Raw genomic sequence first — 45,004 nt, 5'->3', positions numbered from 1 at the left:
GAACTACTAAATCCCGCAACCCTAAGATAGAATCGACTGGGGACATCGGCATTGCCTCCATTAAACCTGTTTCTTCGCAAAAACAAGTCTAATGAATGTCGGTGTCCCCCGTTAATGATGTAGAGCCCAGCCGTCACAGACTCAATGCTCGTAATACCCAGGAAATGGCGTACTGGTGGCATTGCCCGTTGCCACGTAGTAGCGGCTGGCGATCCGGGCCGTGGGCTCCGCACTTGCCGGGCATGTCCGACCGGTAGCCTCCCAAGCCAAACGGTTTTCGTCCTCGCCGAAGCAGAAAAACCGCATATCAGCTACGTCTTTGTAGCCTAATTTATAGGCTGTCGCCGTGTCTTCGCGAGCGTTACACGACGAACTCTCGCTCGCGACGGAGCCGCCGATCCCGAACCCCGTCACGCCTACCCCCATCGTATTGCTCTGGCCGCAATTATTAGAGCCGCCGAACATACTCGGAGCGATATAGACATTGGGCGTCGTCGAGATGCTTTGGTGTTCGCGCTGCGAGGAACCCTCAAAGGTAATGTTACCCATGCCCATTTGCGCACTGACGCCGACTTGCGCAGTACCTGATTGGGAAGTGGAATTCGCGCTACCTGTTGCGTTGGATGCTGCACTGGCACCTGTATTTATAGTCTGACTATAAGCACCAAAGCTACATAAGGCCAGTGTCATCAATATTAGGCGTTTCATGCTTTTTCTCCTGAAAGGATGCCACCCGTATATTGTCAAGAACAAATTTTTTCGCCGTATGATCGCTTAAGCCAGATACTGTAAAAATACGAATACGGTGAATTTATTTTATGGTTACATTAAAATTAGCTTTTACCATTTTGTGATTTTTCCAATTTTTATTAAAAAAATAAGAAAAAAATAATCGCCGACCAACGATCATTTTTCCTCATCACCGGACGCGTTGTTTTGCTTGCATTTGACGCGCAGTTCCAGCATTGCCTCGCCATAAGCCTGTTGCAGGGTCTTGATCTGTTTTTCGTAAATTTCTTTTATATTCAATGGATTGGATCGGAGCGCGTTCTCCATTCCACGCCGCCCCTCCTCCACCCAGCGCTCGATCTCGGCGGCAGGCAGCTCGAACGCCTCGCTGGCCTCGCGCACGGTTGTCCGGCCTTGAATAATATCCATGACCAAGGCACTTTTGCGTCTGACAGTCCACCGCTTGATTTCTTCGTCAAGTTTCGGGTTCATTTGTTAGTCTCCAAAAGCACCTATCGTTACAGGTAGATTTTTATTCGCTAAAAATCAATGTAACGGCGATTAATGATTATATTTACCAGAACTATTCAATTTCGTTGGATGCAGTCAGCAAACGCGACAGGCAGGTTTTCCCTGCCATGGCTTTTCTTATTTATTACCGACTATCGATCAAACTCAATCCAGTACCAACCAATAGGTAAAAAAAATGCATTGTCTATTTGCGGGAAGGTGGGTATCAGTCGGGTATTGGCCAACCAATGATCGACGGAAGCCCGGTCCACGGATGCCGGCGTAGAAATCGGAGCGAAACAAGCAAATTGACGGCTGCCGCTATATTGGTAGCCGCTGCCATAAGTAAAGTCTGGCTCACTGAAAGCCAACTCTGGAAATTCCTCAATGTGCTGCATGTCCTGAGAAAAGTCGTCGGGACAGCTAGGCAAAGGCTGGCTAGGGCCGATCAGTACTGCAGTCCTTGGACGAGGCTTGGATCGGGCGGCTTGTGCATCCAGGCTGATCAACGCAACACTGGCTGCGCAAATCAACAAGAGAGTACAGAACGCGTATTTCACGGCGATTCTCCCATGCGTGGAGAGGCAATCGCCTCCCCACACCATAGGTGGTATGACGTGGTCGGCAAACGCTTACCAGGTCCAACCACCAAAGCCGATCGTGCCCACATTACCGGTAGCGCCACTGGTGTATTCACCGCCGGCCATGCCGCTAGTCGTGCCGCCGGCGAACCCCGCAGAGAAGCTCCCCCCTACCGATTGGTTGGTGCTCGCGCCGTTGGCATAAGTCGTGGTGCCTTGAGGGGTCAGGGATACGCCCGAGTTCGCGCCGGTGCTGCTGGTCGCCGTCGTGCCTTGCATGGAGACTCCCGGTCCGATCGAACCGCTAGTGCTAGATGCTTGCGAGCCACCGACCGTACCCGAAGTGGCGCTACCCGTGCCCCCAAAAGCGCCGACGGCAAAACCGGCAGCATGAGCCATGCCAATGGAACTGACGGCCAGGGCAACAGCCAAAAGAGTCTTTTTCATGATGTCATCCTCCAAATATATCGAGAGTCCGTCTCGAAGCGGTACTACACCGTTATCCGGATTAACTCGAAAGCGACCTATCTCGCTAACGCTACGTTGTGTCCGGCCAAATTCATCTGCTTGAAACAAAATTTCCTCCACTGAAAATCGCCTGCAGAAATACTCATCAGTTCCGTAATATCGATTTTTTGGCAACACTTACCCGCCTCGATCAGTGAACTAATCGAGATGAAAATCACTCGCGGAATCAATCAGTCAAACTGTTGCAAAGCTATCAAGAGAAGATTTTCTTGTTATCTACTACCAACGGCTTATGTAATAACCCTCATATACAGGCCATACTTCAGCCGCGACAATCTGTTCGTAATTTTTGCTAGTTTTTTGCAATTTCAATGACTCCAGCCCGGCTTCCCTTGAAATTGCTTCCTGCTCCTCAAACCTCGCTTCCATGGACGTCATTCTAGGCAGTTCTCGTTCACAAAATTTACAGTTTGTGATTTCTAAAATTTTTTTGAATATTTTTTTGAAACACAACGGCCGGCTGTATTTATTTTCAAAATCATGAAAGCGGGCGCCCCAAAAAGGCGAAAGGAGCGACGATGGACCCACGTATTCAATATTGCGTCACACAGATCGAGCACAAGATCTTGCACGACTCGACAGAGCATTGCACTCACGACGCATTAATCCAGACACTGGCACAGGAAATGCGGCTCAGCCGCTTTCACTTGACGCGTCTGTTTTTCAAGGATTTTCAACATTCACCGCGAGACTACATACATCGCAATCTGATGGGGCGCTGTGCGTTGATGATCGCCCATACACGGCAGTCGCCCTTTTCGATCGCTATCGACATGGGCTTTTCAAGCCAACAAGCCTTTACGCGGGCTTTTACCCACTATTGGGGCATCTCGCCGTGCCAGTTCAGACAGGCGCATGCTCGCCACATTGAGCGGCTCAACGCCGCCAGCAGGCAGGCTGCCGACGTCTGCAGCCTGCCTGCCGACAATGCCAAAATCGTGATCCGCAACATGCCTGCGATCCGTTTCTGGGCAGTGCGATATGAAGGGCTATCCGGACAGAAACACGCTTGCTGGAACGATTTCCGAAAATTATTTGCCCACTTGCCCTCGAACATGCTCGCTGGACCTTTTTTTGGGCTGACCTACGACACTCCTATGTTCGTCCCCTCACCGTTCATGCGGTATTACTGCGGGGTCCAAGTGCCGCTGGGCTTTGGCCCCAAACCGAAAGAAGCCTTTGAAATCAACCTGCCGGCCGGGCGGACGGCAACGTGCTCGGCGCGTTGCACATCCGAGGATGTATCGATGCTCTATACCAACCTGCTGGATCATTGGTTGCCGCATTCCGACTACCACTTGCGGGCATCGTGCTTTGCCGAGAGATTCGAAGAATTCCCAACGAATTGGGATACTCGGCCAGAGGCCGTTCAACTAAGCTGTTGGGTTCAATAACAAACGATCAAAAACAGCGCGGACATTAGGGTTTGCATGGTTGCCGTTTTATTGCAGCCCCTGGTGATTCGCGCTAGATTTTGAGCGTAGAACAAAGCGCACACCCGATCCACCGAAGGAGAGGCACCGTGTCAACAATAATTGTGATTGAATCACGACCACTCATTCGTCGCGGCCTCATGCAGTTGATCTCGGAGACGATCCCGGACTGCCATATTGATGTTGCAGCCTCGTGGGACATGCCTGAGGACGCCGAGGTAGAAAGCGCGAGTGACGCGGCGCTGCAGCAACACACAGAATATGCCCTGATGCTGCTATCGGTCGAAATGCTCGGAGAAACCACGCACCAGACAGTTGCCGCAGCGCGCAAACGCTACCACCCCAAGTCCATCCTATTACTCTCAGAAGGCCTCGCGCCGTGGCCGCAGGATTTCCCCTCCTATGTCATCGGATGTGTGCCCTTACATGCTCCGGCGGAAATATTGCAAGCGTCGATCCGGCTCGCGTTGACCGACGATGAGATGCTCTGCCCTGTATCGCAGTCGCACGATTCATCCGTGCAAAGCGATAAATCATTGCTGCCGCAAACCGATACAGCATCGATCAACGACGCAGGTTTTCCTGACCTGGCATCGTCCACCGCGTTAGCCGACGGTAAGGAAAGCAAGGCGCTCGGATTGACGCCGCGCCAATACGAGGTCCTCGTATTATTGGCGCGAGGCTATACGTTGAAAGCCATCGCGCGGCACTTGAGCATCGCAGCGACCACCGCTAAGGTGCATGCAGAAACGGTGTACCAACGCTTGCATGTCCATAACCGGACAGAAGCCATCTATGCGGCGATTTCCCGCGGCGCAACGCTGGGATGGTCCAACGTCACGCGCGAAATGCCGGCCATCACCAGTACCAACGTCCTGGCCATCAAGCGATCTGGTTAAATAAAACGTTTCGCACTGCTGATCATCGGCTGTCTTTATGGACCTGTCTGTTAAACAAGCGATGGCCAAATGGCCTAATGTCCCCGCGGTATACGGTTGGCTCTCGTTGGACGAACGCGGGCGGTGGCACATCCACGAGCGAGGCGATGCCGCTAAGGGAAGCCCGGGCGAGCTCATCACCAGTCCGCAGATCGTGGCCTTCATCGGCCGCAATTACGCAGCAGACGATCAAGGACGCTGGTATTTTCAAAACGGTCCTCAACGGGTTTACGTCCGGTTGGATGCTGCCCCATATGTTTTACGCGTGGCGGATACGGGCCTGGGATTGGTCACGCATACCGGACAAACTGTCAGTTCGATCAAGGCTTGGTGGCTGGATGAGGCGGGCCGGCTCTATGCGCAGACGGACCTGGGCCTCGGACTGATAGACGGACGCGATCTGGAATCCGTCCTCGCTCCTCTGCGCGTTCAGCCCGGAAACGTCCCATTGCTGGACGCCCTGGAGGACAGCGAGGCGCAGGCGAACAAGGCGTCCTGGCACGTCAGCCATCCCAGTTATCCCACCCCTGTGCCGCTGCACGGTGACGCCAGCGGATCGGCGCTGGCCGCTGATCTGGGTTTTGTGGCAAATCCGTTACCGGAATAGGCGGATGCCCGCCGGCTCGGCCATCACGCCACCCGGCATTGGCGCGTTTCCTAGAGAGCCCGGCTACCGGTAGAATCGACGGCATGACCGACCGACCGCCTCTGACCTATTTCCCCGCACCGCGCCGCACACTTTTTTGCAGCCAGTGCGGCTCGCCCATTCATCGCCGCGTCCCCGAGGGCGACAACCGCGAACGCGATGTCTGTGATCATTGCGGCGCGATCCATTATCAGAACCCTCGCATGGTGGTAGGCACGGTGCCCGTTTGGGAAGACCGCATTCTCTTGTGCCGGCGTGCGATCGAGCCGCGCTACAACACGTGGACCTTGCCCGCCGGTTTCATGGAACTCGGGGAAAGCACGGCCCAAGGCGCCGCTCGCGAGACACTCGAAGAATCCGGCGCGCGTATCGAGTTGGGGCAGCTTTTCACGATCATCGACGTCCCGCAGATAGACCAGGTACATATCTTTTACCTGGCCCAGTCACTGGGCCCAGAGCTGGATCCCGGACCGGAAAGCCTGGAAGCACGCTATTACGACGAAGCCGAGATTCCCTGGGACGATCTGTCGTTTCGCACAGTCAGTACGACACTGAAGCAGTATCTCGAAGACCGCCGCCGGGGCCATCTGGGCTGTCATCATTACACGCTGGACTGGCACCGCTAAATGCAGGTCCGCCATCGTGTGCGATGACGTGCTCGCCCTTTCGTCTGGACCGCTTGAATCGTCTTGCTGAACCGTGAAGCTTCCCTGGCTCGCTACCGACACCCCGTTTCCGCCCGTTGAAGGCGCGTTATCCGAGCCGGCCGGACTGCTCGCCGCTGGCGCGGACCTCTCGCTCGGCCGGCTGCAATTGGCCTATTCGAACGGGATTTTTCCCTGGTACAGCGCGGGGGAGCCGATTTTGTGGTGGAGCCCCGATCCGCGCATGGTGCTGGCTTGCCAGGACTTTGCTCCCTCGCACTCTCTGCGCAAACGGCTGCGCCAAATCGCACGGAGTGAGTCCGGACCATCCCCTCGTGTGCAAATACGTGTCGACACCGCTTTCGAAGCGGTCATAGCGCGGTGCGCAGCGCCGCGGGACAGTCAAGCGGGGACATGGATCACAGCCGAGATGCAACAGGCCTACTATGCCTGGCATCTGGCGGGCGGGGCTCACAGCATCGAAACGTGGGTAGATGAAACCCTGGTGGGCGGCCTGTACGGCATCAGCCTGGGAGGCATGTTCTTTGGCGAATCGATGTTCACGCTGGTCCCTGATGCCTCAAAGGTGGCGCTGGCATATCTCGTCACGTTCTTGCGCCGCTATGGCGTGGAGTGGATCGATTGCCAGCAGCAGACCCGGCACTTGGCCAGCCTGGGGGCTCAGCCAGTGCCGCGCACCCAATTTGTCGAACATGTGCGGCAAGCGATCGAGTTGCCAGCCCCCCTTTGGCGCCCCGGGCGGCTGGACAGCGAAGGCAATATCCACGAGCTGGCAGGCCTGGACTGAGCCCGTCCGAGACCGGCCGGGCGTGGACCGATCCGGATCACACACGACGATTCACAGCCGTCTGGGCAAACCCCTGCTGACCTGGCCTGATTTAGACTGAAACTTGTCATCCCTGGCAGCCGCGTTAAGATGATCACTCGACTGCCGTCCGACGTCGGGGCGAACTGCCAATGAGTCAGCTTAAAGAACTTCCTTTTGCCACCCTGCAGTTTTATTCGACTGCACCGTATCCATGCAGCTACCTGCCTGATCGCCAAGCGCGCTCGCAGGTCGCAGCGCCCGGGCATTTGATCAACGCGGGCGCGTATTCGCAATTGGTGGAACAGGGATTTCGACGCAGTGGTCTGTTTACGTACCGCCCGCACTGCGATAACTGCCGGGCTTGTGTGCCGGTGCGTGTCGATACGGCGAACTTCACCCCCAACCGCAGCCAACGGCGCGCCTGGCGTGGCCATCAGGCGCTGCGCGCATTCGTGGCGGAACTGGCATGGTCTCCCGAGCACTATGAGTTGTACTCCCGGTATCAGCAGGGCCGCCATCCAGGCGGCGGCATGGACGACGACAGCCGCACGCAGTACGCACAGTTCTTGTTGACCAGCCGTGTCAATACCCGCCTGGTCGAATTCCGCGATGCAGACGATGTCTTGATGATGGTATCCATCATCGATGTTCTGGATGACGGCTTGTCGTCCGTGTATACGTTTTACGACCCAGACGCCCGGGGCAGTCTGGGCACCTACAACGTGCTGTGGCAGATCGAGCAATGCCGTACGCTGAATCTCCCCTGGCTGTATCTGGGCTACTGGATCCGCGACAGCCGAAAAATGGCGTACAAATCCAGCTTTCGCCCGCTGCAGATGCATCTGGACGGCCATTGGCGGACGGCCACACCTGATTTGCTCTGAATTTATCTGCCCCACCGCGCAAACTGGCTACAATTGCGCTCCATGTCGATCCTCTTTCACGCCTACCCCCTGGCGCGTCCGGCCTTGTTTGCCATGGACGCGGAAACCGCCCACGAAGTCACCTTGGCGGGCCTGCAACGCGCCTATGACTGCGGCGCCACCCGCAAACTGATGCATGCCCAGCCGCAGGCGCCGTCGACTCTGATGGGACTGACGCTGCGAAACCCCGTGGGATTGGCTGCCGGGCTGGACAAAAATGGCGCGTATATCGACGCATTGGGTAATCTGGGATTCGGCTTTGTCGAGGTCGGCACGGTCACGCCACGCGCTCAGCCGGGCAACCCCAAGCCCCGCATGTTCCGCCTGCCTCGTGCGCAAGCGCTGATCAATCGCCTGGGCTTTAACAACCAGGGGCTGGACGCCTTTATCGCCAATGTGCGCCGCAGCCAGTGGCGCAGCCAGGGCGGCATTGTGGGGCTGAACATCGGAAAAAACGCGGACACGCCGATCGAGCGGGCCGCGGACGACTATCTGATCGGTCTGGCCGGCGTCTATCCGCACGCAGACTATGTCACGGTGAATATTTCTTCGCCGAACACGCAAAATCTGCGCGCCCTGCAGGGCGAAGATGAATTGAGCGCCTTGTTGGCCCGCCTGCGCGACAAACGCGCGGAGCTCGCCGACCAACATCAGCGCCACGTGCCCCTGGCGGTCAAGATCGCCCCGGACCTGTCGGAAAGCCAGATCGACACGATTGCCGACCTCCTGCCGCGTTTTGGCGTCGATGGCGTCATCGCCACGAACACGACGCTTTCCCGGGATGCCGTGACCGGGCTTGACCACGCCAATGAGGCGGGAGGCCTGTCGGGCGCCCCCGTGCATCAGCTATCGCTGGCCGTCATCGCGCGCCTGCGCCAGCGGATGGGCGCCGATGCCAGCATTATCGGTGTGGGCGGGATTCTGTCGGGCAAGCAAGCCAAGGAAAAACTGGAGGCGGGCGCCAATGCGGTCCAGCTGTATACCGGGCTGATTTACCGCGGTCCGGCGCTGGTCGGCGAATGCGTGCAGGCTCTCAAGGCCGCCTAGCAACGCTCGGCTCTCCTGCCGGGCCCCTGAGCCCCTGGCGTAGCGAAAAAAAAGCCACCCCGTGGGGTGGCTAATTCCAGCTCTGCTCTGTCACTCAACAGTACTACAACAAGCTGTATGCCGACAACAGCTCGGCATCAATCTCGCTAATTAAGCACGACGGGCGGCACGGGTCGTCTTGCCGGCAGCTTCAGCGGCGTCGGAAGCCGCCTTGAACGTGGCGTTGGCCGCAGCGTTCAGGTTGGATTCGGCGACTTCGACAGCCTGCTTGGCGGCCTTGCTCAGCGAGTCGTAGGCACCGTTGGCAGTAGCCAGAGAGGATTTCAGCAGCGCGACGGCGCTTTCCGAACCGGTCGGCGCATTCTTGGAGAATTGCTCGACAGCGTCGGCGACCTGTTGTTGGCCTTCGGCGATTTGGGCCTCGGCCAGCTTGGCCAGTTCACCCTGCACGCCAGCAACGATGTCATACACGTGCTTGCCATAGGCCAGGGCCTTTTCAGCGCTGGGCTGCACCAACGAGGTGGCGAAAGCGGTGGCTTCCTGAGGGTCTTTCACGCCGAAGGCTTGTTGCGAAGTCTGAGCGACCTCGTCGAGCGTGGCTTTGACAACCTTCAGATTCAGATCGACCAGCTTTTCAAAGCCGGCAAACAGCGTCGCCTGAGTGGCGGTCAGCGCATTCAGGGCGGATTTCTGGCGGTCCAGAACTTGTTGGGGGATTGCAGTCATGGTGGTCTCCGGTAAAAATGCCGGGGCGCCCGGCTATGGCGATACGTTGCGACAAATAAAGGGAAAGAAACGTGCTCGGAACCAATATTTGAAGCTAAGGCCGGCGCGTTTGCTGCACTGCACAAACACCATTTTACGTACTTGGAATCGACTGTCAAGCACTTTTGGTGCAATGCAACAAGTTTAGCCCCAAAAGAGTGCAAACATCTATAGGACCGTTTGTTTCAGGGGAAACCCCCCGGTGACGGCAACCGTATTGTTTTCTACACTCAAGACCAGCTGATGACACTCCAAGAAAGACGCATCAGTCCAAGCTATCAAAAATTGCCGCTTATCCCGCGGCGCAGGAGACCCCATGAGATTCATCCCCCGTACGCTATCGGTACTGCTGGCTACCAGCGCTCTCTTTGCCACCGGCGCTGCCCAGGCAGAGTATCCCGAGCGCCCCATCAGCATGGTTGTACCGTTTGCCGCTGGAGGCCCCACTGACAACGTGGCTCGTTCGCTCGCCGAAGCCATGCGCCCCACATTGGGCCAAAGCGTCGTGGTGGAAAACAAAACGGGTGCCGGCGGTACGATCGGTACCTCATTCGTCGGCCGCGCCGAGCCCGATGGCTATACCGTGCTGCTGATGCATCTGGGCTACACCACTGCCCCCTCGTTGTACAAGAACCCCGGCTATGACCCCGACAAGACCTTCGCGCCTGTAGGCCTGGTGGTCGACGTGCCCATGACCGTCATTGCGCGCGAAGATTTCCCGCCCAACAACATCAAAGAGATGGTCGAATACGTCAAGTCCAACAAGGACAAGATCTCGTTGGCAAACGCCGGGATCGGCGCCGCCAGCCATCTGTGCGGCACCATGCTGGTCGATGCGCTGGGCGTGGATCTGCTGACGGTCCCCTACAAGGGCACCGCCCCCGCCATGAACGATCTGTTGGGCAAACAGGTCGACATGCTGTGTGATCAGACGACCAATACGTCGCAATACATCACCTCGAAAAAGGTCAAGGCCTACGCGGTCACGAGCCTGAAACGCGTACCCACGCTGCCGGATCTGCCCACGATGGACGAATCGGGCTACAAGGGCTTCCAGGTCGGTATCTGGCACGGTATGTGGGTGCCCAAAAACACGCCCCAGCCTATCGTGGACAAGTTGGTCAAAGCGCTGCAAGCCGGGATGGCCGATCCGAAATTCAAGGAGCGCATGGCCGGCCTGGGCGCGGAAGTGCTGAACGACGAAGCCAATCCCAAAGCACTGGAAGCCAAGGTCAAGCAACAAGTGCCGCAATGGGCTGAGCTGTTCAAGAAAGCCGGTGTAGCGCCGCAATAAACCTGCACGCCGCAGGCGCTTCAATCAAAAGGCCTGAGTCCCGGGTTAAACCGGGCTCAGGCCTTTGATGTTTCTGTGCTTGGCGCGATTACGAAAAGCCTCCGCAAGTTCCCGGCGACGCCTATATGCGCGCCAGATGCGGCGCTAGCCCTTTGCCAATGGCATTACCGCTCCCGTTGGCGTTGCCAGCCACCACGGGCTCATAGCCCAGGGCCTCGGAAATGGTGCGGGCAGCGTCAACCAGAAGCTGAATCCACTCGTCCTGCAAACGCTCGGCGGGTGCAGATATCGACAGGCCAGCGACCAGTTTGCCGGTATCGTCAAAAATACCGGCTGCAATACATCGCACACCGAGTTCGAGCTCTTCGTTGTCGCGGGCATAGCCATGGCGCCGTACCAGCGCGAGCTCCCGTTCCAAACGGTCAATATCCGTGAGACTGTTCCGGGTATGACCGGCCAAGCCGGTGCGCAGCGCATAGGCACGCACCTGCCGGTTATCGATGGTCGAGAGAAACAGTTTGCCGGTGGAGGTCAAGTGCAAGGGCGCGCGGCCGCCAATGGCGCGCACCACCTGCATCCCCGAGCGCTCGCTCCATGCCCGGTCGATATAAACGATCTCGTCGCCTTGCTGGACCGACAGGTTGATGGTCTGGCCTGTCAGTTTGTGCAAGGAACGCATCTGCGAAATCGCCGCCTCCCGGACGTTCAGACGGCCTTTGACCAGGGAGCCAAGTTCCAGCAAGCGCATGCCCAACTGGTACAAGCCGTTGTCCACACGCTCGACGTAGCGGCCCACCACGAGGTCGTTCAGGATCCGGTGGGCGGTGGATGCGTGCAAACCCGTGGTTGCAGACAGCTCTTTTAGTGTGACAGGATCCGAATGGGCAGCCAACGCATCGAGCAGGCGCATGGCGCGCTCGATGACCTGAATAGCAATTGGCGACTGACCCGAAGGCCGTTCGCTATCGGAATCCGACGCAGTAACAGACATGGCAGTAGTCACAGTCAATAGAGGCGGGGCGCCAAAAATCAGCCCCGGGGCATATATTAATGCGGCAGCGCAGCATTAATATGTTTCCCGTATTGTGAAATTTTGAGCGGGTTTTGGCAACTCCCTTATGTCGAGGCCCTGCGAATGCCGGCACACGACGAAACAGCCACTCGATACGCGGAGGCCGCACGTCCCGCTCAAGATCCCCTAGGGAGACAGCCGCCCTCCCAGGCGCAAGACTTCCTCACGGAGGTACGTGAGTGCTTCCGCCGCCTCGTCGGGGTTGCCCTTGACGCCCAGCTCCAGATGAGGCGTTTCGCCCACGTTGGGCAGACTGAACGCGCTCACGGCTGTCCAGCGCAATTGCAGCGCCTGCATCACTGGGGCAATGCGGGATTCCGGCAAACCAAAGGCCAGGAACGAATGCTCCACGTGCGCTTGAGCGTGATGCAGCGCCTGATAGCGGGTATCCAGCGTCCATTCGAGCATCGGCCACGCCATGACGGGAAAACCGGGCAAAAAGGTGTGATCGCGAATGAAAAAGCCCGGAATCCGATTATAGGGATTGGGCACAATTTCACAGCCCTGGGGGAACATCCCCATTTGCAGGCGCTGCTGATTCTCCTCGGCAGCCATATCGGCAGGTGCTTTACCCTCGGCCGCCATTTCCGCCACACGCTGAGTAATCGCGGTCTCTGCCTCGGGATGTAGCGCCAAGGGCAGATCCAGCGCTGCCGCGGCCGCCTGCCGGGTGTGATCGTCGGGCGTTGCGCCGATACCGCCGCAGGACAGCACGATGTCATCCGATGCAAAACTGCGGCGCAACGCGGCGGTCAGTGTCTCGCGGTCATCGGGCAGAAACTCCGCCCCCGACAAGCGCATGCCGCGCGCAGACAATAGCTCGATCACTTTAGCGAAATGCTTGTCCTGGCGACGGCCGGACAGAATCTCGTCGCCCACGACAATCAGACGGATGCGACGAGAGACAGAGGAGGATTGAGTCATTAATCGCCTCGAAAAACCTCGGCATGGATGCCAGGGAAAAACAGAAAACCCTCACGGGGATAGCTAGGGCAGGATCAGGCCTCGATGACACGCTCGTTCCGCAAACGCCGCAGGGCTTCCAACCCATAATGGGCATTCACCAATCCCGCGTATACAGGCAATATGATCCAGGCCGGTGGCAATAGATTCAACAACGCGCAAATCAGGCCTATCGTCCAGAACCCGAGGTTGTGACGCTCGAGCAGAATGCGGCGCTCTTGGGGACTGGCGTGCTCCACAATCGCGTCGACCCGCATCATGCGCGAGAACGCAAAGGCCCACCAGAACACCGACAGCACCACCCCCACGGGCGGGATCAACCAAAACGGCAACGTCAGCAACCAGCCCGCGGCAAACACGCAACTGACCCAGATAGCGTTCCACACGCTATACGCGGTGGCATTGCGGCCCTGGCGAGATACGCCGGCGTACTCGCGTGCACTCACGTGCCGCAGCACCAACGGCATCACAAAGATCGCGGCGATGGCCAAGCCCAAAATCCCCGAGACCGGCAGCAAAATCACGACCGCAATAACGGGGACCAGATACAGCTTGAGTGAAAACAGGCCGATACCGACCAGCCAGGCATCCGCGTCGTTAATAAACTGCCATTGCGACGCCTGCATATCCAGCCAGTCGGTCAGCGGCGTCCAGAACAGCCACAACAGCAGCAAGGCGCCCAACAAGGCGATCAAAAAGGGCAACAGTATCGCGAACAGCATATTGGGATGGCACTGCGATACCAAGGCGCGTTTGAACGCCTGAGCAACGCCCGCGGTTCCCACGGCGGCACTACGAACAGAAGACGAGACAGCAGACTCGGGGCGAGGAGGAATCATGTCGCGAACCCGTTAATAAACATGCCGGGTATCATAGTCTCAAACACGCTTCGTTTTCATTGCCATGCCCTTGCTCGTACCCGGACCCGACACCCCTGCCCTGCGCACTGCCCTGCAATCAGGCACAGACGAAACCTGGCTCATCGCCTGTTTTTGCGCTGCCTGGTGCGACACCTGCACGCAATACCGCCCCAAGCTGGCCGCCCTGTCCGACAGCCAGCCCGAGCGCGTCTATGCCTGGATCGACATCGAGGACCACCCCGATCTGTTGGGCGACGAAGATGTCGAGAACTTTCCTACGCTGCTCGTACAACGAGGATCGAAGACTTTGTTCTACGGCCCCATGCTGCCGCACATCGGCCACCTGGAACGCCTCCTGGAAAGTCTGAACCCCGACAGCCCCGTGGTGGCCACGCAACTGCCCGACGTCATAGCACTATTGCGGGAATAGCTGGGACGTCTAAATAGCGACACCGATGGCAAGCGAACACCCAGCTACCACCAAGCAAGAACACCTAAACAGCAACATATCGACGGCAAGCAAAGCAAAAACCCGCCGACCGCCAATACAGCAGCAATCAGGACGCGCTGCTATCGTCAGCCTTGCGCCCACCGCCGCCCAACAGCACGCCCACTTGCCGTTTAGGCGCGCTGGACCGTGATTCAGATTTCGACTCGGCCGCCTGCGAAGGCGCGGTCGAAGGCTGATAGGGCTTGTAGAAGAAATCGTCGACTGGCTGACGCGGCGACGTATAAGAATAGGACGAGGTATTCCCACGACGATCGCGGCTGCGGGAATGGCTGTCGCGCGTATGGCTGCGTACTACCAGTTCCAGAGGAACATCGAGCTTGCCTCGAGGCACCTGACGCTTGGTGAGTTTCTCGATGTCCTGCAAATAACGCACCTCGTCCGGCGTAAACAAGGCAATGGCCTCGCCCGAAGCGCCCGCCCGGCCCGTACGGCCGATACGGTGTACATAATCCTCGGCGTTGTGCGGCAAGTCGTAGTTGATGACGCAGGGAACCCCCGCCACGTCCAGGCCGCGCGCGGCCACGTCAGTCGCCACGAGCACCTCGAGTTCGCCGGATTTAAAGGCCTCGAGGGCCTTCATGCGATCCGCCTGGCTCTTGTCGCCGTGAATGGACTCGGCGCGCACCCCGTCGCGCTCCAACTCGCGCGCCAGGCGGGCCGTGCCGATCTTGGTATTCGAAAATACGATGACCTGTTTCAAGCCACGCGATTTGACCAGATGCACCACGGCGGCGCGCTTGGCGTCGCTGGGCATCTCGTAAGCAATCTGGGTCACGGTATCGGCCGTGGCATTGCGCGCCGCGACCTCGATTTCGACCGGCTGGTTCAGATAGGAACGGCCCAGCTTGCGGATTTCATTGCTGAAAGTCGCCGAAAACAGCAGGCCCTGCCGTTGCGCAGGCAGCAAACGGACGATGCGGTCCAGATCCGGCAAAAAGCCCATGTCCAACATGCGGTCGGCTTCGTCCAGGACCAGAATGCCGACTTGGCTGAGATTGACGGTTTTTTGCTCGACGTGATCCAGCAAACGGCCAGGCGTGGCGACCAGGACCTCGCATCCGCGGCGCAGCGCGTCTTTTTGAGGCCCGATATCGACGCCCCCAAAAACAACCGCTGAACGCAGCGGCGTGTGCTTGCTGTACCGCTTGACGCTTTCGTAGACCTGGTCGGCCAGCTCACGCGTGGGAGCCAGAATCAAGGCCCTGACAGGGTGGCGAGCCGGCGAAGCGCTGGTATTGGCCAGCGGCATCAGACGGTGCAGAATCGGCAGCGTGAACGCCGCGGTCTTGCCCGTACCGGTCTGTGCCGCCCCCATGACATCACGTCCAGAAATGACGGCCGGCAACGCCTGGGCCTGAATCGGCGTAGGCGTGGTGTATCCGGTGTCGGCAACTGACTGAAGCAGTTGGGGATGCAGCCCGAACTCGGCAAAAGTCGGGATAGAGGCGTCGGAGGTAGGGGCTGCGGAATGGGTAGAGTCAGTCATCAGGATGGGCAGATGCCGGGGCTACAAAAAAGAACAAAACGAGAAGTGCTGCTATGCCCGGATTGCTGTGGATAACTTTATTTTAGCGCAACCGAGCATACTACCAGACATCGACACCTATATCGGAGCCATGCGCGCCCCTACGGCCCTCAGCCAGCAAGCCAGCGCAGGCCCCACAAGGTGATCATCCCCGCCACGATAACCAGCACCGCGCTGCGGCTGCGCAAGAAAACGATGATGCCCACCATGGCTGCCACCAGCCTATAGTCGAAAGCCGGCCCGGTATCGGCCTTCCAGGGCAACAGGTCGGGGACGAGAATGGCCGTCAATGCGGCCGCCGGCGCATAGCGCAAGGCGCGTCGCACGCCATCCGGCAAGGGAATGTAATCGCCAAACAGCATGAATCCCGCCCGGGTCAGCACGCTGCAAAGCGTCAGCAGCAAAATGGCGGAATAAACATAAATCTCGGACGGCCAGAGGGTCATGCTCGCCTCTTTTGGAGGAAACGCTCAGCCAGCATGCCGGCCACGATCCCGCAGATCACTGCGGCAGCCAGCCCCAGGCGCAACGGAAACAACTGCCCCACCCAGGCCACCAATCCGGCCGCCAGCATCGAGATCAGCATGGGCTTGGAATTGGCCAAGGGGATCGTAATCGCCAGCAACGCCAACACGGCCGCGAAATCCAGCGACCAGTTTGAAGGGACCATAGCGCCCAAATAGATGCCGACGATGGAAGATGATTGCCACACGATCCAGCCCGGCACAATCGTGCCGAGGAAAAACCAGAGCTGTTCGCGTGTGCCGCGCTCGGCAGCATCGCCATAACGAGGCATGAACAGCACGAATCCCATATCGGTCGTGAAATATCCCAGGCCCAGGCGCCGGGGCCAGGACAAGTGGCGGAAATACGGGTGCAAAGCGGCGCCGAAAATAATAAAGCGCAAATTCACCACGGACCCCGCCATGAAAATCAGCCACAAGGGCGCGCCGGCGGCGATCAGCGGCAAAGACGTCAGTTGAGCCGACCCAGCATACAGCAGCAGCGTCATGGCCAGGGCCATGGACTCGGTCAAACCAGACTTGACCATGGCCACGCCTGTCACCATCCCCCACGTACCCGTGGCGATCAGCGCCGGGACGATGGCCCGTATCCCTTGGCGGAACGCCGCAATGCGTTCCTGCCGGATCTGTTGCAGATCATTGGCGGAGTCAACAGGCACTGCGTGCCCCCTGGCGGATGGAACTGAACGGCATGGAACTCATCAAAGACAAACTCACGCACGCCAGCCTGTGCGGCGCGGCACCAAGTTGCAGGCAGCAACAAGCTTGGCACTGAAACGCGGCATTGTACCTCTGCCGCTTGATACAATAGGCGCCACTTGAAAGGGGAACACCATGTCGATGGCAGATCGCGACGGTTTCATCTGGTACGACGGCAAACTTGTCCCGTGGCGCGACGCCGCGACACAGGTTCTGACGCATTCCCTGCATTACAGCGAGCGCGATCCCAACCATGCGCACTGGCTGACTCCAGCTTGAAGCCTTACACCTTTAGCATCTCTTTTTTTCAGGAAAAACAATGACTGCTGCCGCCCCCGCCGCCGCGCACGCACACGAAACCATCGAAGTCGGAGCCGAAGACCTGCCCGTCTATTGCCCCGGCCCGAAAGCCCCGCTCTGGAGCATGCATCCTCGCGTTTTCCTCGATGTGACGCATACCGGCTCGGCTCGCTGTGCGTACTGTGGCGCCGAGTACCGGCTCAAGCCCGGCACGGTCGTCCACGGTCACTGAACCCCTACTGCCCTCACCTGCCAGCCAACCACCGCCCCCATGTTCGCCACGCCAGAAGAAGCCGAACAAGCGTTCTACGAAGCGCTCGAGCAAGCTGATACCGCCCGCCTCATGCAAATCTGGGCCGACGACGAAGAAATCATCTGCATTCACCCAGGTGGGTTACGTGCGGTCGGCCATACGGCTGTGCACGAGTCCTGGCAGCAGACATTGGCTGCGGGGCCGTTGCATATCCGGCCGCTACGGCCGCAGATCATGCAAAGCATGATGTGTTCGATACATACGCTGGTCGAGCAAGTGTCGGTACGCACGCGCGGGGGCACGCAATACGCTCACTGCTACGCCACCAACATTTATCACAAAGGCCCAACCGGCTGGCGCATGGTCGTGCACCATGCCTCGCCGGCGCCCGCCGATGCCGGGGTACTGGATCTGCACGACGTGCCCGACCGACTGCATTAAGGCGGATAGCTCGCGTGTCCATCGCCCGACTCGACACCTCGCCCTGCCCGGTCCCTGCCTGGTTGCCTGATCGTCATAGTCAGACGATCTATGCCGCGCTGCTCGCGCAACACCACAGCATCGCCTTTGTCAGGCAACGCGTGGACACCCCGGATACCGACTTTATCGATATCGATTGGACCGGACCGGGGCTGTTCCCGCACAAGAGCGCAGACGGCCAACCCATCACCAATGCCACGCCCGTGGTCCCAGGCAAGACGGCTGCTGCGCGCTGGATGACAGACGCAGATTGGCTGTCTTTGCCCCAAACGCCTGATACGCCTGCGCTGCTCTTGTTTCATGGGCTGGAGGGCGGCAGCACCAGCCGCTATGCACAATCCATTGCACACCATTTCCGGGCACGGGGCTGGATCGTGGCCATTGCGCATTTTCGGGGGTGCTCCGGTACACCGAATCGGTTGGCGCGCGCTTATTACTCGGGGGATTCCGCCGAAGTCGGCTTCATGCTGGACACGGTCCGGGCACGCATTCCGCATGCTCGTTGGCATGCTGTCGGGGTCTCGCTAGGCGGCAACGCCCTATTGAAATTCCTGGGCGAGCAGCAGGAGCAAGTCTCCTGGCTCGCAGCGTGTGCGGGTGTCTCGGTCCCGCTGGATCTGGTCGCGGGCGGCACGGCCTTGTCTCGCGGCGTGTTCAACCGCCGGGTTTACAGTGCCTATTTTCTCAAGACCATGAAACATAAGGTCCTGGAAAAGGCCAGGCGTTTTCCAGGCGCCATCGACGTCATGCGTATTGCGCATGCGCGCGATTTGCGCGATTTCGATGATGCGTACACGGCGCCGATGCACGGATTTCGCAACGCCCTGGATTATTGGACGCGAGCCTCCAGCAAGCCTTGGCTGGCCAGCATTGCCGTTCCCACATTAGTACTGAACGCGCGTAATGATCCTTTCCTGCCCGAAAGCGCGCTGCCGATGCCGCGCGAGTGCTCGAATCAGGTGTTGCTGCATCAACCTGCCGAAGGCGGCCATGCCGGCTTTCCGACGGGCGCGTTTCCGGCGCATCTCGGGTGGCTGCCACAACGCCTAGGACGTTTTTTCGAAACGGGGCAGTGAATTCGCCCTAAAGGAATCGAAACCTCTGCGGGATCGATCCCTCTGCGGATTGCCGGACATGCCCTGTTCAATCAGCTCTTGAATCGCTCCAGCAGGTCGCGCTCTTCGGCCAGTCTGTCTTTGACTTCCCGGATCTGCACGTCGATTTGCGATTGCTCGTAAAAATCCTTCGACATGCCGCGGGCTTGCTGTAGTTGAGACTCAGCCGAGGCGTAGGCCCCTGTCAGCACATAGTACCGGGCCATATCGCGGCGAGCCTGCACGGGTTGGCCGTTGCGCTCTTCGCTGTATGCCAGCATCTGATACAGACCTGGCTCGTCATCCCCCCACTGCTCGATGCGTTGACGCAAATACGCCTGCGCATCGGCATGGCGGCCTACGCCCTGCAAGGCTTGCGCATAGGCGATGCCTAGCGCACGCTGCTGCGGCCAGCGCTTGATGGCGGTAGATGCCAGTTGCAGAGCTTGCGCATTGTCTTTGCGGGCTGCAGCAAGATCGATGCCGAGCCGCGCCAACTGCGGGGAGCTCCGCCCACCGGCTTCGGCCTGATTGAGAAAATTCTGGGCATCGCTCAGGTTATTGCGCTGAAACGCCTGCAGAGCCAGACCATAATTTGCCGCCGACTGCCGTACACCCGTCAATCTGGCGGCCTCGTCCTGCAATACTTGATTCGCCGTACGTAAACTGACCGCGTCGCGTCCCTGGATCACCCGCATTTTTGCCCGGATGTACCAGTAATCATCACTATCTGCGTAATTTTCGGACGGCAAGCTGCGAGCCCGGTTCTGTACGTCAGACATCCGCTCGATCGACAAGGGGTGAGTACTGGCCCAAGCGCCACCGCCCATCCCCTCATTCAAACGCGCTGCGCCCATCAGGCGCGAAAACATGCGCACCATGCCCTGGGGGTCATACCCCGCCTTGGTCAGCATGACAAACCCGGCCCGGTCTGCTTCGCGCTCGGCATCGCGAGAAAAACCCAGCTGCTGATTGATTGCGGCAGCCTGCCCAAAGGCGGCCACGCCCATGGCCAGATTGCCGCCTCCGCCGGCCAGAGCCGCCAGCAATGCCGCAGCCAGACTGGCCATCATGACGACACCGCTCTGGCTTTGCTGCGTCATGCCGCGCGCAATATGGCGCTGCACCACGTGTCCGATTTCGTGGGCCAACACTGACGCGAGTTCGGCCTCGCTGGTAGACTCGACGATCAGCCCGCTGTTGACGCCGATGAACCCGCCTGGCATGGCAAAGGCGTTGATCTGGGGGTCTCGCACGCCGAACATTTCGACGTCAGGCACTGCCCCGGGGGCAAAGGACGCCAGCTTGCGTCCCATGGTCGTCAGATATTGAGTGACCTCGGGATCGTTGATATAGGTGGGATCGCGCCTGCCCTGCGCCATGATCGCCTCGCCGAGCTGACGCTCCAGCGCGGGCGACAAATCTGCCGACGAAGCCGCGCCCATGGACGGCAGGCCCACAGGCTGAGCGATGGCAGGCGCAAAAGGCATGACCAAGCTCAAGCTGAGGGCGCCAGCCAGGCAGCGCTTCACAATTGGTGCCGAAATTATCGAATAGCTGCGGTTCATGGCAATATGATAGCGATCGCCAGCAAAAGTTTTGGCAGATCGTTCAATTTTCTATTGAGGTTCTCTCTCATGCGCCCGATTCGCAAGGCCGTATTCCCCGTGGCGGGAATGGGTACGCGTTTTCTGCCGGCCACCAAGGCAATGCCCAAAGAAATGTTGCCTGTCGTCGACAAACCATTAATTCAGTACGCTGTAGAAGAAGCATTGGCCGCGGGAATCACAGACTTGATTTTCGTTACAGGCCGCAATAAACGCGCCATCGAAGACCATTTCGATTCGGCCCCCGAACTCGAGGCCGAACTGGAACGTAAGGGTAAAGACGAGTTGCTGGACATGGTGCGAAGTATTTTGCCAGCCCACATCAATTGCCTCTATATCCGCCAATCGGCACCGCTGGGGCTGGGCCATGCGGTGCTTACGGCAGCCCCGGCGGTAGGCAATGAGCCTTTTGCGGTATTACTGGCCGATGACCTGATCGATGCAGAGACGCCTGTCTTGAAGCAGCTCATCGACACGGCCTATGCTCAAAATGCCAGCGTGGTGGCCGTGCAGGATGTCCCCCGCGCAGACACCAGCAGATATGGCATCGTGGGCACCCGCATGCAGGATCAGCGTACGGCTCGGATCACACGCATTGTCGAGAAACCCGTTCCGGAGGACGCGCCATCAACGCTTGCCGTGGTGGGCCGCTATGTACTTGAGGCGGAAATCTTCGCTCATCTCAGGGCGACACAGGCCGGCGCGAACAATGAAATCCAGCTGACGGATGGTATTGCGTCCATGCTGAGCGAGTGCCCGGTCTGGGCGCATCGATATGAAGGGCAACGGTATGACTGTGGGAACAAGGCAGGGATGTTTCAGGCGACCGTAGCGTTAGGACGAAAGTATCACGGGCTGACCGGTGCATAGCGGCGCACCGGGGAGTGAGCCCCTTGGAATGAATCAAGGGGTGATAACCGATTTGTCCGGTTTGGCGGGTGCAGATTGGCGTTGCCGGGCGCGGGCTTGACGGTCTTCGGGGCGCAGGCGGCCTTTGCCGGAAAGGCGCATCAGGGTACCTAGGGCGACCATCAGGCCAAAGACCTCGATGAGGGCAGCAGGTATCCACATGGTCAGGCCGCCGATAGTCTGGTCAGTTTGGGCGGACATGGCGATGGCTCGGCCACACAGTTCGAACAAGGGATAGATGTCAGACTCGGTAAAGGCAATGACGGCGCCGGCGACCATTTGGGGAGCCATGGTCAGGACGGGGGAAATCACGCGGCCGCCAGGGCTCATGGCGGCAGGCGGACTGGGGCGGCGATCCAGGATCAGGTTCCAGTACATGAATCCGCTGATGACCACGGACCAATTCATCAGACGGTAGAGACGCCAATCCAGCATGGAATAGAACTGGACGGACGGGATCAGCCAGATCAGGACGAGAAAGACGAAGAGCGCCGGAACGAAGTATTTGTTGGTCAGTACGGCGACGATGAGACGGCCGCTGGCTGTGCGCAGGAAGTCGCGCAAGCGTACTCGCCAAGCCAGAGGTAAGCCTGCCCGCATGACGGAACCAGGGAAGGCGGCCATCACCAGCAGCGGTCCCAGATGATGCAGGACCAAATGCTGTATACGGTGGATGAAGAACATGCGCTCGGCATAGTAGTCGACCCGCGTATGCAGGGACAGGTATAGCAATACCATGCCGGCCCAGAATAGAAACTGGCGTGCTTTGGTGACACGATGTACGCGCTGGCCGCGCAGGAACAACACGATGGCGACCACGAATGCGGCCACCAAGGTGGGGGAAAATTCCCATGGGACGAGCCAGCCTAGACTATCCATGCCAAGATCCGTTGAGCCCGACGATGTAGACAAGGCGCCAACCCTCGGCACCCGACGATGCATTCATTGTAAGGGACACCGTTCTGCGCCTTTATGGGCAGCAGCGAATATGGCCGCTTCGTTCCGCAGGGACACGAACCATAGCGCTTTAGGTTCGATCCGCCACAGAGACCGGGTTTTGCCGATGGCACAAGGTAGCGAGGCCGCTCCACGCGAACACAGCTGTCCGGCGTTTTCCGATAGTTGAACTCAGCGGCAGATGAGGAAACGGGTTTGCTTGAAAAGGCAGCGCCCTCTCGGCGCTGCCTCGGATAATCACGCCGTCGCGACGGCGGCAGCGTTGGTCGTGTTGGCCGATGCGCCAAAATGCACATGGCGAACGGCAGGATTGGCCTGCAAGCGGCGGGCCTGCGACATGAGCTCGGCACGGAGCTCGGGGGGACAATTGACGGTGATGCATGCCGAGGCGTAGTCCGCGTCGCGGCTGGAGTCGATTTGGAATTGGGCAACGTCGAGCCCGGCAGCACCAAAGTCCAGACAGACTTGCTTGCGTACCGCGCCCAAGGCATCACGCGGACAAACGATGGTCAATCGCGACGTACCTTGACGGCGATTGAGCGAGCTGGCGCGGTCCACACCTGCGCGGCGCATGAACAGATCAAATAAACGCATAGCAGCCTCCCGATAAAGCTCGGAGCGTTCAAACGAATACGCACGCGCCTATCCAGCGGCATACGCTAGGCGCGCAAACAGGGCGCGGCTACGCAGGCTGCGATAAGACAGCGGCGGTTCTGGCGGTTTGGTGGGGATGTGACAACCAAGGACTGGTTGTCATATACCGCACCCTGCACTGGCAGGATGCGGCAGAAGGAGATTCTGCGGAGATCCTGTCAGGCAGCGACGTCGATGCAAGATCGACTACTGTCGCCGGAATCGGTATTCACAGAACAACTCCGAATGATGTAAACAGGTTGATTTTACGCGAATCTCGACTCGATAACAAGGGTTTTCCCGAAATTGCGGCAACGATTCGCTTTGAGGCAAAGCCGGTCTTTGCAGCGCAGGCCGACTTTTTGCCCCCCGGAAATCAGGCCAAAAAATGCCAAGCCAGATACAGGACAAACAGCCCGTACAAGCCCCCCACGCCAGCCAAGCCGGTTACGCTCATGCTTGAGCTGCGAAAACGTATCCACAGTATCGAGATGGAAACCAAGGTCAGCAGGCCCGCCATCAATAAGGGGGCATCAAGCAACCACGGCGTCATGGCGATACCCAAGGCGCTGGGGATGGTGGCCTGGATCATCATGGCGCCCGAGATGTTGGCCAAAGCGAGGCGTTCTTTGCCCTGACGTACCCAGATCAAGGCGTTCATGATCTCGGGCAACTCGGTCGCCACCGGCGCCAGCAGCAGTGCGGCCAGATGCGGCGAGGCGCCGAATGCGATGCCCAGCAACTCGATCTGATTCACAAACACGTGGGATGCACCCGCAATCACGGCTAATGCCAGGACGGTTTGCACGCAGGCCCAGGCCATGGAGGGGTTCTCGTCGCTGGGCCGCAGTTTCAACGGTTCGAGATCCTCGCAATCCAGACAGGCCTCGTCGTTGGACAACTCGCGTTTGACGTAAAGTGCATAGACCCCGACAAACAGCAAAGCTAGCCAGGGCTTCCAGGCAAACACGAGAAGCCCCAATCCGACCTTGAAGACAAACACGCCCATGAACCAGGCCTGGTCGCGTGCCAACCTGGGTTGATCCGCGTTAATGCTGTCGGTGCGCCTTGTTCGCCACAATGTCAGGCCGACCACGGCATACGCCAGGGTGGCCAATACCAGCGGACCGCCCATGGCGGCGCCCACGCCTATGTCTTTCTGCTCTGGGGAGGAGCCGAACACCACGGCCATGAAGGTGACGGCGCTTTCGGGCAAGGCGGTACCGAACGCGGCGAGTACGGTGCCAGTCGCGGTCGCGCCAAGGTTCAGTCTATGTCCCACCCACTCGATACCGTTGACGAAGTACTCGCAGGCAAAATAGATGATCAGCGCGGACAGGAAAAACAGAGACAGGGTGAGAAACATGATGCACAGCCGGACGAGCAGATACCAATGGCGCGACAATGCGGCTCGCCCGGCGAGGTGAACGCACTGCGGCCAAAGGTCTCGCCTGGCTGGTCCGGCCGCGCGCAAAGCCGCGGCTCGGGAACCGTCAGCGCCATGGGGTCAAGACCACCAAGTCTGTTGACGCTGACTCCTTTGGGGATCAAAGGATGGCTACTCCCCAATGACAGTGGGCGGGATTGTAGCAGCCGCCCCAGCGTCGTACGTTGCACAAGGATGACAGGGCGGGATGGAATCGGACGCTGATTTGGGACATTTCTGTCCCGCCCGCATGCCATGGGCGCGGTAAAGTGAGTGTGTTTTTATTATTGATGGCCTCGCCGACTTTGCCATGAGCCTGCCCTGCACTGATATCGCTCCATTCGTAGAACGCCGTCGACGCTTGTTGGCCCACATGCGGGCGGCAGGCGGCGGGATCGCGGTGCTATCGACGGCCCCTCATGCGCAGCGCAACCACGATGCTGAATATCCGTATCGGCACGACAGCGATTTTTATTATCTGACGGGCTTCATAGAGCCCGAGGCCTGGCTGGTGCTGGTCGCTGGCGTCACTGACCGCGCCATTCTGTTTTGCCGGGCCAAACGTCCAGAGCAGGAAATCTGGGAAGGGTATCGCTGCGGGCCAGATGCTGCGGTGACGCGCTATGGGTTCGACGAGGCCTATGCCACGGACGAACTGGACACGTTGTTGCCAGCGTTGTTATCAGATCAACCCACGCTGTACCGCTCCTTTGCGGCGACCGGGGCGGTCGAGCGCAAGCTGCGGCACTGGCTGCTTCAATCCGAACAACAGGGACGCGGCCGGCGCCTGGCACCTGGCCGCATCCAGGACCTGCGCCCCATACTGGCCGATATGCGTGTGATCAAGGACGCGAGCGAAATCGCCGCCATGCGCCAGGCTGCGCGCATTTCGGCGGGCGCTCATACGCGCGCCATGCGAGCTGCCCGGCCCGGTATGCACGAATACCAATTGGAAGCCGAGCTGTTGTACGAGTTTCGGCGTCATGGCGCGCAGTCGCCCGCCTATCCCAGCATCGTGGCCGCGGGCGCCAATGCGTGTGTGCTGCACTACGCTGCGGGCGATACCGTGCTGCGTGATGGCGACCTGGTATTGATAGACGCTGGCTGCGAATATGACAGCTATGCGTCGGACATTACCCGCACATTTCCCGCCAACGGACGATTTACGGGCCCCCAACGCGCGCTCTATGACTTGACGGCCGCTGCACAGCAGGCGGCTGTTCAGGCGACAGCGCCGGGGCGCAGTTGGAACGATGCTCATGAGGCCGCGGTGCGTGTACTGGCCCAAGGCATGCTGGACGAGGGGCTGCTGCACGGCTCTCTGGATGGCGTGTTGGAATCGACCGCCTATACGCGTTTTTACATGCACCGCACGGGCCATTGGCTAGGGCTGGACGTGCATGATGTGGGCGACTACAGACAGGGTTCAGCCTCGGAGCAGGATCGCCCCTGGCGGTCGCTGGCGGCCGGCATGGTGCTCACGATCGAGCCGGGCATTTATGTGCGCGAGGCAGCGGACGTACCCGAGGCATTCTGGAATATCGGTATCCGAATCGAAGACGACGCGCTGGTCACTGCAGAGGGTTGCGAGCTGATCACGCGCGGCGTGCCAGTCGACGCCAGAGAGATCGAGGCGCTGATGCGGGAATAATCCAAACGGCTACAGCACGTATCCGTCCAGCCACCCCATCGCCGTCCAGGTGTATACCACCACCATGGCGATGGCGAACATGCCAACGGTGGCGCCCACCAATGTCCCGACAATCGCCACCAACACCGGCCCCAGTCCTGTATGGGTCACCCGCCCCTGACCGGGGTGATACAGGCGATCGAATTTCTCGTCCGGCATGAGGCTGAATACCACCCCCTCGATGAAACCGTCGATCATCGGGATGAACAACAGGAAAAACGCGGGATTGTCGTACCACACCGGAAACTGCGTCGCCGCCACCAGGCAAACGACGGCAGCCAGCGTCACCAGCCAGGCATAACGCCGCCTCAGGTACCACCAATGCGCGCCGAATCCACCAAGAAAACAGGCGAGCAAGCCCAGCACGACTTTGTTGCGAGGACGAGGCATTGCTGCGGGCGTGGAGAATGGGACGGATGTCATGGTGAGATTGTAAAGGTGGGCGGTAAAATTCGGCGATGACTCAGTCTGCTTACGATATCGCGATTTTGGGCGCAGGCCCGGTTGGCCATGTGCTGGCCCTCTTGCTAGCACGGCATACCGCGCAACCGCAACGCATTGCCTTGCTGGCAGGATCAGCAGCGCCGGCCGCGCAGGCGCCTTCCCCCGCGACGGATCCCCGTGTGCTGGCGATGAACCACGGCAGCCGGGTCTTGTTGGAATCTTTGCAGGCCTGGCCAGGCCGGGCCGCAGATATCCGCCATGTTCACGTCTCCCAGCGCGGACGGCTGGGCAGCACAGTTATTCATTGCGATGATTTCCAGGTGCCGCGCCTGGGCAGCGTCGTGTCGTATGCCGAATTGCACGCCACGCTGCAAAACTGCGTCAAGGGCAGCGGTGTAACGGTGCTGCATGGTCCGCCGGCCCATGTCCACCGCCAGGATAGCCAGAGAATTCAAGTTCGACAGGGCGACACGGAGCTGCTGTGCAGCGTCGCCGTGCTATCCGATGGCAGCGGCGGCGCCGATGTACGGCGCGAATATAGCCAGCATGCCATTGTCACGAGCGCTCAGGCGACGCTGCCTCGCCCCGCCTGGGCGTGGGAACGCTTCACACGCGAAGGGCCGTTGGCCTTGCTCCCTCACCCTCTCAATGCGCAGGGCTATTCAGTCGTCTGGTGCAGCGCGCCCGAGCGTGCTGCTGAACTGGTGCGGCTGGATGATGCGGCGTTCTCGTCTGCCTTGAGTACGGCATTCGGGACTCGGCTAGGCCGCCTGTCCAGCGATGCACCACGCCACGTATTTCCCTTGGCGCTCAGTGCGCGGCGCACGCTGGTCGAAGGCCGAGTCGTCGCGATAGGCAATGCGGCCCAGACTTTGCACCCGGTGGCAGGCCAGGGGCTGAACCTCGGGTTGCGCGACGCCGCGCGCCTGGCGCAGGTGCTGTCCGGCTGGCTGAGTTCTCCTGCGGGCGATCCAGGCGCCAAGCTGGCGGAATTCGCCAATTCACGCCTCGCTGACCGTTGGATTACGGCGGGACTGACCGATTTGATGCCCCGCGCCTTTGCAACGGGGTTTGCACCTATCGAGCACGCCTGCGGGGCGGGTTTGCTGGCATTGGATCTGGCTGCGCCGCTGCGGGCCCCCTTGGCACGTCACCTGTTACAGGGTTTGCGTTCCTAGCGCATGTCGGACAAGCCTCACACCCCTCAGTCCGCGTGACAGCGAAGCCCCGAAGGCGCGCTGATATCGGCGGCAAATCGGCGCTCCCGGGACCTGAGGATTACGCACAAAATAGGGGAATGACCTGTGTCGTGCCAAAAGACACCCTCCCGGTCGGTTAAAATGTGCGCATGCGTATCGGCCCGTGGACCCTTTCCAATAATGTTCTGGTCGCCCCCATGGCGGGGGTGACGGATCGTCCTTTCCGTCAATTATGTAAACGGCTGGGGGCGGGCTATGCCGTGTCGGAAATGGCCGCGAGCAACCCGCGCCTGTGGGACAGCGTCAAGACTTCCCGCCGTTTGAATCATGACGGTGAAATCGCCCCCGTGGCGGTCCAGATTGCAGGCGCCGACCCTGCCATGATGGCCGAAGCGGCCGCGTTCAATGCCGAACGCGGCGCGCGCATCATCGATATCAATATGGGTTGCCCGGCCAAGAAAGTGTGTAGCCTGGCTTCGGGCTCGGCCCTGCTGCGCGACGAAGACCTGGTATCCCGCATACTGGATGCGGTCGTAGAGGCATGCGCGCCATTGGGCGTGCCCGTCACGCTGAAGACCCGCACCGGATGGGATCGCGAGCATCGCAACGCACTGCGCGTGGCGCGACGCGCCCAGGATGCCGGCATAGCCGCCCTGGCGCTGCATGGCCGCACGCGTGCCGATCTCTATACCGGCGAAGCCGAGTACGACACGATACGCGCTGTCAAGGCCGAACTATCCATTCCAGTCGTCGCCAACGGCGACATCGATTCCCCTGAAAAAGCGCGCTATGTGCTGGATTACACCGGCGCCGATGCCGTCATGATCGGCCGGGCTGCGCAAGGTCGACCGTGGATTTTCCGCGAGATTGATCACTATCTGCGCACCGGAGAGACGTTGGCGCCGCCGTCCTACGTAGAAATGCGCGACCTGCTGCTCGAGCATCTGGACGATCATTACCGTTTTTACGGTGAACATACCGGTGTCCGATCGGCACGCAAACACATAGGCTGGTACGTAGAAGGCCTGCCCGGCGCAGACCTGTTTTGCGACCGCATGAACCAGATCGATAACACGCACGAGCAATGGCGGGCGGTGTCGGACTGGTTCGACGAACTCACCCGCGGCGACCCGGCACCACCGGTTTTCGCCGCGCAACCGCTGCTGGCGGCGTGATCCGCCTCCCACCTCCAACTATAAAATCTGTACAAATGAGTAAGAATGATGTCCTGGAAGACTGCGTGCGCGCCAGCCTGGCGCGCTATTTCGAAGACCTGGGTGACTCCGAGCCCCACGACATGTGGGACATGGTGATGCGTTGCGTCGAACGCCCGGTGCTCGAAGTCGCGCTGGAACGTTCCGGCGGCAACCAATCCCGCGCCTCTGAAATACTGGGCATCACCCGTAATACCCTGCGCAAGAAACTCCAGGCACACAACATCCAGCCGTAAGCTTGCCACGCGCTGCGCCTCTGAACGCTTTTTTCTATCCCCCCAACCCAACCATGAAAATCGAAACTGCCCTGCTCTCGGTGTCCGATAAGACCGGCATCGTCGAATTCGCCCGCGCCCTGGCTGCGCGTGGCGTACGCCTGCTATCCACCGGGGGCACGGCCCGCCTGCTGGCCGATTCCGGCCTGACTGTCACGGAAGTCGCAACGCACACCGGCTCACCCGAGATCCTCGACGGCCGGGTCAAGACGCTGCACCCCAAGATCCATGGCGGCCTGCTGGCTCGCCGTGACAGCGCGGAGCACCTGGACACCATCGCCCAGCACGGCATCGATCGTATCGACATGTTGGTCGTCAATCTGTACCCGTTCCGGGAAACCATTGCCAAACCGGACTGCAGTTTTGCCGATGCGGTGGAAAACATCGATATCGGCGGCCCGGCCATGCTGCGTGCGGCCGCCAAGAATCACGGCACGGAAGCCGGCGGCGTCACCGTCGTGATCGACCCGACCGACTACTCGCGCGTGCTGAAAGAAATCGACCAGACCGGCAGCACCTCGTATGCGTTGCGCCTGGAGCTGGCCGCCAAGACCTACGCGCATACCGCGTCCTACGATGGCGCGATTGCGGCCTATTTGACCAGCCTGGCCGAGCCCTCGCCCGCCCAGGACGCCGTTCCGGCTCGATTGGATTGGCCTCGCACGCTGACGCTGCAGGTGCAACAGGCCCAAGCCCTGCGCTATGGCGAAAACCCTCACCAAAAGGCCGCGTTCTATGTCGATTCGACACGCGCAGCCGGCCTGCTGGGCAACTATCGCCAGTTGCAGGGTAAAGAACTGTCGTACAACAACATCGCCGATGCCGACGCGGCGTGGGAATGTGTGCGCAGCTTTGACACGCCGGCATGCGTCATCGTCAAACACGCCAACCCGTGCGGCGTCGCGGTCGCGCAAGACCCGCTGCATGCCTATCAGCAAGCCTTCAAGACGGATCCGACCTCGGCGTTTGGCGGCATCATCGCCTTTAACCGCCCGGTCGATGCCGCAACGGCCGAAGCTGTCAGCAGCCAGTTCCTGGAAGTCCTGCTGGCCCCTGCCTATGACGGCGCCGCGCTGGCAGTCCTGGCCGCCAAGAAAAACGTCCGCGTCCTCGAAATCCCCGCTGGCACAGGCCAGAACGATTTCGATATCAAACGCGTGGGCGGCGGCTGGCTGGTGCAAACGCCCGACGCTTACCAAGTGCCGAGCGACGCCCTCAAGGTCGTGACCAAGCGTCAACCTACCGAACAGGAAATGAACGACCTGGCATTCGCCTGGAAAGTCGCCAAGTACGTCAAGTCCAACGCCATTGTGTTCGTCGGCGGCGGCATGACCCTGGGCGTAGGCGCGGGCCAGATGAGCCGTATTGATTCGGCTCGCATTGCCTCGATCAAGGCGGAAAACGCCGGCCTGACGTTGCAGGGTTCGGCCGTGGCGTCCGATGCGTTCTTCCCGTTCCGCGATGGACTGGATGTGGTGGTCGCAGCAGGCGCAACCTGCGTGATCCAGCCCGGTGGCAGCGTCCGCGATGACGAAGTGATCGCTGCTGCCGACGAGCATGGCATCGCCATGGTCCTGACCGGCACGCGTCATTTCCGCCACTGATGCGAGTTCTCGGCATCGACCCTGGATTACGCCGCACCGGTTTCGGTGTGATCGATGCCGAGGGCATGCGGCTGCGTTATGTCGCCAGCGGCACCATCGTGGTGCCGCCGGCGCTATCGCTGCCTGAGCGCCTGAAGGTCATCCTGGACAATCTGCGCCAAGTGGCGCGCGACACTCAGCCGGATGTCGCCGCGCTGGAAATCGTGTTTCTGAATACCAACCCTGCCTCGACGTTATTGTTGGGACAAGCGCGTGGCGCTGCGCTCTGCGCGCTCGCAGACAGCGAGTTGGCCGTGCACGAATACACTGCGCTGCAAATCAAAAAGGCCGTGGTAGGCACCGGCCGAGCGGCAAAAGAACAGGTGCAGATGATGGTGCAACGCTTGCTGTCGCTGGATGGCACGCCGGCGCCCGACTCGGCAGATGCCTTGGCTTGCGCTATTTGTCACGCTCACGTCGGCCCGCTGCAGGCACGGCTGGGTAGTCTGGCAAATGCTGACATGCTGGGCCGCGGCAGCGGCCGGGCCCGGGTACGTGCCGGCCGGGTGGTGCGTTAATTTCCTGGCGCAGCCAGACAGTCCGCCAAATGCTGGCATGCCGGCGCGCGCCAACGTTTCGGTCTGGATACAAGACAGCCGGTAGTCGCCTCATCCCGCGTAGAATGCCGACCATACGCGGCGTATCATCCACGCCCTTTCTCACCTGTTTGCTGGCATTGTCACCATGATCGGACGCATCACCGGAACCCTGATCGAAAAACTCCCGCCCACGCTATGCGTGGACGTCAACGGCGTGGGCTATGACATCGAAGTCCCAATGAGCACGCTCTATGGGCTGCCCGAGCTAGGGGCTCGAGTCACGCTCTATACACATCTGACGGTACGCGAGGACGCGCATATTTTGTATGGCTTTGCCTCGGCCAATGAACGCAGTGCGTTTCGCGAGTTGATCAAGGTCAGCGGCATCGGCGCCCGCACTGCCTTGGCGGTGCTGTCAGGTTTGTCAGTGAGCGATCTGGCACAGGCCATCACATTGCAGGAACCGGGCAGACTGACGCGGGTGCCAGGCATCGGCAAGAAAACTGCGGAACGCCTGCTGTTGGAAATGCGCGGCAAGCTGGGCGCGGACATTGGCGCGACGGTACACGCCTTGCCCGATACGCAGACGGATATTTTGAATGCGTTGTTGGCGCTGGGATACTCGGATAAAGAGTCTCAAACTGCGCTCAAGACCTTGCCGGAAGGCACAAGCGTGTCTGACGGGATACGCCTGGCTCTCAAGGCATTGGTGCGATGAACTGACGACCACACTGTGATCGCCGTACGCCAGGCAGCCGCGCTCCTCAGGGCTACCTAGCCCGTACAACGATCATTGATGCTACTGAACGGTGACCCAGGACCGCTTGGAATAAATGTGCCAGCATCCGAAAGCATCGAGCCGGTATGCGTCAACGCCTATCACCCGGCCAGCAGGCGGCCATACTGCGCAAGATCGACGTTGCCGCCGCTGATGATGACGCCGACCCGCTTGCCGGGCACGGCCACGATCTGTTGCAACACCGCGGCTGTCGACAGACAGCCTGTGGGCTCGACCACCATTTTCATGCGCTCCGCAAAGAACTTCATTGTGTCGACCAATTGATCGTCGGTCACAGTAACGATGTCTTTGACACCCTGTTGAATAATAGGAAAGGTCAACTGCCCCAGATGCGTAGTCACAGCGCCGTCAGCCAACGACTTCGGCGCAGGAATACGCACGATTTCACCTTTACGCAGCGATTGCTGCCCGTCGTTGCCCGCCTCCGGCTCGACGCCATACACCTCGCAATCCGGACTGAGGGCTTTGGCCGACAGAATCGAGCCTGCCAGCAAGCCGCCGCCGCCCAGGCAAACGAACAACGCGTCCAGAGGACCCACATCATCGAATAATTCTTTGGCGGCCGTGCCCTGCCCCGCAATCACATCACGATGATCGTACGGGGGAATCAGCGTTGCACCGGTTTCCTGCTGAATGCGGCGCGCGACGGCCTCACGGTCATCCTGGTAGCGGTCATACGTCACCACCTGCCCGCCATAGCCCTCCGTGGCGGCACGCTTGGCCGCAGGGGCGTCGTGAGGCATGATGATGGTGGCGCGCACGCCAAGTTCTCGTGACGCCAGAGCGATGGCTTGCGCGTGATTGCCTGACGAAAATGTCACTACCCCGGCAGCGCGTTGCTCGGGCGTCAGCTGGGCAATCGCGTTGTAACCGCCGCGGAACTTGAACGCCCCCATGCGCTGAAAATTTTCGCATTTGAAAAACACCTGGGCGCCCGTGCGTGCATTGGCAGTGGATGAAACCAGCACAGGCGTGCGATGTGCTGCGCCGGCCAGGATTTCGCTGGCGCGGACAACGTCTTCGTAGGTAGGCAATGCAGCGGACATGAGATTCCTGGAAAAGCAAGGTGAGGGAATCCGGAAATGATATCTTTTGTTTGCCGCATCGTCAGCGCCGTCATGCTTCGCAGTCGCCGATGCTGCCGCCGGACACAGTCCGCGCGGCTATCGAGCCCGGTCGTAGCGCCCTGCCGCGGGTCTCACCATCGGCTGTCCGCGTCCGCCGTCATCGGCCACCGCCGCCGCTCCCGTGGTGTACGATGCTCACGTGCCGGCGCCTTTTATTTTTGCCCTGTCTTTTGCACGACGCCGCCCCCACTCTGAACTATGGCCATCCAGTCTGACTCGCTTTCTTCTTTGCCCGACTCGCCTCGATTGGTCGCGCCGCAACCGGTGTCGCCCAACGAGGAATCCATTGAACGCGCCTTGCGGCCCAAGGCGTTGCAAGAGTACGTGGGGCAGCAACGGGCGCGAGAGCAGCTCGAGATCTTCATCGCTGCGGCTCGCAAGCGGGGCGAGGCGCTGGATCACGTCCTGCTGTTCGGACCGCCTGGATTGGGCAAGACGACGTTGGCCCACATCATCGCCCACGAAATGGGGGTGCAATTGCGTCAGACCTCCGGTCCGGTGCTTGAGCGCCCTGGTGATTTGGCAGCACTGCTGACGAACCTCGAAAAGAACGACGTGCTGTTCATCGACGAGATCCATCGCCTGTCGCCGGTAGTCGAAGAAATTCTGTACCCGGCCCTGGAAGACTTTCAGATCGACATTCTGATCGGCGAAGGCCCAGCTGCCCGCAGCGTCAAGCTGGATCTGCAACCGTTTACGCTAGTGGGCGCCACCACACGTGCAGGCATGTTGACCAACCCCTTGCGCGATCGCTTTGGCATTGTGTCGCGCCTGGAGTTCTATAACGCCGACGATCTGGCACGCATCGTGACGCGCAGCGCCGGCCTGCTCAATGCCGAGATCACCCCTGATGGCGCGGCCGAAGTCGCGCGTCGCGCCCGCGGCACCCCGCGCATTGCCAACCGCCTGCTGCGCCGCGTGCGCGATTATGCCGAGGTCAAATCCCACGGCGTGATTGATGCCGACTCGGCGGGCCGCGCCTTGGCCATGCTGGAGGTCGATCCGCAGGGCCTGGACCTGATGGACCGCAAACTGCTGGAAGCCATCATTCATAAATTCGACGGCGGCCCGGTAGGTGTAGACAGCCTGGCGGCTGCCATAGGCGAAGAACGCGACACCATCGAAGACGTCATCGAGCCCTATCTGATTCAACACGGCTATCTGCAGCGGACGCCTCGGGGCCGCACCGCCACGCTGACTACATGGCGGCACTTGGGATTGGCGCCGCCTTCGGATAATGCGGATCTGTTCGGCAAATAGTCCGGAAAACCTGCTCGGATAGGCTGCGTTTCGAAACGCAGCCTATTCCACCAATCGCAAAATATCGTCGCCGTAGGCTTCGAGTTTGCGTACGCCCACGCCACTGATGTGCCCCAGGTCCTCCAGAGACGCCGGTTTGGCCAGGGCAATCTCACGCAATGTCGCGTCATGGAAAATCACGTAGGCAGGCACGCCGTGGTTTTTCGCGACCTCTCCGCGCCAGTTGCGCAAGGCGTTGAACAGCGGCATAGCCTCTGGCGGCAGATCAATGACCGGTGCACGTGTGCGCGTACTCGATTTCGAACCGCGAGGTTTCTTTTCGGACTCGCGCCGCAACATCAGCTGACGCTCGCCCTTGAGGACGGCACGGCTGCCTTCGGTCAAGGCCAAGGTGCCAAATCCCTCGTTATCCACAGTCAACAGGCCCTGCGCCAGTAATTGCCGTAAAACGCCGCGCCAGGCGTTATCCGACAGGTCGGCGCCCACGCCAAATACACTCAGGGTCTCATGCCCATGCTGCCGTGTACGGTCGGTGCTCTTGCCGCGCAGGATGTCGATGATATGCCCGGCCCCATAACGCTGCCCGCGCTCTTTCCAGAGGCGATAGACGGCAGACAGGACCTTTTGTGCTGCTACGGTGCCGTCCCAGGCCTGAGGCGGCTCTAGGCAGACATCGCAATTGCCGCAGGCCGTAATGGTCTGCCCAAAATAGGCTAACAGCCGCACGCGCCGGCACTCTACCGTCTCGCACAAACCCAACATGGCATCGAGTTGCTGTCCGAGGCGGCGGCGATAGGCTTCGTCGCCCTGGGACTCGTCGATCATCCGGCGCTGTTGCACCACGTCCTGCAGACCGTACGCCAGCCACGCCGTAGCAGGCAGGCCGTCACGGCCCGCACGGCCGGTTTCCTGGTAATAGCCTTCGACGGATTTGGGCAAATCAATATGGGCGACGAAACGGACGTCGGGCTTGTCGATTCCCATGCCAAAAGCAATAGTCGCGACCATGACGATACCGTCTTCGCGCAGGAAACGTGACTGATTTGCAGCTCGCACTGCCGTGCTCAAGCCAGCGTGATAGGGCAGCGCACTGATGCCGTTCTGACAGAGAAAATCAGCGGTTTCCTCCACGCGTGCGCGCGACAGGCAATACACCACGCCGGAATCGCCCTCGTGCTCGGAACGGATCAGATCCAGCAACTGACGGCGCACCTCATTTTTCTCGACGATGCGATAGCGGATATTGGGGCGGTCAAAGCTCGCAACAAAATGCTCGGCCTGATCCAACGCGAGGCGCTGGGCAATCTCCACGCGCGTCGCGGCGGTCGCCGTGGCCGTCAAAGCGATGCGCGGCACCTCGGGCCAACGCTCGTGCAACATCGACAAGCCGAGATATTCCGGCCGGAAATCGTGCCCCCATTGCGATACGCAGTGGGCCTCGTCGATGGCGAATAGCGCAATACGGCCGCGTTCGAGCAGTTGCAGACAACGGTCCGTCAGCAATCGCTCGGGCGCAACGTACAACAGATCAAGCTCGCCATCGATAAAGGCCTGCTCGACCTCGCGCGCCACCCGCCAGTCTTGTGTGGAATTCAGAAACGCGGCCCGTACCCCCAGCTCGGTCAAGGCATCGACCTGGTCCTGCATCAAGGCAATCAACGGAGACACCACGATACCGGTCCCCTGGCGCACCAACGCGGGGACCTGATAGCACAGCGACTTGCCGCCGCCAGTGGGCATCAATACGAGGGCATCGCCCCCTGCGATCACATGATCGACAATGGCCTGCTGGTCGCCGCGGAAGGATTCGTAGCCGAAAACGCGCTGCAGGACGTCCTGGGCGCGGGGGTCAGACATGGGGAGTAGCGGAAAACGTCATGGCGGCGATTTTAAGCCTCATTGCACCGGCTGGGGCGCCGGGCGCACAAATTCATCACTACCATGGGAGCCATCGGCCACGCATAAAGGCATCAACCGGCATAGTGATGCCCGCGCGCATCTCGTAATCGCCCGTCACCACGTCGCGATCTGCACCGACTGCCAGCCGGACGCTGGGGGCAACCAGCATACTGTGTTCCAACCCGAAGCGCTGCTCGACCGCGACGCCGCTTTCCCGGGTACCCGTATAGCTCCCCGTCAACGTCCCCCACCCTCGCAGAGGCACGCCCGCTGCCAGGGTATTACGCATGGTCGGTGCTCCAACCGCGCCGCTGCGGTAATCCGACAAATCGCCAAATCCTGCTCCGATCTGCTCATTCGTCACGGCCAGGCTGACGGACTCGGCCAGATTGACGTTGTAGCCAAAGCGATATCGCCACGCATTGACGTGATCGAAATTGCTCTGTGTGGCGCCCATCTGGAACGTACCGAGATCGCCGGCGGCATAAGTCGTACCCAGCCCATGGGTCGACATGTCCGGAGCGCTTTGCATCTGGCTTTCAAGCGTCAGCTTGGGCGTCAGACCATATCGCAACGAGCCACTACCCGCAGTCACGCCATAATCAATCGCCCCGGCCGAGGCCGTGGTATCCGTGTAGTTGAGCCGGCCCACCGCAGAAGAATAGGCAAAAGCGCCCTGTGCCAGGGTCTGCGCTCCTCCGCTCCAGCTCGAGGACACCTGCAACCCGCCAATCGGAACAGCGCTGCCCCAGATCGGGGCATTCGCCGTCAAGTTGCCCATCGAGACAGTGGGGCCTACCGTATCGCGATAGGTCCATTGTCCGCCACTATAGGAAAACCCCTGCTGCGAGCCCACTGCCGAAAACCAGGGACGCGTGGAGGGATGGCCTGAGGTCACCACCACCACAGGCTCTTGCAGCGAAGGATCCACGGTCTCCAGGCCAAAGGAATATTCCTGTTCAGGGACAGGGACAATGTCCGGAAATAGATTGGCGCACTCGACGGGCAAGGCAGCGGGCGGGTCCGCAGGCACCTCGCTCACAGCCGATGGGCCGCCGGGACTGCTGTCTGGCGGAGGCGCATTCCCATGATCAGCGTCCACAGTACCTATGGCGTTTTCCGGTGCAGCAGGGGACGGGCTCTCGAGCAACGACGCATCCTTCAGGCCCTCAGCAGGCTGCATCTGGCAAGGCGAAGGATCGAGAGGCAGTTCCTGAAACGGCACGTTGGCGACCGGTGCAACAGGCAGGGACTGAGTGGGAGACAAGACCCGAATCCCCTCGCGCGCCGCCCGCTGAAACACGTCATAGTCGTCCGAAGCATCGAACTGTGCCGCCAACGATGACGTGGCGGGCTGGCTCGCCGCGGGTGCCGCCGGCGAAAACGCATCGGATACCAGTTGTGCCTCTGCGATGGCCGATGCTCCTGCCATCGCAAGCGCCACCGCCATGGCAGTGCCGCTCGCCCGGACCCGCCGCGTCACCAGCCCTGCCGCCAGCCGTGCCCTTGCCCCCCGCCTGCGCATCCGCACATGCGAGGGCGAAACACGAGACCACGCCAACACCTGCAAATGAAACATCACCAGAAACAACCCCCACGCTCGCCTGCGGCTTGCGCCCCCAAAAGGGGGCGCTTTTGCCTTGGAGCGGCCCGGCAGCAAAAAATGCTCAGCGAAGATAAAAGGGCAATGGACGCCTCAGCGATTCGCTGTACTGCTCAGCCCCCATCAAGAGATACCAAGATCAATCTACATTTTAGTGAAATACCATGCCGCTTTCGTGAAGCGCCAGTCAGTCACGGTATATTTCAATCCGTTTCCTTCCTCTTGCTCCCAGGCCGTTCCCCGGCCACTATGGCGACATGGATACACCACATACCAAGCTGCTGGTCGTCGACGACGACCCTGCCCTGCGGCAACTGCTCGCTGACTACCTGAATCGCCACGGGTACGACACCCTGTTGGCGCCGGATGCCAGCGACCTGACCGCACGCATCGCGCGCTATGCGCCCGACCTCCTGGTTCTGGACCGCATGCTGCCAGGCGGCGACGGCGCGGACGCCTGCCGCCGGCTGCGGGAACAAGGCGAAGACATTCCGGTCATTTTGCTGACGGCGCGCGACGAAGCCGTGGACCGCATCATCGGCCTGGAAGCCGGCGCCGACGATTATTTGGGCAAGCCCTTTGATCCCCGGGAACTGCTGGCTCGCATCGAAGCCGTGTTGCGGCGCAAGCGCGGCCCCTCGGCTTTGACGAAAGACGCTGCCGTTACGTTTGGTCCTTTTACGTTCGATCCCACCATGCGCCAGCTGTTGCGCGACGGCGAGGCCGTGAAACTGACCGGCGGGGAAATCAATCTGCTCGAAGCCCTCGTTCGCAACGCCGGCAAGCCCTTGTCACGTGAACGCCTGTTGGCGCTGGCGCGTGACGACGACGGCGGCGAACGCAACGACCGCGCCATCGATATTGCTATCCTGCGGCTGCGGCGCGCCATCGAAGACGATCCCAAACAACCTCGCTGGATCCAGACAGTCTGGGGCATCGGCTATCGGTTTTCGCCTTAAACGACCCGCCCACGCATGCGCCGTCTGACCCGATTCCTATTACCGCGCTCGCTGCGCACGCGCCTGATTCTGCTCGTGCTCGGCGCCGTGCTGCTGGCCCAGGCGGCCACCCTGACCACCGTATCCTACTATCGCCAGAAATTTCTCGAAGACGTCGCTATCGGCTACATCGCCACGACCATCCGCACATTACGCGCGTCTCTGTCTCAAATCCCGGCCGAGGACCGCGCCGAATTCGTACGCAATGCCTCGCAGAACCAGTGGCGGCTCTGGTCGCGCACACTGCCCGCCGAGGCGCAATTGCAGCGCCCTCCCCGCCGCTCCCCGCCGCCGCCACCTCCGCGTCGTTCCAACAACGGCGATAACGATCTTCGGACACCGGGCAATCCTGCGAATCCAGGCCGCCCCGCCATGCCGGGCGACGGCGGCATCCAAAGCCGTGACACAGCGCGTCCGCGCCCCCCTCCCCCGGAGGACGATCTGAGGCGCGACCTGCGTGGTCCCATCCGTGAGCTCAATGACCGGCTCAACGATGGTACTCGCGTCGCGTTGTCGCACGGCCCGGAACCCGAAATCTACATATCCTTGGCTCGCAATGCGGACACCGAAGACGCGCCCCGCCTGCGCGAATGGCTGGTCATCCCGCTGGAGCGCCTGGATCCCTCCGTCTCGACCCCGATGGTTGCCGTATGGTTAGGCGGACTGGGTCTGGTCCTGTTGCTCGCGGCAGGCTTTTCGTGGCACATCACCCGCCCGCTGACCCGCCTGGCCGAGGCCGCCGACCATCTGGCGGCAGGGCAGCCCCAGCGAGTAGAGCCCTCGGGCCCACGGGAAACCCGTGCGCTCGGCGAACGTTTCAACGCCATGCTGGACGCCTTGGCCGAATCCGATTCAGTGAGGCGCACCCTGCTTTCCGGCCTGCCGCACGATCTGAAAGGCCCCTTGTCGCGCATGTGGCTGCGCATCGAAATGGCCGATGATCCGGCCCTGAAAGAAGGCCTGCGCAAGGACCTGCAGGACATGCAGCACATGGTGGACCAATTCATCGGCTTTGTCCGCGGCACAGACCCGGCCGCCTACCGCTACGCCCCGCTATCCTTGCCCGAATGGTTGGCGGATCGCGTGGGCGGCTGGACCAGCACGGGCACCGCCATCACGCTGGACGCTACAGAAGACGCCATGACCGTCCAAGGCGACGCCGTCGCGCTGGGCCGCCTGCTGGACAACCTCATCGGCAACGCGCTGCACCACGGTGAACCGCCCATCGATATCACCCTGCGACGGGATGGTCAATTCGCCATCCTCGACGTCGCGGATCACGGCCCTGGCATCGCCCCAGAGCGCCGTACAGAGGCCTTACGCCCCTTCGCCCGCCTGGACGATGCTCGTACACGCACTGGCAACGTCGGGCTGGGCTTGGCGCTGGCCGATGCTATTGCCCGGGCGCATGGTGGGACACTGGCTCTGCTGCAAGCCCAAAGCGGGGGGCTGTTGGTGCGGATCAGTTTGCCATTGACGGCGTAGGTTTTGGGGCTGTGGTTTTGTGGTGCTATTGACTGGTTTTGCGTTGCGACTGGTTTTGCGTTGCGACTGGTTTTACGTTGCGTTGCTTGCTGGTCTTGGGTGTCTCTGGAAAGACGTTCCTGCCGGGTGCCCAATGGCTATGCCGGCCCTATCGCAACGGCTCGGCGCAACACCAGGCGCCGAGGTCCCCTTCGGGGACTACCCGTCGCTCAACGGGCCGGCATAGCCATTGGGCACTCGGCAGGAACTCACAGCAACGCATGCCAAGGCTGCCAACCACAAACCTCCGACACACGGCACCCAAACGTTATTTTTGGCCGCGCCCGTAGGCGGCCAAAAATAACAACCCTGCAAGATATTCTTCCTTGCAAAAACCCGCCCCACGAAGCCTAAGCAAGATAGCCGTCCCAGCGATGCGGCGAAGTTGAGACATCGCGAGTCGAGCCTGGGCAATCACCGTGTGGGGGCGCCTCGTGGTCGAGCGAGGGAAACCGTAGGAGCGCAGCGACGAGGTTGACGCAGCGGTGTCGGCCGCGCAGGCGGCCGACCGACCACGCGAAGCCCCCACACGGTGATTGCCCAGGCTCGACGCCAGAAGAACCAATCCCCGAACGTACGAACACAGACTCAACGGTCACCCGCGCCGTTCTTTCCCAAACACCGACCGATAAGCCCAAAGATTGAACACCAACACCACAGGCACCCCCACCACCGCAGCCGACAGCACCAGCCGCATGGACTCAATCGACGCCGTTCCATCCCACAACGTCATATCATCCAGAATCAGATAGGGAAACAAGCTATACCCCAACCCCGCCAGCATCAGCCAATAAAGCACGATGCACAACACAAACGGCAGCCATTGATAAGGCGAATCCTCCCGGGGCACACGCGCCAGCAACATCTCGGCGCCGGAGAAACACAGCAGCATGATCGCCCAGACGCCTGCGACCGTCGCAAATCCCCCAGGATTGCTCCATTTGTAGAAAATCCCGGCATTGGCCAAGCCCAGCATCACCGACGCCGCCACCATCCCCACAGCCGTCCAGCGGATGGCATGACGTCCCCAGCGGGCCGCGCGCCGTTGCAAATCCCCGTCCACGCGCATGACGAGCCAGGCAGCACCCAACAGCACATAGGCGGCCACCACACACAAGCCCATCACCACAGAAAACCACCCGTACCCTGCCTCCGTCTGATACCCCGTGGCGATACGTCCCAATATCAGCCCCTGGCCGAATGCCGTCGCCAACGACCCGAGCCAGAACCCGAACACCCATCGTGATTTCAACTCGGCCCGAGCGCGAATCCGGAACTCGAACGAGACACTGCGCAACATCATGCCCATGGCCATCAGCGCCAATGGCCCGTACAGCTTGCCGAAAATAACGCCCCACGCCAGCGGAAAGGCCGCGGCAAACAAGCCTATGCCCAGCAGCGGCCAGAACTCGTTGGCGTCGCGCCAGGGACTCAGCAGCGCCATCATGCGCCCGCGTTCATCGACTGGCGCGACAGGCAGCAACATGCCCACGCCAATATCAAACCCATCAAGCACCACACCGCCGATGATCAATAAAAACAATAGCCCCATGAACACCAACGGGATCCAGAACGTCGGATCGTTGGCGTTGACGCCTAGGGAAGCAGCCAGTGCGGCGATCATTGAGACGTTCCTCCGGGTTTGCGTACCGGCACCACGCCGTAACGAGCCGCATGAAACAACATGCCGTTAAACGCAGCAATCAACACGATATACAACACACCGAAACCCGCCACCCCAAGCGCCAACGAGGTCGTGCTGGCAGTCCCGAGGACTTCGGTTTGCGTAATGGTGGCGTTGACGACATAGGGTTGCATGCCCACCAACGAAAACACGCCGCCCCCCAATACCATCAGTCCGCCGCTATACAACATGCCCACCATGCAGCGCAGCCACCACGCCGGCAAAGTTGCAGGATCCAGCTTGCGCGCCAGCGTCAACGCTGCTGTGACCCACGAGACAAACAACATCAATCCGCCCAAGACCAGAATCACGCGCAGCGTCCAGAACGTCAGCCCTACAGGCGGACGCATACCGGAAAATTTATCCAGCCCGAGATAACGGCCCTGCTCATCACGCCCCAACCACGCGCCGCCTGCCGGCTCGAGCGTCCAGTCGTAGCGATTGGCCTCCGCTCGACTGTCGGGCAATCCCACCACCGTCCAACTCGGCACCGTGCCGCTTTTCCAATATCCCGCGGCCGCCGCGGCCTTGGCTGGCTGGTGCTCAGCCATGACCCGTGCCGCGCCGTTCAAAGCCGGGATCTGCAGCGCCGAGGCCACCACAGCCACCACCAATGCTGTCTTGAACGTACAGCGCTCTCCGTCCTGCAGGGGACGACGCAACGCTTGCAACGCGGTGATGCCCAGCATCAAGAAGGCAGCCGCCAGCAGCGACCACACTGCCATCAGCCCGAGATTCCAGCTAAGAGAGGGATTGAAGATCACCTCCTGCCAGTCCAGCACCCGGTATCGCGCGTCTATCAACGTCGCCCCGGCGGGAGTCTGGACCCACGATTGCAATACCAATACCCAAAACAACGCCGCGGCCTGGCCCACTGCGACCATGAACACCGCAAAGGTGTGCACCCAATTCGATACCCGGCGCTGGCCAAACAGCATCACGCCCAGAAAACAGGATTTCAGGACAAACACCGACAACACGCCGAAGCCGATCAGCGGCGCAGCCACATTACCGATTTTGTCCATGAGGCCGGGCCATAGGCTGCCCAACTGGATCAACACTGGCAGCCCGGCTGCCAATGCCAACACGAACGACAGGGCAAAAATACGCACCCAAAACCGATAGGCAGCCGTCCATCCGGCCTGCCCGGTGCCGTGCGCGCGCAACTTGAAAAACAGCAGCAACCAGGCCAGCGCGAACGCCAAGGCCATGAATAGCGCCAGAAAACTGAGGCTGGCTGTGAACTGGATCCGAGCCAGTAAGAGGGGAACAATATCCATGATGGCCGGTAGTGTAGAGCCTGTTTCCTGAACACGGGAGATGGGCCGCGACAGCATCGGTGTGCGAACGTGGCAAAATTGATGCTTTGCTGCTGCATTCACCTATCCATTCAGCATGACCACCGCCCCGACTCCGACTGCCGCCACCAACTATCTGCGCAATATCATCGAAGATGACCTGCAGGCCAACCGCTACCAGGGTAAGCGCTGGGCCGGCACGCCTGGCCCAGCCTCGGTACAGTCCCAGGGCGAGCCGGACACCGCACGCATCCGCACCCGTTTTCCGCCGGAGCCCAACGGCTACCTGCACATTGGCCATGCCAAGAGCATCTGTGTCAATTTCGGGCTCGCCCGCGAATACGGCGGGGTCTGCCACCTGCGATTTGACGACACCAATCCCGAGAAAGAAGACCAGGAATACGTCGACTCCATCATCGAGGCCGTAAATTGGCTGGGCTTTGACTGGAAAGCCGACGGCAACAACAACCTGTATTTCGCCAGCGACTATTTCGAATTCATGTACGAATTCGCTCAGGCGCTGGTGCAGGCCGGCCATGCCTACGTCGACGAGCAGACGCCCGAGCAGATCCGCCTGAGCCGCGGCACCCTGACCGAGCCGGGGACGGACTCGCCATGGCGGGATCGCCCCGCCGAAGAATCGCTGGCCCTGCTGGCTGACATGCGTGACGGCAAGTACCCCGACGGCAGTCTGGTGCTGCGGGCCAAGATCGACATGGCCTCGCCCAACATCAACCTGCGTGATCCGGTGATGTATCGCGTGCGTCATGCCACGCACCACCGCACCGGTAACAAATGGTGCATCTATCCGATGTACAGCTGGGCCCATCCGGTCGAAGACGCCCTCGAAGGCATCACCCACAGCATCTGCACGCTGGAATTCGAAGACCAGCGTCCGTTCTACGACTGGATTCTGGCGCGCCTGGCCGACCTCGGCAAATTGGCCCGCCCTCTGCCGCGCCAATACGAATTCGCCCGCTTGAACCTGAGCTATATCGTCACCAGCAAGCGCAAACTGTTGCAACTGGTGCGCGAGGGCTACGTCGACGGCTGGGACGACCCGCGCATGCCTACGATATTCGGCTTGCGCCGCCGCGGCTATACGCCGGCCTCCATCCGCCTGTTCTG

Annotated in this window: 45 protein-coding genes, 1 pseudogene and 1 riboswitch (1 of these 47 running past the window's edge); of the genes and pseudogenes, 25 read left to right on the top strand and 21 right to left on the bottom strand. The window is 60.4% G+C overall.

What is annotated here, in order from left to right; translation table 11 throughout:
• Window positions 1-141: 141 nt before the first annotated feature.
• The 4 genes from CAL20_RS05240 to CAL20_RS05230 all read right to left on the bottom strand — a co-directional run bounded on the left by CAL20_RS05240 (window position 142) and on the right by CAL20_RS05230 (window position 2,267).
• Window positions 142-549, bottom strand: coding sequence for a hypothetical protein (locus CAL20_RS05240; protein ID WP_176456448.1), 408 nt, complete (start codon window positions 547-549; stop codon window positions 142-144).
• A 357-nt stretch (window positions 550-906) separates the two neighbouring features.
• Window positions 907-1,221: a DUF1153 domain-containing protein gene (locus CAL20_RS05235; RefSeq protein ID WP_094820023.1), complete on the bottom strand. Its 315-nt coding sequence runs from the start codon at window positions 1,219-1,221 to the stop codon at window positions 907-909.
• Between the two features lie 170 nt (window positions 1,222-1,391).
• A complete protein-coding gene (locus tag CAL20_RS25450; RefSeq protein WP_143277045.1) occupies window positions 1,392-1,799 on the bottom strand; it encodes a hypothetical protein in 408 nt (135 codons plus the stop codon).
• Between the two features lie 72 nt (window positions 1,800-1,871).
• A complete protein-coding gene (locus CAL20_RS05230) occupies window positions 1,872-2,267 on the bottom strand; it encodes a hypothetical protein (protein ID WP_094820021.1) in 396 nt (131 codons plus the stop codon).
• 599 nt (window positions 2,268-2,866) lie between these two features.
• On the opposite strand from CAL20_RS05230, the gene CAL20_RS05225 reads away from it, so the two are divergent.
• From CAL20_RS05225 to CAL20_RS05195, 7 genes are all read left to right on the top strand, one after another.
• Complete coding sequence (locus CAL20_RS05225) at window positions 2,867-3,742, top strand: AraC family transcriptional regulator (RefSeq protein ID WP_094837359.1); 876 nt, start codon at window positions 2,867-2,869, stop codon at window positions 3,740-3,742.
• 128 nt (window positions 3,743-3,870) lie between these two features.
• Window positions 3,871-4,680, top strand: coding sequence for a response regulator transcription factor (locus CAL20_RS05220; RefSeq protein WP_254923924.1), 810 nt, complete (start codon window positions 3,871-3,873; stop codon window positions 4,678-4,680).
• Window positions 4,681-4,717: 37 nt separating this feature from the next.
• The gene (locus CAL20_RS05215; RefSeq protein ID WP_094837358.1) at window positions 4,718-5,326 is read left to right on the top strand and encodes a DUF2946 family protein; all 609 of its coding nucleotides are present in this window, start codon (window positions 4,718-4,720) and stop codon (window positions 5,324-5,326) included.
• A gap of 83 nt (window positions 5,327-5,409) precedes the next feature.
• Window positions 5,410-5,991 (top strand): NUDIX hydrolase, encoded by a 582-nt coding sequence (locus CAL20_RS05210; protein ID WP_094837357.1) that lies wholly within the window; start codon window positions 5,410-5,412, stop codon window positions 5,989-5,991.
• Between the two features lie 73 nt (window positions 5,992-6,064).
• On the top strand, window positions 6,065-6,817 hold the full coding sequence (gene aat, locus CAL20_RS05205) for a leucyl/phenylalanyl-tRNA--protein transferase (RefSeq protein WP_094820016.1): 753 nt from the start codon (window positions 6,065-6,067) through the stop codon (window positions 6,815-6,817).
• A 170-nt stretch (window positions 6,818-6,987) separates the two neighbouring features.
• Window positions 6,988-7,722: an arginyltransferase gene (locus CAL20_RS05200; protein ID WP_179266620.1), complete on the top strand. Its 735-nt coding sequence runs from the start codon at window positions 6,988-6,990 to the stop codon at window positions 7,720-7,722.
• A 42-nt stretch (window positions 7,723-7,764) separates the two neighbouring features.
• Complete coding sequence (locus CAL20_RS05195) at window positions 7,765-8,808, top strand: quinone-dependent dihydroorotate dehydrogenase (RefSeq protein WP_094837355.1); 1,044 nt, start codon at window positions 7,765-7,767, stop codon at window positions 8,806-8,808.
• A gap of 150 nt (window positions 8,809-8,958) precedes the next feature.
• Here the strand turns inward: CAL20_RS05195 and phaP are convergent, their stop codons facing one another.
• On the bottom strand, window positions 8,959-9,534 hold the full coding sequence (gene phaP, locus CAL20_RS05190; RefSeq protein ID WP_094820013.1) for a TIGR01841 family phasin: 576 nt from the start codon (window positions 9,532-9,534) through the stop codon (window positions 8,959-8,961).
• Between the two features lie 355 nt (window positions 9,535-9,889).
• Between phaP and CAL20_RS05185 the strand changes: the two genes are divergently transcribed.
• Complete coding sequence (locus tag CAL20_RS05185; protein WP_094820012.1) at window positions 9,890-10,867, top strand: tripartite tricarboxylate transporter substrate binding protein BugD; 978 nt, start codon at window positions 9,890-9,892, stop codon at window positions 10,865-10,867.
• A 121-nt stretch (window positions 10,868-10,988) separates the two neighbouring features.
• Here CAL20_RS05185 and CAL20_RS05180 read toward each other — a convergent pair whose 3' ends face one another.
• The 3 genes from CAL20_RS05180 to CAL20_RS05170 all read right to left on the bottom strand — a co-directional run bounded on the left by CAL20_RS05180 (window position 10,989) and on the right by CAL20_RS05170 (window position 13,741).
• A complete protein-coding gene (locus CAL20_RS05180; RefSeq protein WP_094820011.1) occupies window positions 10,989-11,858 on the bottom strand; it encodes an IclR family transcriptional regulator in 870 nt (289 codons plus the stop codon).
• A 207-nt stretch (window positions 11,859-12,065) separates the two neighbouring features.
• On the bottom strand, window positions 12,066-12,863 hold the full coding sequence (locus CAL20_RS05175) for a competence/damage-inducible protein A (protein WP_094837354.1): 798 nt from the start codon (window positions 12,861-12,863) through the stop codon (window positions 12,066-12,068).
• 74 nt (window positions 12,864-12,937) lie between these two features.
• The gene (locus CAL20_RS05170; protein WP_094837353.1) at window positions 12,938-13,741 is read right to left on the bottom strand and encodes an EI24 domain-containing protein; all 804 of its coding nucleotides are present in this window, start codon (window positions 13,739-13,741) and stop codon (window positions 12,938-12,940) included.
• Window positions 13,742-13,805: 64 nt separating this feature from the next.
• On the opposite strand from CAL20_RS05170, the gene CAL20_RS05165 reads away from it, so the two are divergent.
• Complete coding sequence (locus CAL20_RS05165; RefSeq protein WP_094837352.1) at window positions 13,806-14,192, top strand: thioredoxin family protein; 387 nt, start codon at window positions 13,806-13,808, stop codon at window positions 14,190-14,192.
• A 127-nt stretch (window positions 14,193-14,319) separates the two neighbouring features.
• Here CAL20_RS05165 and CAL20_RS05160 read toward each other — a convergent pair whose 3' ends face one another.
• The 3 genes from CAL20_RS05160 to CAL20_RS05150 form a co-directional block, all read right to left on the bottom strand.
• On the bottom strand, window positions 14,320-15,759 hold the full coding sequence (locus tag CAL20_RS05160; RefSeq protein WP_094837351.1) for a DEAD/DEAH box helicase: 1,440 nt from the start codon (window positions 15,757-15,759) through the stop codon (window positions 14,320-14,322).
• A 149-nt stretch (window positions 15,760-15,908) separates the two neighbouring features.
• Entirely contained in the window at window positions 15,909-16,244 is a 336-nt protein-coding gene (locus tag CAL20_RS05155; RefSeq protein WP_094820006.1) for an AzlD domain-containing protein, read from the bottom strand.
• Entirely contained in the window at window positions 16,241-16,948 is a 708-nt protein-coding gene (locus CAL20_RS05150) for an AzlC family ABC transporter permease (protein WP_373558276.1), read from the bottom strand. The genes CAL20_RS05155 and CAL20_RS05150 overlap by 4 nt, the downstream gene beginning before the upstream one ends.
• 208 nt (window positions 16,949-17,156) lie before the next feature.
• On the opposite strand from CAL20_RS05150, the pseudogene CAL20_RS05145 reads away from it, so the two are divergent.
• The 4 genes and pseudogenes from CAL20_RS05145 to CAL20_RS05130 all read left to right on the top strand — a co-directional run.
• Window positions 17,157-17,255 (top strand): annotated as a pseudogene (locus CAL20_RS05145) (branched chain amino acid aminotransferase); the annotation flags it as partial.
• 85 nt (window positions 17,256-17,340) lie between these two features.
• Complete coding sequence (locus tag CAL20_RS05140; protein WP_094820005.1) at window positions 17,341-17,553, top strand: zinc-finger domain-containing protein; 213 nt, start codon at window positions 17,341-17,343, stop codon at window positions 17,551-17,553.
• Between the two features lie 39 nt (window positions 17,554-17,592).
• Window positions 17,593-18,015: a YybH family protein gene (locus CAL20_RS05135; protein ID WP_094820004.1), complete on the top strand. Its 423-nt coding sequence runs from the start codon at window positions 17,593-17,595 to the stop codon at window positions 18,013-18,015.
• 14 nt (window positions 18,016-18,029) lie between these two features.
• Complete coding sequence (locus CAL20_RS05130) at window positions 18,030-19,130, top strand: YheT family hydrolase (RefSeq protein WP_094820003.1); 1,101 nt, start codon at window positions 18,030-18,032, stop codon at window positions 19,128-19,130.
• Between the two features lie 71 nt (window positions 19,131-19,201).
• Here the strand turns inward: CAL20_RS05130 and CAL20_RS05125 are convergent, their stop codons facing one another.
• Window positions 19,202-20,716: a M48 family metalloprotease gene (locus CAL20_RS05125; RefSeq protein WP_094837350.1), complete on the bottom strand. Its 1,515-nt coding sequence runs from the start codon at window positions 20,714-20,716 to the stop codon at window positions 19,202-19,204.
• Window positions 20,717-20,785: 69 nt separating this feature from the next.
• Between CAL20_RS05125 and galU the strand changes: the two genes are divergently transcribed.
• Window positions 20,786-21,625, top strand: a complete 840-nt coding sequence (gene galU / locus CAL20_RS05120; protein WP_094820165.1) for a UTP--glucose-1-phosphate uridylyltransferase GalU — start codon at window positions 20,786-20,788, stop codon at window positions 21,623-21,625.
• 33 nt (window positions 21,626-21,658) lie between these two features.
• Here galU and CAL20_RS05115 read toward each other — a convergent pair whose 3' ends face one another.
• From CAL20_RS05115 to CAL20_RS05105, 3 genes are all read right to left on the bottom strand, one after another.
• Window positions 21,659-22,543: a cytochrome c oxidase assembly protein gene (locus CAL20_RS05115; RefSeq protein ID WP_094820001.1), complete on the bottom strand. Its 885-nt coding sequence runs from the start codon at window positions 22,541-22,543 to the stop codon at window positions 21,659-21,661.
• A 315-nt stretch (window positions 22,544-22,858) separates the two neighbouring features.
• Window positions 22,859-23,215 (bottom strand): hypothetical protein, encoded by a 357-nt coding sequence (locus tag CAL20_RS05110; protein ID WP_094820000.1) that lies wholly within the window; start codon window positions 23,213-23,215, stop codon window positions 22,859-22,861.
• 415 nt (window positions 23,216-23,630) lie between these two features.
• Window positions 23,631-24,620, bottom strand: a complete 990-nt coding sequence (locus CAL20_RS05105) for a sodium:calcium antiporter (protein WP_094820164.1) — start codon at window positions 24,618-24,620, stop codon at window positions 23,631-23,633.
• Window positions 24,621-24,662: 42 nt separating this feature from the next.
• Window positions 24,663-24,833: riboswitch (yybP-ykoY riboswitch) on the bottom strand.
• A gap of 157 nt (window positions 24,834-24,990) precedes the next feature.
• On the opposite strand from CAL20_RS05105, the gene CAL20_RS05100 reads away from it, so the two are divergent.
• The gene (locus CAL20_RS05100; protein ID WP_094819999.1) at window positions 24,991-26,331 is read left to right on the top strand and encodes an aminopeptidase P N-terminal domain-containing protein; all 1,341 of its coding nucleotides are present in this window, start codon (window positions 24,991-24,993) and stop codon (window positions 26,329-26,331) included.
• A gap of 9 nt (window positions 26,332-26,340) precedes the next feature.
• Here CAL20_RS05100 and CAL20_RS05095 read toward each other — a convergent pair whose 3' ends face one another.
• Window positions 26,341-26,793, bottom strand: a complete 453-nt coding sequence (locus CAL20_RS05095; protein ID WP_094819998.1) for a TM2 domain-containing protein — start codon at window positions 26,791-26,793, stop codon at window positions 26,341-26,343.
• Window positions 26,794-26,828: 35 nt separating this feature from the next.
• On the opposite strand from CAL20_RS05095, the gene CAL20_RS05090 reads away from it, so the two are divergent.
• The 6 genes from CAL20_RS05090 to ruvA all read left to right on the top strand — a co-directional run bounded on the left by CAL20_RS05090 (window position 26,829) and on the right by ruvA (window position 32,402).
• Window positions 26,829-27,992, top strand: coding sequence for a UbiH/UbiF/VisC/COQ6 family ubiquinone biosynthesis hydroxylase (locus CAL20_RS05090; RefSeq protein WP_094819997.1), 1,164 nt, complete (start codon window positions 26,829-26,831; stop codon window positions 27,990-27,992).
• Between the two features lie 170 nt (window positions 27,993-28,162).
• On the top strand, window positions 28,163-29,188 hold the full coding sequence (dusB, locus tag CAL20_RS05085; protein WP_176456446.1) for a tRNA dihydrouridine synthase DusB: 1,026 nt from the start codon (window positions 28,163-28,165) through the stop codon (window positions 29,186-29,188).
• 35 nt (window positions 29,189-29,223) lie between these two features.
• Complete coding sequence (locus CAL20_RS05080; protein WP_094819995.1) at window positions 29,224-29,463, top strand: helix-turn-helix domain-containing protein; 240 nt, start codon at window positions 29,224-29,226, stop codon at window positions 29,461-29,463.
• A gap of 53 nt (window positions 29,464-29,516) precedes the next feature.
• On the top strand, window positions 29,517-31,106 hold the full coding sequence (gene purH / locus CAL20_RS05075) for a bifunctional phosphoribosylaminoimidazolecarboxamide formyltransferase/IMP cyclohydrolase (protein WP_094819994.1): 1,590 nt from the start codon (window positions 29,517-29,519) through the stop codon (window positions 31,104-31,106).
• On the top strand, window positions 31,106-31,663 hold the full coding sequence (gene ruvC / locus CAL20_RS05070) for a crossover junction endodeoxyribonuclease RuvC (protein WP_094819993.1): 558 nt from the start codon (window positions 31,106-31,108) through the stop codon (window positions 31,661-31,663). Before purH ends, ruvC begins: the two co-directional genes overlap by 1 nt.
• Window positions 31,664-31,829: 166 nt before the next feature.
• Complete coding sequence (gene ruvA, locus CAL20_RS05065) at window positions 31,830-32,402, top strand: Holliday junction branch migration protein RuvA (protein WP_094819992.1); 573 nt, start codon at window positions 31,830-31,832, stop codon at window positions 32,400-32,402.
• A 161-nt stretch (window positions 32,403-32,563) separates the two neighbouring features.
• Here the strand turns inward: ruvA and CAL20_RS05060 are convergent, their stop codons facing one another.
• Window positions 32,564-33,529 (bottom strand): threo-3-hydroxy-L-aspartate ammonia-lyase, encoded by a 966-nt coding sequence (locus tag CAL20_RS05060; protein WP_094819991.1) that lies wholly within the window; start codon window positions 33,527-33,529, stop codon window positions 32,564-32,566.
• Between the two features lie 279 nt (window positions 33,530-33,808).
• Between CAL20_RS05060 and ruvB the strand changes: the two genes are divergently transcribed.
• Window positions 33,809-34,870: a Holliday junction branch migration DNA helicase RuvB gene (ruvB, locus tag CAL20_RS05055; protein ID WP_094819990.1), complete on the top strand. Its 1,062-nt coding sequence runs from the start codon at window positions 33,809-33,811 to the stop codon at window positions 34,868-34,870.
• Window positions 34,871-34,912: 42 nt separating this feature from the next.
• Here ruvB and recQ read toward each other — a convergent pair whose 3' ends face one another.
• Both recQ and CAL20_RS05045 read right to left on the bottom strand, forming a co-directional pair.
• Window positions 34,913-36,727 (bottom strand): DNA helicase RecQ, encoded by a 1,815-nt coding sequence (gene recQ / locus CAL20_RS05050; RefSeq protein WP_094819989.1) that lies wholly within the window; start codon window positions 36,725-36,727, stop codon window positions 34,913-34,915.
• 79 nt (window positions 36,728-36,806) lie between these two features.
• A complete protein-coding gene (locus tag CAL20_RS05045; RefSeq protein WP_256981342.1) occupies window positions 36,807-38,201 on the bottom strand; it encodes a fimbrial protein in 1,395 nt (464 codons plus the stop codon).
• Between the two features lie 428 nt (window positions 38,202-38,629).
• Here CAL20_RS05045 and CAL20_RS05040 point away from each other — a divergent pair, with 428 nt between their 5' ends.
• Complete coding sequence (locus tag CAL20_RS05040; RefSeq protein WP_094819988.1) at window positions 38,630-39,331, top strand: response regulator; 702 nt, start codon at window positions 38,630-38,632, stop codon at window positions 39,329-39,331.
• A gap of 15 nt (window positions 39,332-39,346) precedes the next feature.
• Window positions 39,347-40,855 (top strand): ATP-binding protein, encoded by a 1,509-nt coding sequence (locus CAL20_RS05035; protein ID WP_094837349.1) that lies wholly within the window; start codon window positions 39,347-39,349, stop codon window positions 40,853-40,855.
• Window positions 40,856-41,489: 634 nt separating this feature from the next.
• On the opposite strand, the gene CAL20_RS05030 is transcribed toward CAL20_RS05035, so the two are convergent.
• On the bottom strand, window positions 41,490-42,518 hold the full coding sequence (locus tag CAL20_RS05030; RefSeq protein ID WP_094819986.1) for a cytochrome d ubiquinol oxidase subunit II: 1,029 nt from the start codon (window positions 42,516-42,518) through the stop codon (window positions 41,490-41,492).
• On the bottom strand, window positions 42,515-43,858 hold the full coding sequence (locus tag CAL20_RS05025) for a cytochrome ubiquinol oxidase subunit I (protein ID WP_094837348.1): 1,344 nt from the start codon (window positions 43,856-43,858) through the stop codon (window positions 42,515-42,517). The genes CAL20_RS05030 and CAL20_RS05025 overlap by 4 nt, the downstream gene beginning before the upstream one ends.
• 115 nt (window positions 43,859-43,973) lie before the next feature.
• Here CAL20_RS05025 and CAL20_RS05020 point away from each other — a divergent pair, with 115 nt between their 5' ends.
• A protein-coding gene (locus tag CAL20_RS05020) for a glutamine--tRNA ligase/YqeY domain fusion protein (RefSeq protein WP_094837347.1) crosses the window boundary here: on the top strand, window positions 43,974-45,004 show its 5' portion. Its footprint extends 733 nt past the window's final position; 1,031 of the gene's 1,764 nt are visible here — the first part of the coding sequence; the start codon lies at window positions 43,974-43,976; its stop codon lies off the right edge, out of view.

It is taken from the genome of Bordetella genomosp. 4 (genome assembly GCF_002261185.1).
Taxonomy (GTDB): domain Bacteria; phylum Pseudomonadota; class Gammaproteobacteria; order Burkholderiales; family Burkholderiaceae_B; genus Bordetella_A.
The sequence above is the reverse complement of the archived record's forward strand: the minus strand, read 5'-3'. Positions and strand labels throughout refer to the sequence as shown.

What these genes read in the sequence shown, in the direction of transcription:
- CAL20_RS05240 (WP_176456448.1), bottom strand. Translation starts at nt 549, where the DNA reads ATGGGTAACATTACCTTTGAGGGTTCCTCGCAGCGCGAACACCAAAGC.
- CAL20_RS05235 (WP_094820023.1), bottom strand. Translation starts at nt 1,221, where the DNA reads ATGAACCCGAAACTTGACGAAGAAATCAAGCGGTGGACTGTCAGACGC.
- CAL20_RS05230 (WP_094820021.1), bottom strand. Translation starts at nt 2,267, where the DNA reads ATGAAAAAGACTCTTTTGGCTGTTGCCCTGGCCGTCAGTTCCATTGGC.
- CAL20_RS05225 (WP_094837359.1), top strand. Translation starts at nt 2,867, where the DNA reads ATGGACCCACGTATTCAATATTGCGTCACACAGATCGAGCACAAGATC.
- CAL20_RS05215 (WP_094837358.1), top strand. Translation starts at nt 4,718, where the DNA reads ATGGACCTGTCTGTTAAACAAGCGATGGCCAAATGGCCTAATGTCCCC.
- CAL20_RS05210 (WP_094837357.1), top strand. Translation starts at nt 5,410, where the DNA reads ATGACCGACCGACCGCCTCTGACCTATTTCCCCGCACCGCGCCGCACA.
- CAL20_RS05200 (WP_179266620.1), top strand. Translation starts at nt 6,988, where the DNA reads ATGAGTCAGCTTAAAGAACTTCCTTTTGCCACCCTGCAGTTTTATTCG.
- CAL20_RS05195 (WP_094837355.1), top strand. Translation starts at nt 7,765, where the DNA reads ATGTCGATCCTCTTTCACGCCTACCCCCTGGCGCGTCCGGCCTTGTTT.
- phaP (WP_094820013.1), bottom strand. Translation starts at nt 9,534, where the DNA reads ATGACTGCAATCCCCCAACAAGTTCTGGACCGCCAGAAATCCGCCCTG.
- CAL20_RS05185 (WP_094820012.1), top strand. Translation starts at nt 9,890, where the DNA reads ATGAGATTCATCCCCCGTACGCTATCGGTACTGCTGGCTACCAGCGCT.
- CAL20_RS05180 (WP_094820011.1), bottom strand. Translation starts at nt 11,858, where the DNA reads ATGTCTGTTACTGCGTCGGATTCCGATAGCGAACGGCCTTCGGGTCAG.
- CAL20_RS05175 (WP_094837354.1), bottom strand. Translation starts at nt 12,863, where the DNA reads ATGACTCAATCCTCCTCTGTCTCTCGTCGCATCCGTCTGATTGTCGTG.
- CAL20_RS05170 (WP_094837353.1), bottom strand. Translation starts at nt 13,741, where the DNA reads ATGATTCCTCCTCGCCCCGAGTCTGCTGTCTCGTCTTCTGTTCGTAGT.
- CAL20_RS05165 (WP_094837352.1), top strand. Translation starts at nt 13,806, where the DNA reads ATGCCCTTGCTCGTACCCGGACCCGACACCCCTGCCCTGCGCACTGCC.
- CAL20_RS05160 (WP_094837351.1), bottom strand. Translation starts at nt 15,759, where the DNA reads ATGACTGACTCTACCCATTCCGCAGCCCCTACCTCCGACGCCTCTATC.
- CAL20_RS05155 (WP_094820006.1), bottom strand. Translation starts at nt 16,244, where the DNA reads ATGACCCTCTGGCCGTCCGAGATTTATGTTTATTCCGCCATTTTGCTG.
- CAL20_RS05140 (WP_094820005.1), top strand. Translation starts at nt 17,341, where the DNA reads ATGACTGCTGCCGCCCCCGCCGCCGCGCACGCACACGAAACCATCGAA.
- CAL20_RS05135 (WP_094820004.1), top strand. Translation starts at nt 17,593, where the DNA reads ATGTTCGCCACGCCAGAAGAAGCCGAACAAGCGTTCTACGAAGCGCTC.
- CAL20_RS05125 (WP_094837350.1), bottom strand. Translation starts at nt 20,716, where the DNA reads ATGAACCGCAGCTATTCGATAATTTCGGCACCAATTGTGAAGCGCTGC.
- galU (WP_094820165.1), top strand. Translation starts at nt 20,786, where the DNA reads ATGCGCCCGATTCGCAAGGCCGTATTCCCCGTGGCGGGAATGGGTACG.
- CAL20_RS05115 (WP_094820001.1), bottom strand. Translation starts at nt 22,543, where the DNA reads ATGGATAGTCTAGGCTGGCTCGTCCCATGGGAATTTTCCCCCACCTTG.
- CAL20_RS05110 (WP_094820000.1), bottom strand. Translation starts at nt 23,215, where the DNA reads ATGCGTTTATTTGATCTGTTCATGCGCCGCGCAGGTGTGGACCGCGCC.
- CAL20_RS05105 (WP_094820164.1), bottom strand. Translation starts at nt 24,620, where the DNA reads ATGTTTCTCACCCTGTCTCTGTTTTTCCTGTCCGCGCTGATCATCTAT.
- CAL20_RS05100 (WP_094819999.1), top strand. Translation starts at nt 24,991, where the DNA reads ATGAGCCTGCCCTGCACTGATATCGCTCCATTCGTAGAACGCCGTCGA.
- CAL20_RS05095 (WP_094819998.1), bottom strand. Translation starts at nt 26,793, where the DNA reads ATGACATCCGTCCCATTCTCCACGCCCGCAGCAATGCCTCGTCCTCGC.
- CAL20_RS05090 (WP_094819997.1), top strand. Translation starts at nt 26,829, where the DNA reads ATGACTCAGTCTGCTTACGATATCGCGATTTTGGGCGCAGGCCCGGTT.
- dusB (WP_176456446.1), top strand. Translation starts at nt 28,163, where the DNA reads ATGCGTATCGGCCCGTGGACCCTTTCCAATAATGTTCTGGTCGCCCCC.
- CAL20_RS05080 (WP_094819995.1), top strand. Translation starts at nt 29,224, where the DNA reads ATGAGTAAGAATGATGTCCTGGAAGACTGCGTGCGCGCCAGCCTGGCG.
- purH (WP_094819994.1), top strand. Translation starts at nt 29,517, where the DNA reads ATGAAAATCGAAACTGCCCTGCTCTCGGTGTCCGATAAGACCGGCATC.
- ruvC (WP_094819993.1), top strand. Translation starts at nt 31,106, where the DNA reads ATGCGAGTTCTCGGCATCGACCCTGGATTACGCCGCACCGGTTTCGGT.
- ruvA (WP_094819992.1), top strand. Translation starts at nt 31,830, where the DNA reads ATGATCGGACGCATCACCGGAACCCTGATCGAAAAACTCCCGCCCACG.
- CAL20_RS05060 (WP_094819991.1), bottom strand. Translation starts at nt 33,529, where the DNA reads ATGTCCGCTGCATTGCCTACCTACGAAGACGTTGTCCGCGCCAGCGAA.
- ruvB (WP_094819990.1), top strand. Translation starts at nt 33,809, where the DNA reads ATGGCCATCCAGTCTGACTCGCTTTCTTCTTTGCCCGACTCGCCTCGA.
- recQ (WP_094819989.1), bottom strand. Translation starts at nt 36,727, where the DNA reads ATGTCTGACCCCCGCGCCCAGGACGTCCTGCAGCGCGTTTTCGGCTAC.
- CAL20_RS05045 (WP_256981342.1), bottom strand. Translation starts at nt 38,201, where the DNA reads ATGGCAGGAGCATCGGCCATCGCAGAGGCACAACTGGTATCCGATGCG.
- CAL20_RS05040 (WP_094819988.1), top strand. Translation starts at nt 38,630, where the DNA reads ATGGATACACCACATACCAAGCTGCTGGTCGTCGACGACGACCCTGCC.
- CAL20_RS05035 (WP_094837349.1), top strand. Translation starts at nt 39,347, where the DNA reads ATGCGCCGTCTGACCCGATTCCTATTACCGCGCTCGCTGCGCACGCGC.
- CAL20_RS05030 (WP_094819986.1), bottom strand. Translation starts at nt 42,518, where the DNA reads ATGATCGCCGCACTGGCTGCTTCCCTAGGCGTCAACGCCAACGATCCG.
- CAL20_RS05025 (WP_094837348.1), bottom strand. Translation starts at nt 43,858, where the DNA reads ATGGATATTGTTCCCCTCTTACTGGCTCGGATCCAGTTCACAGCCAGC.